We start from the raw sequence: 43,734 nt of genomic DNA on the forward strand, positions 1-43,734 counted from the left end.
GGGGCCCAGCGTCATGTCCCGGTCGGCCAGGACCAGGCGCAACCGGCCCGACAGGACGTACAGCCACTCGTACCCCTCGTGGACCTGGGGATCGGGCTCGCCCGTCTCCGGCTCGAGGATCATCTTGAACGCCTGCGGCGCGCCCGGCTGCCGGGTCAGCGGCAGCACCGTCATGGACGCGCCGTTGTGGCGCGGGATGCGGCGCGCGGTCAGCCGGACCCGGGGGTCACCGACCTCCGGCGCGCCCACCAGCTCGTCCAGCGGCACCTGGTGGGCCTGGGCGATCGGCAGCAGCAGCTCCAGGCTCGGCTTCCGCTGGCCGGACTCCAGCCGGGACAGCGTGCTCTTCGAGATGCCCGTCGCCGCCGACAGGTCGGCCAGCGTGACCCGCCGCTGGGTGCGGACCCGCTTGAGCCGGGGGCCGACCTCGGCCAGGGCCTGGGTGATCGCGTCCGTCATTCCTCCAGGAAACCCGCTTGTCCCGGAAACGGCAACATTAGTTGTCGGATTCGCCAAGCCCGGTTCATGGTGGCGGCATGACCGAAACCAACAGCTTCGACGTTCTGGTGGTGGGTGGCGGCGCCGCGGGACTCAGCGCCGCCCTGATGCTCGGCCGGGCGCGACGGCGCGTCGCGGTCGTCGACGCCCGTGCTCCGCGCAACGCACCGGCGTCGCACATGCACGGCTTCCTCTCCCGCGACGGGCTGCCGCCGGCCGAACTCCTGGAAATCGGGCGCGAAGAACTCCGCGGCTACGGCGTGGAACTCCTCGAAGACAGCGTGACCCGGCTCGACCCGGGCTTCACCGCCCGGCTGGCGGGCGGCCGGGAACTGACCGCCCGGCGCGTCCTGATCGCCACCGGCGTCCACGACGACCTGCCCGACCTGCCCGGCCTGCGGGAAAGCTGGGGCACCGACGCGGTGACCTGTCCCTACTGCCACGGCTACGAGGTGCGCGACCAGCCCCTCGGCGTCCTCGGCACCCATCCGGACAGCGTCGAGCACGCCTTGCTGGTCCGCCAGTGGTCGCCGGACGTCGCGTACTTCCCGCACACCGAACCGGTGTCCGAAGAGGACCGCGAACGGCTGGACGCCCGGGGAATCCGTGTGGTCGACGGCCTCGTCACCGCCGTGCGGCGCGAAGACGGCCACCTCACCGGCGTCGAGCTCGGCGCCCGGTTCGTGCCACGGACGGCGCTGTTCCTCCGCACCCGGACCGTCCCGCACGACGAACTGCTGCGCGGCCTCGGCTACCGGGAAGGCGACGTCGACCCGTCCGGGAAGACCGGCGTGCCGGGCGTGTGGGCCGCGGGGAACGTCGTCGACGCGCGGGCGACCGTGATCATCGCCGCCGCCCAGGGCGCAGCCGCCGCCGGGGCGCTGAACCACGACCTCGTCACCGAGGACGTCCGGCAGGCGGTCGAGGCGTTCGGCGGCTTCTCCCCCGTGGCGGAACGCGCGGCCGCCGGGGCCCGCTAGCTTCCGGCGCCCCCGCGTGCCACGCTCGGCGGATGCGTCCGACGTTGTACGAATTCGCCGGCGGCGACCCCGCGTTCCACGCGCTGGCGGCCGCCCACCACGAGCGCTGCCTGGCCGACCCGGAGCTGAACCACCCGTTCTCCCACCCCGGGCAGCACCCCCAGCACGTCGAGCGGCTCGGCTGGTACTGGGCCGAGGTCATGGGCGGCCCGCCGCGGTTCTCCCGCGAGTGCAGCGACCATTCGGCGATGCTCCGGATGCACGCCGGCAACGGCGACATCAGCGACCTCGGCCGCCGGTTCGTCGCCTGCTTCGTCCAGGCCGCCGACGACGCCGGCCTGCCTGCCGATCCGGAGTTCCGCGCCGCGCTGCGGTCCTACATGGAGTGGGCGGTGGCCGAAGTCCTCACCTACCCGGGTCCGCCCGGCGAAGTGCCCGCCGGGCTGGCGGTGCCGCACTGGTCCTGGAACGGGTTGCAGCCGGTGTAACGACCGGGGCGGTCCCCGCGTCTTGCAGGCGACGACCGGCTGTGGAGGTCCGTCGCCAGAGCCGGTCCGGCCGGGTTCCCCCCACCCGGCCGGACCGGCTCGTCGACGACGTCCGATATCCGCGAGCGCCGCCACGGCGAGCCGGGCCAGACTGGGCGCCATGCTCCTCGACCGCTTCCTCCTCGCCTCCCGGGGTTTCGAGCACCACCTCCGCGCGGTGGCGCCGGACGGCTGGGGCGCACCGACGCCGTGCACCGAATGGGACATCCGGGCGCTCGTCAACCACATGACCCGCGGCAACCTCAACTACGTCGGACTGCTCAGCGGGGCCACCCGGGAGCAATTCCTGGCCCAGCGGAACGCCGACGCGCTCGGCGACGACCCCGTCGCCGCGTTCACCGGCTCGGTCCGGGCCTGCGCGGACGCCTTCGCCGCGGCAGGCGCACTGGACCGCGTCGTCGACTACCCGCTCGGCAAACTCACCGGACGGCAGGCCCTGGCCGTGCGCACCGCGGACAGCACCGTGCACACCTGGGACCTCGCCCGCGCGCTCGGCGCCGACGAGACCCTCGACCCGGGCCTGGTCGCGTGGATCGACGAGGACTACGACACGATCTTCGCGGGACTGGCCCCGGGCACGAGCTTCTTCGCCGACGCGCCGGCCGACGCGCCCGGCGCGCCCCGCCAGGACCGGCTGCTCACGCGGTTCGGCCGCGCTCCGCACTGAGCCGGCCGGCCAGCTCGGTCAACGCGTGCCCCAGCGGCCGGTCGACCCGCACCGACGCGTAGCGGTCACCACGGGTCTCACCGCGGTTGACGATCACCACCGGCTTGCCCGCGGCCGCCGCGTGGCGGACGAACCGGAGCCCGGACATCACGGTCAGGGAGGAGCCGAGCACCAGCAGCGCCGCGGCGGCGTCGACCAGCCGGTAGCACTGCTCGACCCGCGGCCGCGGCACGTTCTCGCCGAAGAACACGACGTCCGGCTTGAGGATGCCGCCGCAGTCCTCGCACGGCACCGGCCGGAATCGGCGCACCACATCCTCGGGCAGTTCGACGTCGCCGTCCGGGTTGATCTTGGTGGCCGCCCCCGTGAAGCCGGGATTGGCCGCCCGCAGCCGCCGGTCGAGGTCCGCGCGCGGACTGGTGCGGCGGCAGCCGAGGCAGACCACGCGGTCCAGGCTGCCGTGCAGTTCGACGGCGTCCGCGATACCCGCCGCCTGGTGCAGGCCGTCGACGTTCTGCGTGATGACGCCCGAGACGTATCCGCCGTCGCGCAGGGCGGTCACGGCGCGGTGGCCGTCGTTGGGGTCGGCGCGGGCGATCGTGCGCCAGCCGAGGTGGCTGCGCGCCCAGTACCGCTGCCGCCCCGCGGCGCTGGTGACGAACTCGTCGTAGGTCATCGGCGTGTGCCGCCGCAGGCTGCCGCTCTCGCCCCGGTAGTCCGGGATCCCGGACTCGGTGGACAGCCCGGCCCCGCTGAGCACGGCAACGCGACCACGCGCGACGACGCCGGTCAGCTCGTCGAGGCTCGCCGTCCGCGGCAGCGGTGCTTCGGCCGAAGTCCAGGAGAGGGTGGGTCGGGTCCGCACCAGGCCAGGGTACGTGGACCGGAAAGGGCCAGCGGCGAGCGCGCCGACCCGCGCGTACGGGTGACGCTGAGCGTTGAGCGTGTCACATTCCGCTCACTACCCGGTCTTTTGCGGTACACCGGAGGGTGGACTGGTGGGCTGCGGGCTGGGGTACGGCGATGGTCGACGAACCGGAGCACGGCACGAGCTGGGTGACGAACGAGCTGTCCGGCACCGTGGCGGGTTCCGTGGTTCAGGCGGGGTCGATCCGGCAGCTGGTGCTTTCCCCGGCGGCGCCGCGGCAAGCGCTGCCGGTGCCCCGCCAGCTGCCTCCGGCGGTGCGTGACTTCGCCGGGAGGGACGATCAGCTCGCCCGGCTGGACGACCTCCTGCTGGCCCACGACGAGAACCGCCCGGGTGCCTTGGTGATCTCGGCGCTGGACGGCACCGCCGGGGTCGGGAAGACAGCACTGGCAGTGCAGTGGGCGCACCGGGTGGAACACCACTTCCCCGACGGCACGCTGTTCGCCAACCTGCGGGGCTACGGTCCGAGCGCGCCGGTGCACCCCAGTTCGGTGCTCACGTCGTTCCTGCACGTCCTGGGTATCGAAGAGGACCGGGTCCCCGGCGAGCCGGACGCCCAGGTGAGCCTGTACCGCTCGCTGCTCGCCGGCCGCCGGGTGCTCGTCCTGCTGGACAACGCCGGGACCGCCGACCAGGTTCGCCCGCTGCTGCCGGGCTCCCCCGGCTGCCTGGTGCTGGTGACCAGCCGGGTCACCCTGACCGGGCTGCTCGTCGCCGAGGCCGCCAGCCAGCTCACCCTCAACCTGTTCAGCCAGGAGGAAGCCCACGTCCTGCTCCGCAGGATCCTCGGGAGCGCGCGGGTCGCCGCCGAACCCGAAGCCGTGGCGAGTCTCGTCGAGGTGTGCGCCCGGCTGCCGCTGGCGTTGCGGATCGCCGCCACCCGGATCGCCACCCGGCGCCACACCAGCGTCGCCGAGATCGTCGCGGACATCGTGGCCGACCGCACCGGACTGGACGTGTTGAGCAGCAGCCAGGACGGAGGCAGCGCCGTGCGGACCGTGTTCGACTGGTCGTACACGGGGTTGGCCGGCGAGCACGCCCGCCTGTTCCGCCGGCTGGGCCTGCATCCCGGCGCCGAGTTCGGGGTACCCGCCGCCGCGGCGGTGGCCGGGGTCGACGTCGCCACCGCGTACCGGCAGCTCGAAGCCTTGGCCGAGGTGCACCTCGTCGAGCCCGTCGGCGGCCGGCGCTACCGGCTCCACGACCTGCTGCACGCCTACGCCGCCCACCGTGCCGAACTGGACGACGACCCGGCCCACCGCCACGAGGCCCGGGCCGGCCTGTTCTCGTGGTACGCCGGGACCGCCCGGGCCGCCGACCGCCTCGTCTTCCCCGGGCTGGAGGCTCCCGCCGTCGAGCTGCCACCGTCCGGCCCCGAGCTCCCGCTGACCGACCGTTCGGCGGCCCTCGCGTGGCTGACCACCGAGCAGGTGAACCTGACGGCGGTGCTGCGCGCGGCCACCGAGCACCGCGCCCACGAGGCCGCGCTGGTACTGGCCGGCGCCGCCCGGTTCTTCAGCCTCCGGGAGCGGGCTTCGTGGTCCGTTCGCTTCGAGGCCGAATCGCTGGGGCTCGCCGCCGCGAGAGCGGTCCGGAACCGGGCCGCCGAGGCGTTGTTGCTCGGGTTCCGGGGTGACACGCTCGCCGATCTGGGGCGCTGGGACGCGGCCGAGGCGGACTTCCGCCGGCAGCTGGAGCTGGCGGACGAGCTCGGCGACACGGTCCGGCAGCAAGTGGCGTTCTCCGGCCTGGGCCAGGTCCTCTTCCTGCAGCAGCGCTACGCCGAGGCGCGTGAGTTCTACCGCCGGGCGCTGCCGCCGGCGCGGCGGGCGGGCGGCGGACGTCCCGAAGCGGTCGTCGAATGCAATCTCAGCCGGATCAGCGTCCAGCTCGGAGAGTTCGAGCAAGCCCGTGAGCACGCCGAACGGGAACTCGTCCTGCGCCGTGAGGCCGCCGACCGCGTCGGCGAGGCGTATGCGTTGTGCGACGTCGCCGTGGCGCTGCAAGGGCTGCACGCCCACGACGCCGCGATCGAGTACGCCGGCCAGGCAGTGACCCTGTACCGGGCGCTCGCCGGCACCGAGGCTCTCCTCGCGCAGGCCCTCGAGACGGCGGCGACCTCCCTCGAGCACGCCGGGGACCTGACGCGCGCGGCGCGATCCCTGGCGGAGGCGGCCGCGCTCCTCGGGAACCTGGACGCCGCACGGGCCGAAACGCTGTACCGCCGGGCGCTCGAACTCGAGTCCGCCGCGGAACCCGGGTGAGGTCACCCGCAGGCCGGGCAGTCCCGCCGGGGTGATTCGGGACCGAGGGCGAAGCTGTCCTGCAACGTGACGAGGTTGAAGCCGAACTGGCAGTTGGTCCGCACAGCCGGCACCCCGGTGATCAGGCTGAGGGTCAGGTGCGCGGCCAGCTGCCCGGCGACGCCGGCCGAAACGGCGTTCGCGGCGTGCGGCGGATCGATCCGGGCGGCCGCCGCCGAAAGGGTCAGCGGAGGCAGCCCGGCACGCCGCTCGCGCTCGGCGACGCGGGCGCAGTCGTAACACGGACCGGTCCCCGGCCGGTACACCCCGCAGCTGACCTGTGGTCCGTGGTAGCCGCCGTGCACCCAGGCCGTCCCGGTCGCCAGGCACGCCTGGTTGGCCCAGGAACGGATCTCCGGGGGCTGGTCCGCGGCCAGCACCACCACGTCGAAGCCGGTCGCCAGCGTCCGCAGCACCGCGGGGCCGTCGACGACGAGCCGCTCGCCGGTCACCCGGACTCCGGAGTCGTACGCACTCAGCCGCTCGACCGCCGCATCGACCTTGGCCCGGCCGAGGTCGTGCTCGGTGAACAGGATCTGGCGGTTGAGGTTGGAGAGTTCGACGACGTCGGGCTCGACGCAGTGGACGTGCCCGACCCCGGACACCACCAGCGTCTGGGCCGCGGTGCAGCCGACCCCGCCGATCCCGATCACCACGACCCGCGCGCCACGCAGCAGCAGCTGCGTGTCCCAGCTCGTGCGGCGCGGTGTCCGGTCCATCCAGCGGAAGAGGGCACGGCTCCGCCGGTAACGCTCCCGTTGCGCGGCGGTGAGCCCGGCGACGGGCGGTTCCCCGGCGTCCTCGACGTAGCCGGCCCGGACGAGATCGCCGACGGCCGCCCTGACGTCGGCCTCGGAGCGCGCGGGGTGGAGGCGGACCAGGTCGGCGACGACCTGGTCCGTGGTCCTCGAACCGTCGAGGGCCGCCAGCAGCGCCCACACCCACCCGTCCGGGTCAGCGATGTCGGCGGCGATACCCCGCACGACGCCGCCGATCCGGACGCGATCGTCGCCGTGGCGGACGGGGAGGTGCTCGGGTTTGATCCTGGGACGCCGCATGGCTGTTCCTCCTGGGGTTCGCTAGCTCTGCTGCGTCGGGTGGCTGAAGGTCGTTTCCCGTTCCACTTCAATGAGCTCGATCATGGTTCGCACCCTCCTCGGCGGGATTTTCGATCGGACACCGGAAGCATGGAACCCCGCGTTGTCAACGACGTGTCGACGCCGGGTTCAAGCGCGCAACATGTGGCTGACAAACGTGACAAATCGAGGTCAGCACAGGTCAGAGCACTGCGCGGCACCGACGGGAAATGCCAGAATCGAAATGGGCGAGGAGGTGCTACAGCAATCCCAGGAGGGGGGAAAGCTGGCGGATGGAGATCGCGTTCGGAATTCTCGGGCAGACAACCATGCGCATGCACGGGCAGTTGACCACCCGATGGGGCTCACCCAAGCTGCAGAAAGTACTCGCGGCGTTGCTGACGCAACCCAGGGTGCGCATGCGGGTGACAACCCTGGTCGAATGGGTGTGGTCGGCCGACGAGCGAGAGCCCCACGATCCGGTGGCCACGTTCCGCACCTACACCGGGCGCATCGGCAAAGCCCTGCGCGAGGCCGGGGTTCCCGCGACCCTGCGCACCGTCGACGGCGCGCTGCTGCTCGACGTCGAACGGACCGCGATCGACTATTTCGCCGCCGCAGATTTGATCGAGACGGCTCGCCGGCGCAGCAAGGCACAGGACCACGAAGCGGCCTGCGACGCGGTCACCGCCGCACTCGTTCTGTGGCAAGGACAACCGCTCGCCGACCTGACCTCCCAGCCCGCCTGGGACTGGCGCTACGCGGCGGTGCACAACACCTGGCTGCCGGCGAACCAGCTGCTACTGGGCGAACTGATCGCTCTCGAACGCTTCGACGCCGCCCTGCGGAAGCTCGACGCACTCCAGCGCGAACACCGGACCGACATCGGGCTGGCCCGGCGCCGCCTGCAGGTGCTGCGCGAACTCGGCCGGACCGACGACATGGGCGCCTACCACCTCGCCGTCCGCCGGCTGCTCCAGGCCGAGGGCGACCAGGCCGCAGCCGACGATTTGCTCAAGTACTACAACGCCTTGACCGCATCACCCGAGCGGGGCAGGACCGACCCGGGGGCCCGCAGCGCGGCCGCGCGGCTGGCCGCCCTTCCGCGCCCGCGGCCACCGGCCGACCGGCCCGTCACCGACCGGCCGGGCAGCCTGCTTCCGGCTTTCCGGCCACGGGGACGGTCGCTGCTTCCCCCAGTACCCACCGATTTCGTCGGGCACCAGGATCTGCTGGCGAAACTCGACCGCTTGGCGCGCACCGCCGAGGGCCAGTTCCGTCCCGGCGTGGTCGTACTGGACGGCTTGGCGGGCATCGGAAAAACCGCGCTGGCGGTCCATTGGGCACACCGGCAGTACGGCAGCCTGGTCGATACGGCGTTGTACCTCGACCTGCACGGCTTCGACGGCAGCCGTCCCCTGGAAGCCGCCGACGTGGTCGACGCGCTCCTCGACTCCGTCGACGTGCCGATCGCTCGCCTGGCCACCCGGGCGCGTCGAGAAGCGAAGCTGCGCGAAATCCTTGCGGGCACGCGTACGTTGGTCGTGCTCGACAACGCCGCGAATTCGGCCCACGTGCTGCCGTTGCTGTTCACGCTGTCGCCGTGCCTGGTCCTCGTCACCAGCCGCCAAGGGCTGACCGCGCTGGCGAGCCGGCACGGAGCGCGGCACTGTTCGGTCACACCCCTCGACGAGGCGCACGCCGCTCAGCTGCTGGCCGGGCGCATCGGGCGGCGGGGCGGCGCCGAACAGGCGGCGCTCACGCGGATCACGGCCTTGTGCGGAGGCCTTCCCCTCGCCCTGCAACTGGTCGCGCACCACATCGAAAGCCGCCGCGGCGTGGCGCTGACCGAGTTCGCCGACGAACTGCAGGACGAGAGCCGGCTGCTCGACATCGGCGACGACGGCGACGACCCGCCCGCGAACATCCGGGCCGCCTTCTCGGTCACCTACCACGCCCTCCCGCCCGCAGCGCGGGAGTTGTTCCGGTTGATCGGCCTTTCCCCGGCACGGGAACTGACCGTGCACGCCGCCGCCGCGCTCGCCGGCTTGCCGATGAAGGAGGTCCAGCACATACTCGACGTGCTCGCCGGCACGCATTTCCTCACCCCAACGGAGATCCACGGCCGTTACCGCATCCACGACCTGCTCCGGGCTTTCGCCCGCGAACTCGCCGAGCAGGTCAGCGGACGGGACGAAGCCGAGCGCCGGTTGCTGAGTTTCTACCTGCACGCCGGCTACGGTGCCGATCGCCTGCTGTTCCCCTTCCGGCCGCCGGTCCCGATGCTTCCCGCGATGAGCGGCATCCCGTTGCCGGAGCACGCATCCGAGAATGCCGCCGCAAGTTTTCTCCTGAACGAGCGCACGAATTTTTCGCAACTCGTGCCCTGGGCGGCAGAACGGGGATATCACGAGTTCGCGTGGCGGATTCCCCACACCCTGTACGGCCTCTACCGCCGTTACGGTTTCTACAGCGACCTCCATGACACCTACCAAGTCGCCGTTTCTTCCGTTCAGGCGGTGCAGGATCTCGAATCCGAGGGCGCAACCCGGAGTGATCTCGGGAAAATAGCCTTCGCCTTGGGTGACCGTAGTTCGGCGTTGCAGCAATTCCATCTCGCGGCCGCTCTCGCGCAGCGCACGCAGAGCGCGATGGGAATCGCCATCTCATTGGCGAACCTGGGGAATTACGAAGCCGAGGTCGGCAATCTCGGTGCAGCCGACGAACTGTACCGTCGCGCACTGGACCAGCTCGCCGCCACGGACAACCCCGGTGCCGAGTCGGCGATCCTGCACCGGCTGGCGGAGACCCTCCGCACCCGCGGGTGCCACGACGAGGCCCTCGCTCTGTTCCACCAGGCGCTGAGCCTGCGGGAGAGCATCGGCAACGACCACGGCCAGGCCGAGACACTGGCCGAACTGGCGGCCACCCTGGGTGACCTGCACGACTACGCCGACGCGCAGCGTCACGGCCTGCGTTCTCTGGCCATCGTCGAGCGGATCCACGACCTCGAAACGGCCCCCCGGGCGTGCTGCGCCATGGCGGCCGTCCACTACCGGCAGGCCGAGCACGGCGCGGCGATCCGCTACGCGCGGCAAGCCGTGCGGCTGGCCAGGCTCAGCCACAACGCGAAAATCGAAGCCGACTCCCTTCACCTGCTCGGGCACGCATTGCACCAGACCGGCCGTTTCGCCGCCGCCGAAGAAGGCTGGCTCAGTGCAGTAACCATCTACGCGGACCTGGGCGATGAAGAACGCAGACGGCACATGGAAGCGGACCTCGCGGCCGTGAAGTAAGTGAGAGAGATACCGTCCGGTAAATCGTTCACTCGTGCTGGTTATGTGGAGACACCTTCGGTATGTGTGTAACCGCACGGACGGCTCGTCCTACCCGTTCGGGGATGTCCGAACGAGTAGTTCAGCGACGCTAGGTAACCCCGCCCGTCGCCTGTTCCCGTGGGGCATCTATCGTTTGCCGCGAGTCCTCACAGGACTCGAAGCGCCGACCGCACACCGAGCGGAAGACGCCCTCGAGGCCGAGAAGTCAAAAATTCAAGGTTAGGAAATTCGTTCTACCTATGAGCAAACTGTTCGCCGCCAGGCACGCGTTGGCGTTCTTCGCGATAGCCGCAGTACTCGCCACCGCCGGGTACTGGAATCCAGAAGCGATCGCCTTCCTGTCGGGAAGTGCACTCGCGTAGCCGATTGGGCTGCAGTCGTGGGGCAGGCGGCGGCTGCCTTCTGCCCCACACCCTAAGAATCCGTCGGCTCGTCCCAGACCGAGCCGGCGTCCACGAAGGACTCCAGCAGCCCGGTCAGCACCGGGTCACCGCGGCCGTTGAGCTCGTCGGAGGCGATGCGGCGGGCCACGCCCGCCAGGAAGTCGGCGATCTGGACCCGCGCGTCGGAGCGGGAGTCGACGAAGCGCACGCCCGCCAGGCGGGGGCCGAGGGTCGCCTTGAGCTGGAGCACGCGCTCGGCTGTGAGAGCCAGCTGCTCGTCGTGGACCAGGGCGACCGGGGTGCCGCCGGTGCTCCAGTGCCGGACCGTGTGGATCACCGCCGGCACCAGCGGATCGAGCACGGGCACCAGGCCCGGGTCGCTCGCCAGCCGGGCCCGGTAGGCCGCCACGCGCTCGGGGCCGCGGCGGAACCGGGCGACGATTTCGCCGGCTTCGCCCGGGACGCCGGCGAGCTCGTCGACCAGCGCGAAGAACTCCTCGGGTGACGTCGTCACGCCACGACGGGGCCGCAGCCGCAGCACGCTGGTGAACGCGGTCAGGAAGAACTCCCAGCGGGCGGCGCCGAACGCGGCCGGGCCCGTGCGGTGGAGGGTGCGGGCCATCGTCTCCGTCCCGTCCTCCGCCAGGAGCGTGACCGCGGCCCGCACGGCGAAGAACGTCTTGCCGGTCAGGTGCACGTGCCCGCGGCCGGCGAGCGGGCCGTCCGGGGCGAGCAGCCACTCGAGCACCGCGCGGTGCTTGGCGCGCAGCAGGTGGTTGGCCTTGTACTCCGTGGCGGGCGAGCCGATGCGGGCGCGGATCTCCCCCACGCACGCGGCCGCCGCGGGGCCGGACATCCGGACGCCGGCGTGGGCGAAGACGTCGGTCTCCCCGCCGAGCAGGTTCTCGCCCTCCGAGCCCGATTCGTCGCAGGCGATCTCGACCGGGCGCACCCATCCGATCGTGCCAGAAACGGCCGGGCGGCGGCGACCGGATTACCGGCCGCGGCGCAGCGGGCGCCCGTCCGCGGCGAACTGGCGCAGCGGGGAGAACGCCTGCGGGGACGGCCCGTGGTTCCGGAGGTACCGCAACCGCGCCAGGGCGGGTTCGACACCGGGGCGGTCGCCGTCCGGCACCCACCACAGGGCCGTCGACGGCTGCGGCGTCCGCGCGAACCACCGGCGGCGGCGCAGCAGGACCTGCCCGTGCGCGCCGCGGTAAACGAACTCGTGCAGGCTGCGGTAGTCGCGCCACACCGAGACGTTGACGACCACGCCGGCGCCGCGGTCCGCCGCGACGATCGCGTGGCCGGATCCGGCGCCCAGCCGCCAGACGAACCCGGGCGCGGCTTCGGCCAGCCGCGCGACGGCGTCGAAGGCGGTGGCGAACCCGGCCATGACCGGATCGTCCAGCGGCGCGCGCGGCACCGCGACGTTCACCTGTGCCAGTTCGGCCACCTCGTCACCGTAACCCGTGGTTGACTGGCCGCATGCTGCCCTGGGACGGCGAACTCGCCGGCCGGCTCGACCGGCACACCGTGCATTCCTCGCTGCTGCGGGACAATCCGCTGAACGACCCGCACGAGCGGCCGCTGTGGGTGTACGTCCCGCCGGGCTACGACGACGGCGACGAGCGGTACCCGGCGGTGTACGTCATCCAGGGCTACACCGGGCACCTGACGATGTGGGCCAACCGGACGCCGTTCCGGCAGCCGTTCGTGGAGACGGCCGACGCCGTCTTCGCCGGCGGCGCGCCGGGGTGCGTCGTGGTGTACGTCGACGCGTGGACCGCCTACGGGGGCTCGCAGTTCGTCGATTCGCCGGGCACCGGCCGCTACCACTCCTACCTGTGCGACGAGATCGTCCCGTGGGTCGACGAGCACTACCGGACCCTCCCGGCCCCCGCGTCCCGCGCGATCACGGGCAAGTCCTCGGGCGGGTTCGGGGCGATGATCACCCCGATGCTGCGGCCGGACCTGTTCGGCGCGCTGGCCACGCACGCGGGCGACTCGCTGTACGAGCTGAGCTACGTTCCCGACTTCGGCAAGGCGGTCCGCGCGCTGCGCGCCTACGACGCGGACATCTGGGCGTGGTGGGCGGACTTCCGGAGCCGCCCGGCGTTCACCAAGCCCGAAGACTCCACGCTGCTGATGATGCTCGGCGTTGCGGCGTGCTTCTCGGCGCGGGAGGACGGGACGCCGGAACTGCCGTTCGACCCGCGGAGCGGCGCGCTGCGGCCGGAGCAGTGGCAGCGCTGGCTGGACTGGGACCCGGTCCGGATGGTGGCGGGCCACGCGGAGGCGGTCCGCGAACTGCGCGCGGTGTGGATCGACGCGGGCACGAGCGACGAGTTCCTCCTCGACCTGGGTGCGGAGGCGTTCCGGGCGGAGGTGGCCCGGGCCGGCCTGCCGGACGACCGCGTCCACTTCGAACTCTTCGACGCCGGCCACGGCGCGATCGACTACCGGTACCCGCTTTCGCTGGCCTGGCTGGCCGAGCGGCTGGCCCGCTGAGCGGTGCCGCCGTGCTCCGCCGACGACCCGCGCCGGGGTTTCGCTAGGCTCGGCCGATGGTCACCGAGACCGATCTGGCCCTGCCCGGCGGACGCTCCTTGCACGTCCACGACACCGGCGGCCCCGCCCGGCTCACCGTCTTCTGGCACCACGGCACGCCGAACACCGGGGCGCCGCCCGGGCCGCTGCTGCCGCTCGCCCGGGAACTCGGGGTGCGGTTCGTGTCCTTCGACCGGCCGGGTTACCGCACCTCCACGCCGGTGCCGGGGCGGACGGTCGGGAACGCCGCCGGGTGTGTGGCCGCGGTGGCCGAGGCGCTCGGGATCGGCGAGTTCGCGCTGATGGGGCACTCCGGCGGCAGTTCCCACGCGCTGGCGTGTGCCGCACTGCTGCCGGAGCGGGTACTCGCCGTCGCGAGCCTGGCCGCGGTCGCGCCGTTCGACGCCGCCGGGCTCGACTGGTTCGGTGGCATGGCCGCCGCGAGCGCCGCCGCGCGGCGGGCCGCCACCGAAGGCCGGGCGGCCAAGGAGAAGCACGAGGCCGCCGCCGAGTTCGATCCGGACGTCTTCACCGCCGCCGACCGGGCCGCGCTCGCGGGGCCGTGGTCGTGGCTGGACGACGTCGTCCGCGCGGCGCTCGCGGACGGCCCCGGCGGGCTGATCGACGACGACCTCGCCTACGTCGCACCGTGGGGCGGCGACCCCGCGCGGATCACCGCACCCGTCCTGCTGGTGCACGGCGAGCAGGACCGGATGGTCCCCGCCACGCACAGCGCGTGGCTCGCCGCGCGGTGCCCGGACGCGGAGTACCGGCCCACGCCTGGCGACGGGCACCTGTCCGTGCTGCGCCACGCCGCCGACGCACTCACCTGGCTCGCCGATCAGGGCACCAGGGCCAGCGAAACGACCACCGGCGCCAGGTAGAGCAGCGGGAAGGCCAGGTGCGCGTACGACCGCGCCCGCGCCACGGTGACGACGGCGCCGGTGAAGTACACCACCAGGCCGATCGCCGCCGCGACTCCGATCGGCGGCCAGAAGAGCCCGGCGACCAGCCCCGCCGCGCCGGCCGCCTTGGCCGTGCCGAGCCACGGCCACCACGACCGGGGCACGCCGTATCCGGTGATCGGCTCGACGACCCACTTCGCGCGGGCGAGCATCGAGACGGCCGAGAAGCCGACCCAAGCCGCGGCGGCGATGGTGACGATCAGGTGAGCGGTGGACATCGGAGCTCCTCGCGGGACCCGCGGACACCGGGTTCGGGGTCCGTCACCCCGTCGACTCCGCGGTCCGGGCCGATGTGACAGCCCCGTGCGTGACGCCGGTCACCGATCCCCGAAGTGCGGCACGACCAGCTCGACCAGTGCGGTGACGTCGGCGTCGACCATCGGCTCGCCGGTCATGCCCATCCGGTGCAGCAGCGCGCCGACCACGACGTCGACGAAGAACAGCACCCGGTTCTCCGGTTCGCCCAGCGCGTCCTGGAGCGCGAGCCGGTACGGGTCCTGCAGCCGTGAGGACAGGATCACGCGCAGCGCCGGGTCGCTGACGGCGTCGCTGAACACGCCGGCGAACGCGTCGCCCACCCCGGGTTCGCCGATCTTCGCCGCCGCCCAGCGGATGGCCCCGGTCAGGATTTCCGCCCGGCTCCCCGCGACCAGCGGTGCCGGGCCGAACGCGTCGAGGAGGCAGTCCACGATCAGCTCGCCCTTGGACGGCCAGCGCCGGTAGATCGTCGTCTTGGCGACTCCGGCCGCCGCCGCGATGCGTTCGACCGTGGCGCGTGCGTAGCCGAGCTCGTGCACCGTGCTCAACGTCGCGGCGAACACCACGTCGTGGACACCGGCGCGGGGGCGTCCCGGCGGCCGGGCGGAGGGGGACGAAGCCATGGCGAAAGCCTATCGGTTTTCGCTACCGTAGGTTTCGATACCTCAGGTTTCGAAACCAAGGGAGCGATCGTGACCGCAGGAACGACCGGACAGCGTCCGCCGGAGCCGGACTGGCTCGCGATGACCACCGAGGACCTGATCGCCTACCGCGACGCGGAGAACCGCTTCCGGGCGTCCGCCGCCGCGCGGGCGGTGACCGGAGAACCGGACCCGGACGCCGTGCTCGAGTGGCGGGAACTGGCGCTGCCCGGCCGTGCACTGGCGGCCCGGGTGAGCCGGCCGGCCGGCCCGGACGGCGGCGCGCTGCCGCTCGTGCTCCACGTGCACGGCGGCGGGTTCGTGGGCACGGCGGTGCAGAGCGACTGGGTCACCAGCCACCTCGCCGCCCGGCTGCCCGCGGTCGTCGTCTCGGTCGAGCACCGGCTCGTCGCCCCGGACCACCCGCTCCCGGATGCGGTCGCCGACGGCTGGGACGCGCTCCGGCACCTGCTCGGGAACGCCGGGCAGTGGGGCATCGACCCGGCGCGGGTGGCCGTCTTCGGCGAGAGCTGCGGCGGGTTGATCAGCGCGCTGACGGCGATCCGGGCCCGGGAGGCCGGCTTGCCCCTTCGGGCACAGGTTCTGGTCAACCCGGCGGTCGACGTGACCGGCGCGATGTTCGACCACCCGTCGATCACCGAGTACGCCCACACGCCCACGCTCGGCCTTCCGGTGCTGCGCCTGTTCCGGCGGCTCGCCGTTCCGCCGGGCACCGACTCCCGCGCGCTTTCGCCGCTGCACGCCGGCGACCCGGGCGGCCTGGCCCCGGCACTCGTGGTCGTCCCGACCCACGACCCGGTGGCCGACCACGGCCGCCGTTACGCCGAGCGGCTCGACGCGGCGGGCACCCCGGTGCGGCTGGCCGAGTATCCCGGCGCGGGGCACGCCTTCCTCAGCACGCCGGGACTGGCGCCGCAGGCCGTGGCGGCCCGGGCGGAGATCCTCGGGTTCCTCCGGACCTCCTTCGCCGCATGAGCGCGGACGCGATCGACGGCGCGGCCCTGGACGGCGTCGCGGCCACCTGCCTGTGGACGCTGCGCAACCGCGCCGAGGAGTCGAGGCACCCCGGCTCGGCGTTCACCGACCCGCTGGCCGACGACCTCCACCGCCGGATCTCCTACGACTACGCGCGGTTCGGCAAGCCGGGCCAGATCCACCCGCTGCGCGCCCTCGCCCTGGACTCCGCCATCCGCGCCTACCTGGACCGGCATCCCGCCGCCACGGTGGTCGCCTTGGGCGAAGGCCTGCAGACCACCTACTGGCGGCTGGGGCGGCCCGCCGTCGACTGGCTGTCCGTGGACCTCCCGCCCGTGATCGACCTGCGCCGGCGGCTGCTCCCGCCGGAGCCGCGGATGACCGCGCTCCCCGCCTCGGCCCTGGACCGCACCTGGCTGGACGTCCCCGATCCGGCGCGGGGCGTGTTCATCTCGGCCGAAGGGCTGTTCATGTACCTCGGCCGCGAGGAAGTGCTCGGTCTCATCGCCGAGTGCGCCGCGCGGTTCCCCGGCGGGCAGCTGTTCTTCGACTCGATCCCGCCCTGGATCAGCAGGCGGACGATGAAGGGCCACCGCCTGTCGGACCGCTACACCGCACCGCCGATGCCGTTCGGCCTGACGGTCTCCGAGGCCGCCCGGCTGCCCGGGCGGTTCCCCGGCATCGCCGCCGTCGAAGACGTGCAGCCGCCGCCCGGCCGCAAGGCCTGGCGGCCGGGCACCCTGCGCAAGATCGCGGACCTGCCCGGTCTGCGCGAACTGCGGCCGTCGATCACGCTGGTGACCTTCGCCGAGGACCGGTGAGCACCGCGTGTCCACTGTGGAGGATCAGGCCGTCACCGGGCGGGCAGCAGCGGCAGGAGCTCCTGGTGGTGGCCGGCGCGGCGCAGCACGGGCGAGCCCGGCCCGTCCGGCTCCAGCGCACCGGCCCGCAGCGCGGCCAGGAAGCGCACGACCACGCGCGCCGGCGGCAGGATGTCCTCTCCGCCGAGGTAGGCCAGCACGATCATCTCCTCCCCGCACGCCGCCTCGACCGCGACCGCCCAGCCGTGCACCTCGTCCCAGAGCAGCGCCACGTCGCGATCCGGGAAGCGGCGCAGCCGCCAGTCCACCGCCACGTAGGCCGACACCGGGACGTCGACGTCCACGGTGCAGGACTCCAGGCCGAAGCCGAGTGCGCGCGCCACCTCGCCCAGATACGCGCGCAGCCCGCGCTGGAACCAGAATTCGAGATCGGCGTCGATCAGGCCGGACACCCGTTTCCTTTCGCCACGTTCGACAAGACCGGCAACCGCCGCCACGTCATTGTCTTTCGCCACCGCGACGACTGCCGCGCTTCGTGCGTAGACCGTACCGAGTTCGCCGACTTCGGCCCACCACCGGATTTTCCCCTCCGTGGTCCGTGCAGCCACACGGTCGTCTGCACGTGCAACGGTCCGTTGTGGACGATCGAATCCGCAGGTGACAACGGTTTCCCGCAATTCTCCGAAAACCTGCGGCGGCACTCGGCGGAATGGCGGTTCCCGAAGTTCAGCCGAACGCCGGAATCGGTACCCGGGTCCGTTCCAGATCGGCGAAAAGATCTCCGAGGTCTTCGACGCGCTCCAGGACCTCGCCGGCGGTGAACCTCAGGTGCGTGACGTGGCGGCAGGCGCGGACCTCGTCCCACGTGACCGGGGCCGACACGGTCGGCTCGTCGCGCCCGCGCAGCGAGTACGGCGCCACGGTGGTCTTGAACGGGTTGTTCTGGCTCCAGTCGATGAAGACCTTGCCCGGACGCAGGTTCTTGGTCATCCGCGCCACGACGAGGTCCGGCGTCTCCGCGGCGAGCTGCTCGGCCAGCCCTTTCGCGTACCGCGACGGCTCGCCGCCGTCCGAGGTCACGATCCCCGCGTACAGCTGCATGCCCTTCGAGCCGCTGGTCTTCGCGATCGGGGTGAGCCCGTCCGCGGCCAGGACGTCGTGGAGCCGTTCGGCGACCCGGCAGCAGTCGACCACCGTCGCGCCGGGGCCGGGGTCGAGGTCGAACACCAGCCGGTCCGGGGTGCCGCGCTCGCCGTCCGCACCGACGGTCCACTGGTGGACGTGCAGTTCGAGCGCCGCGAGGTTGGCCGCCCACACGAGCTCGGGCAGGTCGTTGATCAGCGGGTAGGAGATGATTTCGGCGTCCTTGCCGCGGCCGCCGACGGCCAGGCGCGCGGTGCGGACCCAGTCCGGGGCGTGGCGGGAAACGTCCTTCTCGAAGAACGAGCCACCGGCGACGCCGTCGGGGAACCGCACGAACGTCATCGCCCGGTCGCGGATGTGCGGCAGCAGCACCGGCGCGATCCGCGTGTAGTAGTCGAGCACCTCGCCCTTGGTGAAGCCGTGCCGCGGGTAGAGCACCTTCTCGAGGTTCGAGAGCGTCAGCTGCCGCTCGCCGACCCGCACCGTGATCCGGCTCCCCGCCACGGCCCCCACGTTACCGCGGCCGGGCGTGCCCGGAGACCACCCGCTCGACGAACCGCTCGGCGACCTCGCGCAGCTTGGTGTTCTCCCGCTGCGACTGCTCCACCAGGATGGCGAAGGCGTCGTCGGCGCCGACCTGGCGGATCGCCATCAGCATGCCCTTGGCCTGGTCGATGACCGCGCGCGACGTCAGCGCCGTCCGGAGCTGCTCGGCCGTCTCCCTGGCCCGCAGGTACCGGTGGTACACGCGGAGGATCGCCTCCACCGCGGCCGTGTAGAGCTCGAGCAGCTGCGCTTCGACCTCCTCGAAGCCGCCGTCCTGCCGTCCGTAGCAGTTGACCGCGCCGGAGAACTGCTCGTCGGCGGCCAGTGGCGCGGCGAGGAAGCTGCGGAAGCCCGCTTCCCGGGCGTCCTGGGCAAAGCCCGGCCAGCGCCCGAGCGCGTCGGACACGGTGGTGCGGACGATCTTGCCGCCGCGGATCGCCTCCAGGCAGGGGCCGTCGCCGATCCGGTACTGCTCGCCGTCGAGGTCGCCCACGACGGCGCTCGTCGCGGTCGCCGTGTGCGGCACCTTTCCGGTCACCAGCGTGACCGATGCCTCGTCGACGCCCGGGACGGCGTGCGGCACCTGCAGGCACACGTGCCGCAGCAACACCCGGAAGTCGTCCTCGTCCCGCAGGACCGCGTTGAGGGCTTCCAGCGCTCCGGTGACTTCGTCGAACAGGGGCGAAGCCGTCGCGGTGGGATCCGTCCGTTCCATTGGTCTGCTCCTCCGCTCGGGGCGCGGGAGTTTCCGGGTACCCGTTTTCCCGCCGGTCATGTCCGCCGGCGGTGACCGGTGCGGGAAGTTCGGAAAGTGGTCATCGGCCGGCGCGGCTGTGGCCGGGCCCTCGCCGGGCCGGGCTCACTCCGCTACGGGCACGCACTCGGCGAGCAGGCCGACGACGTCGCGCCAGGCTCGCTGCGCGTGCCGGGGGTGGTGGCCCACGCCGGGGAGGAGGATCTGGTCGCCTCCCACCGGCGGGTGGTGGAAGGCGTGCAGCGCACCGCCGTAGATCGTCAGGCGCCAGTCGACACCCGCGGCCTGCATCTCGGCGGCGAACGCGTCGCGTTGGGCCGGTGGCTGGATCGGGTCTTCCGAACCCACCCCCGCCCACACCGGGCAACGGATGCGCGCCGCCTCGCCCGGCCGGCCCGTCATCAACCCGTTGACCGTGCCGATCGCGCGCAGCTCGACCCCGGCGCGGCCGAGCTCCAGCACGATCGCTCCCCCGGTGCCGTAACCGATGCCCGCGATCCGGGCGGGGTCCGTCCGCGGCTCGGCGCGCAGCACGTCGAGCGCCGCGTGGCCGATCTCCCGCAGCCGATCGGGGTCGGCGAGCAGCGGGGTGCACCGCGCCAGCATCTCCTCGGGATCGGTGAACCAGCGCCCGCCGTGGATGTCGAAGGCCAGCGCCACGTACCCCAGCTCGGCCAGCGCATCGGCCCGGCCGCGCTGGAAGTCGTTCAGCCCCGGCCCCTCGGGACCGAGCAGGACCGCGGGCCGGCGGCCGGTACCGGCGGGCAGCGCGAGGTGCCCGGCCATCGTGAGGCCGTCGGCCGGGTACTCGACTGTGCGCGTCGTGATCGTTCCCATGAGAGCGAAGGTACTGATCCCCGAGCGCGCCCGGACCGCTGTTCACCGCGGGCGGAACAGCGCGGGCGCCGCCTCAGCCGTTGCGTGCCACGGCACCGGCGATGAACAGGCTCAAGCCGTTCTGCAGGGCCGGGGCCAGGTCCAGGTGGAGGACGGCCAGGGCCGGGTCCGCCTCGAAGGCGGCGCGCGCACTGGGTGAGGGACGGCAGTGCGTCCACAGCCCGCCGGTCAGGATCATGGCCAGCAGGCACACCGGCGCGGCTTCGTCGCCGACCTCCGGCACGCAGCTGCGGAGCAGCTCGGCCATGGCGTCCAGTCCCGTCAGCGCGGACCGCTTGAACCGCACGACGACGTCGGCGGACACGTTGTGTTCCAGCACCGCCGCCTGCGCGCCGAGCAGGTCGCACAGCACCGTGCGCCGGGCCAGTGAGTGCGCGACGACCGCCGCGAACCGCTCGCCCCGCTCCCGTGCGGGCCGGTCCGGGTCGGCACCCGCGGCCAGCTCGCCTGCCACCTCGGCCAGCCACTCCCGCAGCGCGCCGTCCAGCAGCTCGAGGAGCACCGCCTCGCGGGATTCGAAGTAGCGCAGCACGTTCGACTTGGCCAAGCCGACCCGCCGGCTGAGCTCGTTGAGGCTCATCTCGGCCACCGGCATCTCGTCGAGCATGGCGAGCGCCGTGTCGAGGATGGCGCGACGCCGCTCCTCCCGCTGCTCCGCGCTGCGCGCCCGCTGGAACGTCATGAGCCCAGCCTAACGCTCGGGACGAGAAGTTAAAGACCAGAGGTCTCTTGACATCAGACCGACGGTTCTTTAGCGTCGTCTCATAACAGACCACCGGTCCGCAAGGGCCGCCCCCGAAGGGACCTCCATGAGCAAGAGCTGGACCGACCGCGATGTCCCGAGCCAGCAGGGCCGGGTGGCCGTGATCACCGGAGCCAACACCGGCCTCGGGTTCGACACCGCCAAGGTGCTCGCCGAGCGCGGCGCGAAGGTGGTGCTGGCCGTCCGCGACGTCGAGAAGGGCAAGCAGGCGGCCGCACGGCTGGGCGCCAACGCCGACGTGACCGTGCAGGAGCTGGACCTCGCGTCCCTGGAGTCCGTCCGGGCCGCCTCGGCCGAACTGCACACCGCCCTGCCGAAGATCGACCTCCTGATCAACAACGCCGGCGTCATGTACCCGCCGCGGCAGACCACCCGTGACGGCTTCGAGCTGCAGTTCGGCACCAATCACCTGGGGCACTTCGCGTTCACCGGCCTGCTGCTGGACCTCCTGCTGCCGGTCGAGGGGTCCCGCGTGGTGACGGTCGCCAGCCTCGCCCACCGCATCCGCGCCGCGATCCACTTCGACGACCTGCAGTGGGAGAACTCCTACGATCGCGTCGCGGCCTACGGCCAGGCCAAGCTCGCCAACCTGATGTTCCACTACGAACTGCAACGCCGCCTGGCGCCGCGGGGCACCACCGTCGCCGTCGCCGCCCACCCCGGCGTGGCCCGCACGGAACTGATGCGCAACTCCCCCGCCGTCGCCCGGGTCCTCTTCCCGGCGGTCGCGCCGCTGATCAGCCAAACCTCGGAGAAGGGCGCGCTCCCGATCCTGCGCGCCGCCACCGACCCCGCCGCCCTCGGCGGCCAGTACTACGGCCCCGACGGCCCCGGCGGCTACCGCGGCCGCCCGCAGGTGGTCGCGTCCAGCCCCCAGTCCTACGACGTGGCGGTCCAGCAGCGCCTGTGGGCCGTCTCGGAGGAGCTCACCGCGGTGAAGTTCCACGTCGGCTGACGAACCCGGCAGCAGGGCGGCCACCGGCACCGTGGCCGCCCACAGTACGAATGAACAGCACCCGGCCACGGTTCTCCGACGATTTCCGGAATCTTCGAGAACCGCTCCCGCGATTCCCGTTACGGGCGCCCTTCCCTCGCGTTGTCAACGTTGACGGCCGATCTTGTCCGGACAATTCTTTGTCATAGCGAAGTATTGTGCGGCGCAGTAGCATCTGGCCCGGACACCGCAGGGAAGGTCTGGACCACCCGGCCTCGATCCCTCCGATTGCGGTGTGCCGCAAGGACGAATCCCCCAGTTCGTCACGGACACGAGCACGTCCGGAACACGAGGGAAAGGGACGGAATGCGTAAGACCATCAAGTCACTCGGCGTGCTGGCCGCCGCTGTCGCGCTTCCTCTGACGATGAGCGGTACGGCATGGGCCGACATTCCTTTCGACCAGCCGATCAATGGGCGCGCCACCTACTACAACGACGCAGGTTACGGCGCCTGCGGCACGCAGATCAACGCCGCCACGCAGCTGCTCGCCGCGGCCCCGGCCGCGTACTGGACCACGGCCAACCCGAACAACGACCCGCTGTGCCGGGGCGTGTCCGTCCGCGTGTCGTACAACGGCCGGACCATCACCGTGCCCGTGGTCGACAAGTGCCCGAGCTGCGACAGCGCGCACATCGACCTCAGCGCGCCGGCGTTCGCACAGCTGGCCGATCCCGGCCTGGGCAACATCCCGGTGACCTGGACGTTCGTGCACTCCTGAGACCGGGCCGGTCTCCGGCGCCACTGCCGGAGGCCGGCCTGCACGCATCGTCCACCTCGGCGAGCACCGGAGTAAGTGGTATGAACCAATTCAGGAAGATCGTCGTCCTCGTGGCCGTCGCCCTCGCCGCTGTCGGCGGCCTGGCCGCCCCCGCGACCGCGGCCGGCACCAAGAAAGGGGTCAGTGCGGCCGCCTTTTCCGGCGTGACCACCGCGCTCGGCGACGTCGGCGCCCGGTGGTTCTACACCTGGGCGGCGGACCCCCGGGGCATCACCGCCCCGGCCGGAACGGAGTTCGTCCCGATGATCTGGGGCGCCGGCTCCGTGACCGCGGCGCAGTTGCAGCAGGCGAAAGCGGCCGGCCGCACCCTGCTCGCGTTCAACGAACCGGACCTGGCCGGCCAGGCGAACATGTCCGTCGAGACCGCCCTGAACCTGTGGCCGCAGCTGCAGGCGACGGGCCTGCGCCTCGGCGCGCCGGCGGTGGCGTACGGCGCGGACACCGCCGGCGGCTGGCTCGACCGGTTCCTGAGCGGCGCGGCGGCCCGCGGCTACCGCGTCGACTTCATCCCGCTGCACTGGTACGGCGGCGACTTCTCGACCGCCGCGACCGGGCAGCTGCAGTCCTACCTCCAGGCCGTGTACAACCGTTACCACCTGCCGATCTGGGTCACCGAATACGCGTTGACCGACTTCTCCGGACCCACCCCGCGGTACCCGTCCGCGGCCCAGCAGGCCGACTTCGTCAGCCGGTCCACGGCAATGCTCGACGGATTGCCATTCGTCGAGCGCTACGCCTGGTTCTCGCTGTCGACGTCGACCACCCCGACCGGCCTGTACACGGGAACCACCCCGAACGCCAGTGGCGCCGCCTACCGGGCCGCCGGCTGATCCCTCCCCAGCACGCAACGATCGGAGGTCGAACCCCATGTTTTCCAGGATGTCCAAGCGGCTCTTCGCCGTTGCCGCGGCGATCGTGGCGGCGTTGGCCGTGAGTTCGCCGGCGACGCCCGCCGCGGCGGGGGGCAACCACACCGTCACGTTCGTGAACCGCTCCGGCCAGACCCTCTGGCTGGGCAGCACCGTGAACGCCGACGGGTCGGTCAACTTCGCGAACCTGCCGACGCTGGCGAACGGGCAGTCGGCGACCGTGACGATCCCGGAGACGGCGGCCCCCGGCCACTGGCGCGGGAAGTTCTTCGCGCGCCAAGGGTGCACGGGCACGTCCGGCCGGGACTTCCACTGCCTGGTCGCCGACTGCGGCAGCTACGCCGACCACTGCACCACCGGGGAACAGCCGGCCAGCCTGGCCGAGTTCAACTTCGACACCGCCGACGGCCTCGCGCCGTGGTACGACGTCAGCTACGTCAACGCGTTCTCGCTGCCGATCACGATCGAGCCCGTCAACGCCTCTGTGCCACCGGGTTCGGCTTCGTGCGGCACGGCCGGGTGCCCGGAGAACCTGCTGTCCTACTGCCCGGGCGAAGACCGCCGGTACTCCCCGGCCGGCACGCTGATCAACTGCGTCAACCCCAACCGCGACGCGCCCACGAGCTACAGCGATGCGATCAAGTCGCACTGCCCGAAGGCGTACGCGTGGTCCAAACAGGACATCGAGCCAGGCAACCGGACGATGTACCAGTGCGCTTCCTGCACCGGCTTCACGATCACCTTCCACGGCGCGTGACGGCGACTTCGGGACCCGGAAGCTGTACTGACTTCCGTGGGGGTGAGTGACCCCGGCCACCATCGTCAACATCGTCCGGGCGGACCTCGAGCGCCGGTGAGCAGCCGGTCCCGGACGGTGAAGCTCCGCCGGACGCCGCCGCCGATCAGGTAGAGTTCGTCGTCGGCGGCGGGGGCCGCGGCCGGCGTGTGCCGGGGGGTGAGGCGGCGATGTTCGTGCGGGGAAGTACTTCCACGATGCTGGGCCGGGCGGTGCCGTGATCCGGATCCTGCTCGCCGAGGACGTGCACCTGCTGCGCAAGGCACTGGTCGAACTGCTGTCGCTGGAAGCCGATCTCGAGGTGGTGGCGGAGGTGGTTTCCGGTGCCGGGATCGTCCCGGCCGTGCTGCAAGTCCGTCCGGACGTCGCGGTGCTCGACATCGACCTGCCGGAGCGGGACGGGCTGGACGCGGCGGCGGAACTGCAGACGGTCGCGCCGGACTGCCGGGTCCTGATCCTGACCGGGCTGAACAAACCGGGCCAGCTGCGCACGGCGTTGCGGGCGCGGGTGGCCGGGTTCCTCCCCAAGGACGTCGGCCCCGCGGAGCTGGCGCACGCGATCCGGACGGTGGCGGCCGGCGGCCGGGTGCTCGATCCGGCGCTGACGGCGGCCGCGCTGGAAGCGGCGCCGAGCCCGCTGTCCCAGCGGGAGACCCAGGTGCTGCGCATGTCCGCGACGGGCGCGGATCCGCTGGAGATCGCCGGGCGGTTGTTCCTGACGCAGGGCACGGTCCGCAACTACCTCACCTCGGCGCAGGTCAAGCTAGGCGGCCGGAACCGGGTCGACGCCATCCGCATCGCGACGGAGTCGGGCTGGCTCTGACCCGAACTCGGCGACCAGCTCGAACCGGTCGCCGGGCAGGTGCCGCGCGGTGATCCGGCCCCGGCTGCGTTCGGCCAGGCCCGCGAGCCCGGAACCGCCGGTCCCGCGGCCGGTGGAGGCGCCGTCGTTGAGCACGCGCAGCCGGACCGCCCCGCCCGCCGAGGTGATCTCGATGAGGCACGTCCGTGCGGTGCTGTGCCGCAGGACGTTCGTGATCGACTCCCGCAGCGCGGCGGCCAGTTCGGTGTCCAGGTCCGCTCCCCGCGGACCGGTGTCGATCCGGGTCGTCGCCTCGATGCCGGCGGCTGCCAGCACGTCACGGGCGGCGGCGAGTTCCTCCGTCAGCAGCAACCCGATCCGGTCGTTGACGACCGAGCCGAGTTCCGTGACCGCCCGCCGGGCCAGTACCGGCAGCGTGGCGAACTCGGTCCGGGCGCGGACCGGGTCGGTGTCCAGCAGCCGCAGGCACAACTCGCCGTTGAGGGCGAGCGCCGACAAGCTGAACCCCAGGACGTCGTGCAGATCCCGGGCGATCCGGGCGCGTTCCCCCGCGACCGCGGCCTCGGTGAGTTCCCGGCCGGCCTCCTCGAGCAGGACCACCAGATCGGCGAGCCGGGCCAGGCTGTAGGTCAGCCAGGCCAGCACCATCAGCGAGGCGACGTCCCCGCTGGCCTGCACGACGCTTTCGCCCGGCGGCGGCCAGAAGTCCAGCGGGACGCTCGCGGCCAGGACGAGCACTGTGATCACCCATGAGCGCGGCGGGCGGTACCGGAGCAGCGTCACCCCGATGAAGAAGCCCCAGAAGTTGCTGACCGCGGCGAGCCCGAACGTGAAGAAGGCACCGGGCACGACCGGCAGGCTGAGCAGCAGGCACAGCAGCACGTAGGAGGTCCGGCTCGGCGGTCTCAGCACGATGACCGCCGCGGCGAAAAGGACCGGCAAAGCCACGACCAGTGCGGCGGGATCGTCGAAACCCCAGATGATGATCTGGGTCTGCATGGCCAGTTCCGCCAGGAGGACGCCGAGCAGGATTCCGCGGGCGAGCCTCGGCGACTCGATCAGGGGACACGGGGACGGCGTCTCGGTGACGCGGTACGCGCCGGCCGTCGCCCTGATCTCGGCCAAGGTCCGTCGTGCGCTGTCGATGGCGTCCCGCAGACCGGCCCGGATGTCTTCGGGCGTCGCGCACTCCAGCTTTTCCGCGATGGCCAGCAGGCTGTCGCCCACGACGGTCCGCAGTTCGCCGTCCACCCGCAGGCGCTCCCGGATCGTTGCCAGCCGGGCGAGTTCGCTGCGCACGGCCTGCAGTCTGACCACCATGCCGACGAGCGAGGACAGGCCGAAGAAGATCAGCCCGTCGATCGTGGTCGCCAGGCCGCGGTGGATCGCGGTGTTGGCGATGTCGCCGTCCAGGAACCCCGCCGCCACCGTTGCCGCCACGACGAGGCCGAACAACGGCCAGGCCACCCGGCCCGGGAGTACACAGAGGACCGCCACGGCCACCGGCCACGGCAGCCAGGCCCAGTGCATTCCCACGATCGCGAACGGCACCGCGTACAGGATCGTGACCAGGGCCAGCAGCAGGACCCGGCGCCGGGGCCACCCGCTCAGGATCGCGATCAGCGCCGGGTACGGCGCCATGGCGAGGAGCAGGCTCGGCCAGGGCAGGTGAGAGCTCACCCCGTTCTCCAGCCGGATGCAGCAGACGAGGCCGAACGCGACCCACAGCATCCGGCGGGCGAGCCGGACCTGCAGCCGGTCGGCGTCGCCTCGCACCAAGCGAAGGCCACCGCCGAGACGCCGGACCCGTTGCGCGGTCATGAACATTTCACATCTCCCTCGATGATCCACGCACTATCCGGCCGGTGGTCCCGCCTGTGAACCTGCTGCTCACACAACGGGCATCGCGCCGGGAAAGGGGGTTCGGGTGAACAGGCTGGTCGTGGGGATCACCGGCGCCACCGGCATCGCCTACGGGTGCCGGGTGCTGGAACTGGCCCGCAAGGCCGGCGTCGAAACGCACCTGGTGGTCACGGCCGCGGGACAGCAAACCCGCGCGTACGAAACCGATCTGGCCGCGCAGGACCTGGCCGCGCTGGCCGACGTGTCCTACCGGCCCGCCGACATCGGGGCCGCGATCGCGTCGGGCTCGTTCCGCACGGCGGGGATGATCATCGCACCGTGTTCGGTCGGCACGCTGTCCGCCGTCGCCTACAGCACCAGCGACAACCTGCTCACCCGCGCCGCCGACGTGACGCTGAAAGAACGGCGGCGGCTGGTCCTGCTGGTCCGCGAGACACCGCTCACCCTCGGGCACCTGCGCGCGATGACCGCCGTCACCGAGTCCGGCGGGATCGTCATGCCGCCGGTGCCCGCGTTCTACCTGCGCCCCCGGAGCGTCGACGACATCGTCGAGCACACCGCCGGGCGGGCCTTGGACCTCTTGGGCATCGACGTGCCGGATCTGGCGCGCTGGGGCGAATAGAGCCTGATCGTCCAGAAAGGACGCTTTGTGAAACATCTGCGCAGCCTCCGCGAATTCATCGATGCCCTGGACGGCATCGGTGATCTGCAACGGATCGACCAGGAGGTCGACTGGAACCTGGAAGTCGGCGCGATCATCCGCCGGAGCTACGACCTGCGGGCACCCGCACCGCTGTTCACCAACCTCACCGGGTACCAGGACACCGGGTTCGGCCTGCTGGGCGCGCCCGGCGCGCTGTCGGCGTCCGGCCACCCGCTCGCCCGGATCGCGCTCGCGCTTGGCCTGCCCGCCGAAGCCTCCGGGCAGCAGATCATCGAAGTGCTGGTCGCCTCGCGCGATGCCGCGGGGATCCCGCCGGTCGTCGTCGCGCGTGCGGACGCGCCCTGCAAGCAGAACGTCGTCACCGGCGACGACATCGACCTGCTGGCCTTCCCGACCCCGCTGATCCACGGCAACGACGGCGGCCGCTACATCCAGACCTACGGCTTGAACATCGCCAAGACGCCCGACGGCACGTGGACCAACTGGTCGGTCAACCGGATGATGATCGCCGGCAAGGACACCCTCGCCTGCCTGATCCCGCCGCCCCAGCACCTGGGCATCATCCGTGCCCAGTGGACGGAGCGCGGGGAGCACATGCCGATCGCGCTCGCCATCGGCGTCGAGCCCGGCCTGCCGTTCGTCGGCGGCATGCCCATTCCCGAGGGAGCGGACGAAAGCCACTACCTCGGTGCGCTGTTCGGCGAGGGCATCGAGGTCGTCCCCGCCGAAACGGTGGACCTGCTGGTCCCGGCCACCGCCGAAATGGTGATCGAGGGCCACATCCACCTCGACGAGACCGTGCTGGAAGGGCCGATGAACGAGTTCCCGGGCTACAACGCCACGGAGTCCTCGCCCAAGGCGCTCTTCCAGGTCAGTGCGATCACCTACCGGGACAACGCCCTCCAAGCCGTCGTCGCGGCCGGCCCGCCCGTCGAGGAGGACCACACCATCATCGGCACGACCAGTGCCGCCGAGATCCTTTACCAGCTGCGCAAGGCCGGCCTGCCCGCCGCCTCGGCCTGGTACCCCTACGAAGCCGCGGTGCACTGGCTGGTCGTGTCCCTCCGGCAGGACTGGCACCGCACGCTCGGCATTTCCTCCGCCGAGCTGATCGGCAAGATCGCCGACGTCGTCTTCTCCGGCAAGCCCGGGGTCAACGCCCCGAAGATCCTCGTGGTCGAGGACGACATCGACATCACCGATCTCGACGAGGTCGTCTGGGCCTTCGCCACCCGCTCGCACCCGGAACGCGGGGAGTTCCACTTCCCGCACAAGCTCAGCGACCAGCTCGCCGTCTACCTCAGTCCCGAAGAGTCGCACACCTTCATGGCGGGCAAGGTGGTCTACAACTGCCTGCTCGCCGACCTCTACCCGGAAGGCAGCCGGCCCATCAAGGGCAGCTTCGAAAACGGCTGGCCCTCCGAAATCCGGCAGCGCGTCCTCGACAGCTGGCCGGCGTACGGCTACGACGCGTGAAAGCCCGCCCCCACCCGGCCATCGACCAGGAGTGACCATGACCCGCACCACCGCGACCGGCACCATCGAAGTGCACACCTATGAACCCACTCCCTACCTGAAGGGCGCCGACGGCGGACCCGACCTGGTGAAGATCGAGGTCACCGAACAGTTCCGCGGGGACATCGAAGGCGAAGGCGTCGTCCGCTTCCTCCAGACGTCGTTCCCGGACGGGGCCGCGAGCTTCGTGGGGGTCGAGCAGGTGACCGGCTCGATCGGCGGCCGGCACGGCACGTTCGTCCTCCAGGACGCCGGTACCCTGCGGGACTCCGTCGTGAGCGGAACCTGGTTCGTGGTACCGGGTTCCGGTACCGGCGACCTGACCGGCCTGCGGGGCGAGGGCGGGTTCACCGCCAGCCTCGGCCAGAACGCCGAAATCACCTTGGACTACTGGTTCGAATAGCCGGCCGCGGCCCGGCCGGTTCGACGGCCGGGCCGCACCGGGCTCCCCGGAATCAGGGCGGTTCGGCGAGCGAGCGCAGCATCGCCAGCACGGCGGCGGGATCCCCGGCGGGCGCGAAGAACTTTCCGTTGACCCGCTGCACTTCGGCGATCGCCTGCTGGGCGAGCGCGGCACCCCGGGGCGTCACCTGCAGCCGCCGCGCCCGGGTGTCGTCCGGGTCCACCTCCCGGACGATCAGACCCTTCGCCTCCAGTTTGCGCAGGACCTGGGAGGTCATCTTGACGTCGGTACCGGCGTACCGCGCCAGGGCGAGCTGGTTGGGGTCCTCGTCGTCGTGGGTGTTGTGCCACCAGAGATTGGCCAGCAGCACGAACTGCACGTGGGTGAGGTCCAACGGCGCCAGCGCGGCGACGACCACCCGCTGCCAGCGCAGCGTGACGTGCCACAGCAGGAACCCGGCGTTCTCCTGAGGACCGGTCGACACGGCTCAGCCCTGGGCGACCCGGACCAGCGCGGCGAGCACGTCGGGGAAGTCGGCGGTGATCTGCGGGCCGAGTTCCGGCCCGATCCGGTCGGCCGCCGGGCCGACGAACTCCGTGCGGTAGACGATCCGCGTGCCGCCACCGGGCAACGGTTCCAAGCGGTGCACGGTGCGCACGACGAACTCGCCGGCGTCCATCTCGTCGACGAACGACACCCCCGGCTCCACTTCGGCGATCCGCATCGCGATGGGTTCCTCGCCGGGCGGCGTCATCCGGAAGGTGGTCCCGGGTTCGAGCGGACCGTCGACTTCGATCTTCTCGATGCCCTCGTTCCACGCCGGCCACCCCGCGATGTCCGACCAGTAGCGCCACAGCACCGGGGGCGCTACCCCGGTCTCGACCGCGTGCTCGTATTCCCACATGGGTGCGGAGATTATCTCCGCGGAGACCATCGGATCAACACCCCGGCGTCACGAGGTCGTGAACTTCCTGCGGGCGCTCGTCCGGACGGCCGAGCGAGGTGGCGTGATCAGCGCAGCGCGGCCGCCTTGCGCAGCAGCACCGAGCGTTCGCGCAGGTTGGCGCACAGCCGGGCCGCCAGCTCCAGTTCGGCGCGCGCCTCCGCTCGCCGGCCGAGGCGGGCCAGCAGCTCCCCGCGCACCGCCGGGGCCAGGTGCGAACCCGGGAGCCGGTTCGCGGCGACCAGTTCGTCCACAATGGCCAGTGCCGGCTCCGGCCCCGAGGCCATGGCCACGGCGACCGCCCGGTTGAGCTCGACCACCGGTGACGGCGCGACCCGGCCCAGCGCCTCGTAGAGCACCACGATCCGGTCCCAGTCGGTCGCCTCGACCGAGGACGCCGACGCGTGGGCGGCGGCGATCGCGGCCTGCAGGCCATACGGGCCGAGGCCGCGCACCGAGGCCGTGGCCAGCGCGGCCAGGCCCCGGCGGATCGCCGAGAAGTCCCACCGGCGCCGGTCCTGGTCCTCGAGCAGGACCGGCGCACCGTCCGGGCCGGTCCGGGCCGGGAAGCGCGCGGCCGTCAGCTCGCACAACGCGAGCAGGCCGTGCACCTCCGGCTCGTCCGGCAGCAGCGCGGCCAGGGTGCGGGCCAGCCGGATCGCCTCGTACGCCACGTCGGGGCGCAGCAGCCGGTCACCCGACGTCGCCGTCGACCCCTCGGTGAAGATCACGTAGAGGACGCTGAGCACGCCGCCCAGCCGCTCCCGTCGCTCCCCCGCCGCCGGCAGCTCGAACGGCACCCCGGCCGCCGCGATCGTCTTCTTGCCCCGGGTGATGCGGGCCTGCACGGTCGGCACGGGGACGAGGAAAGCGCGGGCGATCTCCTCGCTGGACAGGCCGGCGACCACGCGCAGGGTCAACGCCACCCTGGCCTCGGGCGAGAGCACCGGGTGGCAGCTGACGAACATCAGCGCCAGGACGTCGTCGTCGATCCGGTCGGGGTCGATTTCCCCGGGATCGAGTTCGCCGGGGCCGGTTTCCCCGTCGGCCGCCAGCAGGGCGTAGCGGTCCTGGAGGGCGGCCCGGCGGCGGATCGCGTCGATGGCCCGCCGCCGGGCCGTGGCCTTCAGCCAGCCGACCGGGTTGGCCGGCGGCGAGAGCGGCCACGACACAAGTGCCTCCGCCACCGCCTCCTGGGCCGCGTCCTCGGCCAGCCCGAAATCGCCGGTGAACCGGGTCAGCGCGGCGACGATCCGCGCCGACTCGATCCGCCAGACAGCCTCCACGTCGGCGGCGTCCATCAGCTTCGACCGCCGCTCGCGGATCCGGCTCGTTCTCCGGCGATCACGCGCCGGCCTGCGGGGCCTCGTCGCTGCCCGGCACCCGCCGGACCTCGACCTTGGCCCCGGGAGCCGCCGGGACGCGCTTGGCCCACTCGATCGCCTCCTGCTTCGAGGCGACGTCGACGAGGAAGAACCCCCCGAACAGTTCCTTGGTCTCCCCGTACGGCCCGTCCGTGACCACCGGGGTCTCGCCGCTGAAGTCGACCACGACGCCCTGGCCCGGATCGTCCAGCCCCTCGGCCGCGACGTAGACGCCGGCCTTGAACAGGTCCTCGATGAACTGGCGGCTCGTGGCCATCATCTCGTCGATGTTCGCCATCATGGCCGCGTTCGACTCGTCCGTGCCCCGCATGATCAGCATGTACTTCGACATCGCGTTCTCCTCATCCCGCGGGGCCGCCTCTCGGCCTCGCACCCCCTTGTCGAACGAGCGGCCCGCGGATCAACACGAACCCGGAAGAATTTTGCCGGGACGCAAAGTACCGCGCCCGCCGCGCTCGGCCGCCCAGCCCGTCCCGCACCGCCACCGCCCTCGCCGGCTGAACGCGTGCCCGCGCCGATCCGGCGCCGGACCGTGTCACGGTCGTGATCACCGCACTGCAGGCTGGACCAGGTGCGAACTGGGGGCTTCCTGCGCTGGCTGGCGCATCCGCTGACGGTCGGTGCCACGGCGGTCTTGCTGCTCAACGATCACGTGCTCAAACAGGCGTGGCCGGGACTCGTCACCGGCAAGCTCAGCGACGTCGCCGGGCTGGTGGCGGCACCGCCGGTGCTCGGGCTGCTGCTCGGCCTGGTACTGGCCGACCGGGTCGGTGCCGCGGTGGCGGTGCTGTCCACCGGGGCAGGGTTCGTGGTGGTCAAGCTGACCGCGGTGGGCGCCGAGGTGGCCTCGGCGGCTTGGTCGGCGGTCAACGGGCCGTCGGTCGTCCTGGCCGATCCGAGCGACCTGGTCGCCCTGCCCGCGCTGGGTCTTTCCTGGTGGATCTGGCGCCGGGTGGCGGCGGCGCCACCGCTGCCGGACGGCCAGGCCTTGCGGCTGCGCGTGATCGTCGCGGCGCCGTTCGCGGTGCTGGCGATCACCGCGACGTCGGCGCCCTCCGAAACACTCCCGTCGGTCGACTCCGTGCGAAGCGAAGGCTCGCAGGTGGTGATCGAGGCGAACGGGCTGATCTACGGCTCCGCCTCGGGCGTCGGCGACTGGACGCTCCTGGCCAAGGCGCCGGTGCCCGAGCCGCCGACGTACGAGCAGCCACCGAAGCGCACGCCGCAGGTCGAAGCCTGCGTGCCCCAGGCTGTCGCGCACTGCTACCGGGTGCACGGTGGCGGTGAACTCGACTATGCGGACCCGGTGCCGCGCGGTGGTCGCCTGCTCGGCGTCGACGAGACGATCGACGCCGGCCTGACCTGGCACACCGCCTGGGAGGTGCCCGCCGCCCGGTGGCCGTTCGTCCTGCGCCAGCACCCGTTTCCCGGTGCGGTGACTCGAGTGTCCCAGGTGGCCAGTGTGGAAGTCCTGGTCCGCACCGTCCCGGGTGGACACGAGGTGACCGTGGCCAACGGGGTGGAAGGGCTCGCCGTCCGCAGCGTCGACGGTGTCTGGCGGCGGGTCCCGGTCGTGATCGCCGAAACCGGGCTGGACATCCGGCCGGTGCCGCTCACCGGGTTCGGCCGGGCGATCGGGAACGAAGTCGACACCGCCGGTCTGCTCACCCTGCTCGCGTTGCTGATCGGGACGTCGGTGGCGGCCGCCCGGGTTCGTGCCCGGCTCGGACGCGGGCTCGCCGCCGTGGCCCCGTTCGGCGTGCTCCTCTTCCTGGCCCTTCCGATCTCGGGCGCGGTGGGGTTGTTCGTGTGGGACGGCGGGATATCGACCGGCCCCCGGTTGGTGATCACCTTGTGCCTGATCGGCATCGGGACCGGTCTCCTGCTGGCGCAACGGGTGCTGGGCCCCGCGCGCCTGGTGGTCGCGGCCGCCGCCGTCCTGACCGGGCTGGCGTACGTCGGACCCATGCTGGGCTGGACCGTGGGCTACCCCCAGGAGCGTGGGCCGGCCGTCGGCCTCGGGCTGATCCTCGCCGCGGTGTGCCTGCCGGTGGTCGTCGCGGCCGGTTGGTGGGCCGGTGGGCGTGGCCCTGCGGATCGGGGGGATACGATCCTGCCGATGCCCTGGCCGTAGCGCGAAGGCAGGCGCCACCGGCTGCGGATCCGGCCGGGACCGCAGGAGGGGGACCGCGTGATCACCGAAGCCGAAATCGCCGCGTTCCACGAAACTGTCGCGCGGCTGCGGGAACTGCCGGTGGACGACCCGGTGCGGTCGAAGGCCGAGCGGGTGGCGGAGTCGTTCGCCCGCGAGGGCCGGCAGCGACGCAAGAAGGCGCGGGCGACCGAAGGCGCCGAGGCGGACGCGGCGGTCGACGCGGCGACGGCGACGGGGGCCCTGGACCGGCGCGAAGACGCGCCGCTGCGCCCGGCCGCGGAAGCGGTGCCCCGTCCGTTGGCCCGGACCAGGCGCTGCTACGTCTGCAAGGAGCCTTACCAGCTCGCGGACGCGTTCTACCACCGGCTCTGCCCCTCCTGCGCACGGGAGAACGCCGAACGCCGAAGCGCGAGCACGGATCTGACGGGACGCCGTGCGCTGCTCACCGGGGGGCGGGTGAAGATCGGTTTCCAGCTGGCGCTGATGCTGCTCCGGGACGGAGCCGAACTGCTGGTCACGACCCGCTTTCCGCGCGACGCCCAGCGGCGCTTCGCGGCGGTGCCGGGCAGTGCGCGGTGGCTGGACCGGCTGACGGTGGTGGGCATCGACCTGCGTGATCCCCGTCAGGTACTCGGCTTCGCCGAGTCGCTGCGCGCGGACGGCAGGCCGCTCGACATCCTGATCAACAACGCGGCCCAGACCGTGCGACGGCCACCCGAGTCCTACGCGGCGCTGATCGGCGGCGAGACCGGCGCGCTGCCGTCGAACGCCGTGCTGGCGCCCGGATTCAGTCCCGTGCCGGCCTTGGGGCAGAGCCGCGGCGCACTGGCCCTCGCCGAGATCGACGAGGCGGGGCTGCTGCCGGACACCGCCCCGGTCAACTCGTGGTCGGTCCGCGTGGGTGAACTCGACGCGGCCGAGGCGCTGGAGACGCAGCTGATCAACGCGCTGGCGCCGACCCTGCTCTGCGACCGGCTGCTGCCGCTGTTGCTGGCCTCACCGCACCCACGCCGCTACGTCGTCAACGTGACCGCCGTCGAGGGCCGGTTCGCCGTGCGGAACAAGACTCCCGGCCATCCGCACACGAACATGGCCAAGGCGGCACTCAACATGCTGACCCGCACCAGCGGGCCCGAACTCGCGGAACGCGGTGTCCACATGTGCTCGGTCGACACCGGGTGGATCACCGACGAGAACCCGATGCCGAAGAAGGCCAGGATCGCCGGGCGCGGCTTCCGCACGCCACTGGACATCGTGGACGGTGCGGCGAGGGTGTACGACCCGATCGTGCGGGGCGAGCGGGGAGCGCCGAGCGCGGGCGTGTTCCTCAAGGACTACCGCGAGGCGGCGTGGTGAGCCGGCTCGAACCCCGCTGGTGATCGAGCATCCCCGCTGGGTACCATCCGTGCCGACGGGTCGTAGCGCAGAGGCAGTCGCGCTTCCTCCTCAAGGGAGACCACGCTGGTTCGAATCCAGCCGCCCGTCACCTCACCTGCCCCGCGCGATGGCGCCGCAGGTGGCGAGCAGCTCGGGCACCGTTCCGGCGAAGGTCGGCAACCGCTCCTCGAACACCGTCCACGCGTCCGAATTCGCCCCCAGCTCGGCGTCCACCAGCGGCTTCAGCAGCGCGGCGGCCTCGCTCACGCGGTGCGGGAACAACTGGGTGCCGAGGTGCAGCACGGCCAGCACGTTCACGGGCGGGCGGCCGGACTCGACGTAGTCCCGGAATTCGAAGATACCCGCCTTGTGGAGCCGTTTCGTGAACCTCGGGTACGAGCCGAACTGCGTGCGCAGCTCCGGCGGGCAGTCGATCCGCTCGGCCAACGCCCAGCGCGCGTAGCCGGGCAACGGCTCCGCCCGATCCGCCTCGGCGACCGCGGCCCAGTCGGGCCTGCTGACGGCCCGCGCCGCCCGCCGGGCCGGCCGCATCGTCCGTGCCTCGCGCAGCGCGCCGATCAGTCCGAGCGGGCTGACCCGGATCTCCGGTTCCGCGTGCGAGCAGTTCCACCGCTCGCAGTCCAGTTCCACCTGCACCGGCAGCGGTCCGGTGGCGGCGCCGAACGGCAGGCCGCGCAAGATGTCGCGCAGGAGCGGAGGGTCCGCGCGGTTGAGGTGGAACGCCAGGCGATTCGTGGCGGGATCGTCTCGCTCGAGCATCCACAGCAGCACCGACTTGGGCGCGCCGAAAGAACTGAGCTCCCACGCGGCGCGCTCGTCGGTGAGCAGCTTCGGCCGGACCATCCGGAGCCGTCGCTGCACCCGGGCCGCATCCCACCGCCCGATCAGCGAAAGCAGGAAATGCGTCCCCGGTGCGGTGTCCCCACTGATCACGGCAGCGAGTATCGCAGAACGCCCGGCGGGACGACGTCAGTTCCCATCGATGTCCGCGTAGAAGGACCGGAGCGCGGCCGCGAGCCGGTCGGGGGCTTCCATGGCGACGTAGTGGCCGATCCCGTCGATCCGTACCGCGGTCACGTTCGTGGCGACCTGCCGCAACGTCGTGGAGGTGCGGTCCGAGAAACCCGCCACCGCGAGCACGGGCATGTCGAGCTTCCGGGTCGCGAGCGTGCGGAGTTCTTCCCCCTCCGAGAGAAAGGACCGGTACAGCCCGGCGGCCCCCGCGAACGCCCCGGGTCGCGCGTAGGAACGGACGAGCTCGTCGATGTCGGCGTCGGTGAACGCGTCCGGGCGCGCGGCGAGTGACGGGATCGCGTAGTCGGCGAGGAACTCGCGCTCGCGTCCGGCGAGCAGCATCTCCGGGATGCCGGGAGCGGCGAGAACGCCGATGTGCCAAGCGCCACCGCTGGCAACGTCGGCGAGCAGCTCGGCGCCGAATCCCGGGAGAGCGGTCTCGATCCCGGTGTAACTGCGGACGAGTTCGGGGCGGGTGGCGGCGAGCCGGAACGTCGTGGGGCCACTGATGTCCTGGCCGGTGAGGTGGACGGGGCCGACGTCCAGGCGGGCGATCAGGTCGCCGAGGTCTCCCGCCGCGGTCGCGCTGTCGTGCTCGCGAGTGGCGATGGCGGAGTCGCCGAATCCGCGCAGGTCCACGGCGAACACCCGGTGGTGCTCGCTGAGCAGGGGGATCAGCTTGTGGAAGACCCACCACGTCTCCGGGAAGCCGTGCACGAGCAGGACGGGAGACCCGGTGGTGCCGGCGGCCACGTAGTGCAGCTCTGTCCCGTTGAGACGGACCCGGCGGTGGTCGGCACCGGGGATGGTGGCGGCGAGGCGGTTCATGAGGCTCCTTCCAGCAGATGGACAAGTAACTTGTCGAAGCCTAGAGGATAGACAAGTGCCTTGTCCACTTTGGGGGGCCTCGTATGATCGTCCCCATGGCGCAGTCCAGCGGTGCCGAGCTCGCGCTTCTGCTGCTCGGCGGGTTCCACTCCATGGTCGACGAGGTCAACGTGGAGCTCGCGAAGCGCGGCCACGAAGGGGTCCGCCCGGTGCACGAGTTCGCCCTGCGCGCCGTGGACGCGGGTGCGGACACCGCCTCCGAGCTCGGTCGCCGGCTGTCGGTCACCAAGCAGGCGGCCGCGCAGACCATCGCCGTCCTGGAGGGGTTCGGCTACGTCGACCGCGAGCCCGACCCGGGCGACGCGCGCCGCAAGCGGGTGCGGGTCACGCCGCGAGGCCACGAGCTGATGACCGTCGGCGGTGCGCTGTTCGACGACGTGCGCAGCCGCTGGGCCGCCCGGATCGGCCCCGAGCAGCTCGAAACCCTGGAAGCCCACCTGGCCCGGCTCACCGAGCGCCGCTCATTCACCGCCGAAGACCTGCAGGACTGATCCGGCTGCCGCGGTCACCGGCCGCACGCCACCTGAGCCGGGTACAGCCGGCACGCCCGCAGGGGGTCGGCCGACGACACCGCGGGCAGCGCGTCGCCGTCGAAGTCGAACTGCGTCAGGTTGTCGTTCGGGGTGCCCTCCCCCGGGGTCCAGCCGACCCCGGGGATCCATTCGGGCTGCCAGTAGAACAACCCGAGCCCCCGCCCGCCCGGCACCGCGGCGAGGATGGACGTCAGGTCGGAGACGAACGCGAGCTGCCCGCCGGGAGTGGCCGGGTAGCCGGGCAGCAGCTGGGATTCCTGCCACATGAAGTTGCCCGTCGAGTCCCCGTCGGCCAGCGTCCACGCGTACTGCGTTTCGGCCAGCGCCACCTGCTTGCCGTAGCGGGTGGCGAGATCGTCGAGATTCGCGCGCAGCTGGGAAACGGTTCCGTGCCAGAACGGGTAATAGGACAATCCGATGACGTCGAAGGGCACGCGCTGGGCCACTACGTTGTCGAAGAACCTGCGGCTGGATTCGTTGTCGCCGCCCTGGTCGAAGTGGAGCTGGATCAGCGGCGTCGGCCCGGCCGCGTCGGCGGCCCCCGCCGCACCCGCGCGCAGAAGCGTGCCGAGCGCGTCCCAGCCCGCACCGGTGGACCAATCCACCTTGCCGGCAGGCCACAACATCCCGTTGCGGATCTCGTTGCCGATCGCCACCATGCTCGCCGGGGTGTGCTGCGCCGCCAGCGCGTTCAGCGTGTCCCGCGTGAAGTTCCGGACCGTCGTGGCGAGAGCCGGCAGGTCCTGCCCCTGCCAGGCGCGGGGTGTCGCTTGACCTTGCGGGTCGGCCCAGAAGTCCGAGTAGTGGAAGTCGAGCAGGATCCGCATGCCCGCCGTCTTGGCCCGTTTCGCCATCGCGAGCACCGAAGGCAGATCGCTGTAGCCGCCGGGCGGGTCGTTCCACAACCGCAGCCGGACATAGTTGGCGCCGTGCGCGGCGAGGATCTCCTCCGGCAGCCGCGCCACGCCCCGGTCGCGGAAGACGTTGTGCACCGCCGATTCCTGGACGGCGAACGACAGGTCGTCGCCGAGCACCATCCCGCGGGCCGACCGAGCCAGCACCCGTACGGCCGACAGACAGGGACTTCCCGGCGCCGAGCCGGTCACGGTCGCGCGAACGTAGCGCACCGGCGTGGGGAGGCGGGCACTCAGCCAGGTCGGTACGCCGGCCGCGACGTTCGACGCCGTCGCTGCCGGACGGAGGTTCCCCGGCTTGGGCCCCGTCTCCAGGCGGACGTCGCCGGGACCGGCTCCCAGCAGGGTGAGCCCGAACCCTTCGATCGCTTGCGGCCGACCGAGATCGATCGTGATCGCACCGCCCGGCCCGGTGGGGCACCAGGTCGTGGCACCGTCCCCGTCCACGGCCAGTGCGGCCCGGTGGCCGGGTTGCTCCGTGTCGGCGGTGGCGGTGGCGGTCACCGCGACGTCGACCAGCGGAGCGGCCGCCGGTCCCCACGACGCCGCGGCGGCGCCGCCCGGAAGCAGGCAGCCGGCGACGGCGAGGATCGCCGACCCCAGTACCCCGGCCGACCGCAGGTGGCGCGCGTTCGGCGAGCGGGGTGCGGCGTACCCGGGCATGGGCGCTCCTCGGGTCGTGGCGCCCTCCGGCGCCGGAGCACAAGGAGTGGATGGTGGCAGTCGCGGGCTTTTGGTGTCAATGAAAGTTCATTCCCGGTCGGCGTTCGGGCACCAGCGGAAGGCCGCACCGGTTATTCGACGGTTTCGACCCCGAGGAGGGGAAACGTGTTCAATTCTGACCGTTCTTGACCGTTTCGCTTCGCCGTTCTGGTTTGCCGCAGCCGCATCTGTTACGAGTATCCCGGAGACGCATCCGCCGATGCGCGCGACGGCTGGAAAGGGGCGAGACGATGAGGTCACGAAACCACACCGCGAGCCGTGGAGTGCTTTACGCAGTGTTCAAGGTGTTGTCGGTGTTCGTGCTCGCCGCAACGATGCTGACCGTCGGCCCGAACCAGGCCGGGGCGTCCACCGCCGGGTTCAAGGGCGTCAACTGGGCCGACACCAGGGACAACTTCGTCAACGGCGTGCTGTACGTGTCCGGGCTCGGCGCGTCGGACACGTACTCCACGGCCGCCGCCTCGGCGAACCAGGTCGTCGGCCAGCTCTACTCGATCACCGGCGCCGACACGGTCCGGATGCCGATCAACGAGCCGACGGTTTCCGGCTACTGGGGCACCTACACCGGGGCGATCGACACGGCGCTGAGCAAGGGCAAGGTGATCCTGGCTTACTGGGCGTACAGCGGCGGAAAGCCGTCGAGCACGACGGGGTTCCAGCAGATGTGGGACAAGGTGGTCGCGAAGTACGGCAGCAACCCGAACGCCTACTTCGAAGTCATCAACGAGCCGTACTCCTACAGCACCGCCGACCTGCGCACCTTCTACAACGACTGGCTGAACCGGTACCCCGGCGTGCCGCGCGGCCGGGTGATCCTCGACGGCACCGGCTACGCGCAGAACGTCTCCGCGGTCGGCGGCGACAGCCGTCTCGACGGCACGCTCCTGGCCGTGCACGACTACTCGTTCTTCGCCGGCTACGAGAGCGAAACCGAGTGGGCCAACCACATCGGCGGCTACATCGGCGGGTACGCCGACCGCACCATCGCCACCGAGTGGGGCGGCCCGATGTCGGCGGGCAGCAAGAACGGCGTCCAGTACGGCCCCATCGATTACAGCGTCCCGAGCGGCTCGTTCTTCGCCGACTACATCCGGGGAGTCAGCAGCAAGCTCCGCAGCCTCGGCATGGGCAGCGTGTACTGGCCGGGTCTGCGCGACGGCGACTGGTACAGCCTGACCACCAAGACCGGCACCGGCTCGGGCATCAAGCTGACGCTGTCCAACGCCAGCGGGCTGACCCGGCTGCAGTACGCGTGGGGAATCGGCAGCGGGGGCGGTGCCTACGCCCGGATCGTCAACGCCGCGACCGGTCTGTACGTCGACGGGCTGGGCCGGACCACCGCCGGTTCCAGTGCCGGCCAGGCCGGCGCCGACGGCAGCGCCGACCAGCAGTGGAGTGTCGAGAACTCCGGGAACTACGTGCGCATCAAGAACCGCGCCACCGGCCTCTACCTCGACGGCGCGGGCCGCACCACGAACGGGGCCGCGGTGGGCCAGTACGCCGGCAGCAGCAGCACCAGCCAGCAGTGGTCCGTGCTGACCGACGCGAACAACGTGCGGATCAAGAACCGCGCGACCGGTGAGTACCTCGACAGCCTGGGCCGCACCAGCAACGGCGCCGACGTCGGCCAGTACGCCGACAGCAGCAGCACCAACCAGCGGTGGCGCATCGTCGCCGCCGGCTGACGACCGTCCCCGGGCCCCGGATCGGAGCGATACCACGCCGTCGGCATCGCTCCGGTCCGGCGGCCGGGCCGGAGCCGAGACGGCGCTCACGGCGGATTTTCGGCCGGATCCGGAAGCCCTGGTGCGGCACGCAGGGCCTGCGGTGACCGCACACCAGCCACCAGCGCGTACATCCGGTGGTCCATCGCCCGGGCCGCGGCGTGCAGGTCCAGGCGCCGCTCCCGTCCCTCCGTGGACAACGCCGACACGGCGTAGACGTCCGCGCCCCGCTCGGCCGCGTCACGGGCGTGCGCGGGAACCGCGGCGTCGTAACAGACCGCCGGCGCGATCGGCCAGCCGTCGATGACCAGCGGTCGCGCGGAGACGCCCGGCTGGAACAGGTCCCGCCCGTGCAGGTAGCGCTTGCCTGCCACCTCGAGCGTGCCGTCCGGTGCCGGCGCGACCGACGGCGGCAGCCGATCACCGCCGGGCCCCCGCCACGCCGCACCGACGACGGTCGTCACCCCGTGGGCGCGGCTCGCCTCGCGGACGACGTCCAGCCGTGAGTCCTCGGCGGTCACCCAGCACGCCGGATCGCCGAGACCGTCCAAGTCGTACCCGGTCGACGACAGTTCGGGAACAGCGGCAGCCTCGCACCCGAGCCGGCCGCGGCGGCAACGGTCATGGCCGCACGACGCGCGTTCTCCGCGACGTCGCCGGGTACGGGCGCGTGCTGCGCGATGGCGACTGTCAGCGTGTCGGAGTCCACGGCAAGGCCTTGGCCAAACCGCGGCTGATCATGTAGCCGATGGCCAGGAAAGTGATGTAGCGCAGTGCTTGTTCGGCGTTGAACGGGTCACCGCCGGTGGTGGCGTCGCCGTCGACCGTCACCGCCGTGATCACGATGGCGACTACACCGGCCAGGAAAACGAAGAACTCGGTGGTTTGAATGCGGGTTTCGTCTCCGGCCCGGTGGTGTGCTCCGAAGCCGCCACCCCGAGGTCTCCCGTCTGCCGGCCTGCCGGGGCGGCCACGTTCGGGGGAACGGGCTGTCCGGGAACGGGGTCCGGCCGGGCGTGCTGCGGTGGTCATGGTGCTCCCTTCGGCCGGATGCCGATCACCCCGCTCGTCTTCGCCGGCAGACACCCGGGATGCCCACCGGCAAACGCGGGGCCGAATGGAGCAGCCGGGCGCGGTCAGTCCGGCGGCTCCGACGCGGCGGTGCCCGGCAGCGACGACGGCGGATCGTCTCGCGTGAACCGCGCCACGTCGACGTCCAGATCCGGCACGGGCGCCGTGCCGGGCGAGACCGGCGGGTCGGGGTTGACCTCTTTGATGTCCTTGTCAGCCATGGTGGGTCTGTACCCGGGCCGGCGGCGTCCATGCCACGCTCCATGGGGTGCAGACCGTTTGTGGGCCACACAGCCGGTTACGTGCGAGGGATCCGGCGTGAGGAGGCACGCGTGGACGAGCCCGAGGCGCCCCCGCAGGTCCCGCGGTGGTCCGCGGAGGTGGTGCGGACGGACCGGTGGGCGGTCGGCGTCGTGACCGGCGACCTGGACACGAGCGGCTGTCCGGGGTTCGCCGATCGGCTGCTGCGGCTGACCGGCGGCCTCCGGATCCGGTGGTCGACCTCAGTCAGGGTCCGGTTGCTCGCCGGATCCGGGGTCCGCGAGCTGCAGGCACTGGCCTACACCATCGCCGGTACCGGCAAGCGCCGGCACGTCAGCCCAGCCCGGCGGCACCTCGGTCACCGGCTTTCGAGCATGATGGTCGGGGAGGACACCGGCGCCGAAGACTGCCGTCCGAAGCCGCGGTGACCATGAGCTGACGTGGAGGTGGCGGTCATGAGCACTTCATCCGGACCGGGGCGTCTCGGGCTCGTGCGCACGCGCGGCGAATCCGGTGTAGTGGTCCTCGTCCTGTCCGGCGAGCTGGACGCGGGCACGGCGTCGAAGCTGGTGCACGCCGTCGCGCAAATCCTCGCCACCGAGCCCGAGGCGCTGGTTCTCGACCTGTCCGAACTGGCTTTCCTGTCCGTCGCCGGGATCAGGGCGATCCACGCCGCGCACGATGCCGCCGGCGCCGCGCGGCTGCGCGTGGTGACCGGCGAGCGTCCCCTCGTCCGTGAGTTCCTGCGCGCCACCCGCTTCGACGCGGTGCTCGACTGCTACCGCACCCGGCGCGGGGCAGAAGCCACCGACAGCCGTGCCCAGTTCGTCAGCCACGCCCGCGCCTCCTGGGAGACGAGCTGAGGGCGGAACGGGGACGTCGGCTGCAGGCAGCAGCGGCACGATCCTGGCCAAGGCCTTGTCTGTCAGTTCACCACGTCCGACCACGTCACATCATCTGCAC

The 43,734-nt window shown here is 71.9% G+C and carries 46 protein-coding genes, 1 tRNA gene and 1 pseudogene (1 of these 48 only partly in view); 25 read left to right on the forward strand and 23 right to left on the reverse strand.

Annotated features, from left to right (window positions below; translation table 11 throughout):
• Positions 1-459, reverse strand: the 5' portion of a protein-coding gene (locus tag AB0F15_RS24080) for an XRE family transcriptional regulator (RefSeq protein ID WP_360274234.1). It extends 129 nt beyond the left edge of the window; only the first 459 of its 588 coding nucleotides appear in the window; its start codon is at positions 457-459; the stop codon falls past the left edge of the window.
• A 77-nt stretch (positions 460-536) separates the two neighbouring features.
• Here AB0F15_RS24080 and AB0F15_RS24085 point away from each other — a divergent pair, with 77 nt between their 5' ends.
• The 3 genes from AB0F15_RS24085 (at position 537) to AB0F15_RS24095 (ending at position 2,693) form a co-directional block, all read left to right on the forward strand.
• Positions 537-1,478: an NAD(P)/FAD-dependent oxidoreductase gene (locus tag AB0F15_RS24085; RefSeq protein WP_360274237.1), complete on the forward strand. Its 942-nt coding sequence runs from the start codon at positions 537-539 to the stop codon at positions 1,476-1,478.
• Positions 1,479-1,510: 32 nt separating this feature from the next.
• Complete coding sequence (locus AB0F15_RS24090; protein WP_360274240.1) at positions 1,511-1,966, forward strand: group II truncated hemoglobin; 456 nt, start codon at positions 1,511-1,513, stop codon at positions 1,964-1,966.
• Positions 1,967-2,126: 160 nt separating this feature from the next.
• A complete protein-coding gene (locus tag AB0F15_RS24095) occupies positions 2,127-2,693 on the forward strand; it encodes a TIGR03086 family metal-binding protein (RefSeq protein WP_360274242.1) in 567 nt (188 codons plus the stop codon).
• On the opposite strand, the gene AB0F15_RS24100 is transcribed toward AB0F15_RS24095, so the two are convergent.
• Complete coding sequence (locus AB0F15_RS24100; protein ID WP_360274244.1) at positions 2,665-3,558, reverse strand: NAD-dependent protein deacetylase; 894 nt, start codon at positions 3,556-3,558, stop codon at positions 2,665-2,667. The two genes, AB0F15_RS24095 and AB0F15_RS24100, sit on opposite strands and share 29 nt — an antisense overlap.
• Before the next feature lie 158 nt (positions 3,559-3,716).
• Between AB0F15_RS24100 and AB0F15_RS24105 the strand changes: the two genes are divergently transcribed.
• Complete coding sequence (locus tag AB0F15_RS24105) at positions 3,717-5,885, forward strand: tetratricopeptide repeat protein (RefSeq protein WP_360274246.1); 2,169 nt, start codon at positions 3,717-3,719, stop codon at positions 5,883-5,885.
• Between the two features lie 2 nt (positions 5,886-5,887).
• Here the strand turns inward: AB0F15_RS24105 and AB0F15_RS24110 are convergent, their stop codons facing one another.
• Positions 5,888-6,982 (reverse strand): ThiF family adenylyltransferase, encoded by a 1,095-nt coding sequence (locus tag AB0F15_RS24110; protein ID WP_360274248.1) that lies wholly within the window; start codon positions 6,980-6,982, stop codon positions 5,888-5,890.
• 311 nt (positions 6,983-7,293) lie between these two features.
• Between AB0F15_RS24110 and AB0F15_RS24115 the strand changes: the two genes are divergently transcribed.
• The gene (locus tag AB0F15_RS24115; protein ID WP_360274251.1) at positions 7,294-10,296 is read left to right on the forward strand and encodes a tetratricopeptide repeat protein; all 3,003 of its coding nucleotides are present in this window, start codon (positions 7,294-7,296) and stop codon (positions 10,294-10,296) included.
• Between the two features lie 281 nt (positions 10,297-10,577).
• The gene (locus tag AB0F15_RS24120; protein WP_360274254.1) at positions 10,578-10,700 is read left to right on the forward strand and encodes a hypothetical protein; all 123 of its coding nucleotides are present in this window, start codon (positions 10,578-10,580) and stop codon (positions 10,698-10,700) included.
• A 52-nt stretch (positions 10,701-10,752) separates the two neighbouring features.
• Here the strand turns inward: AB0F15_RS24120 and AB0F15_RS24125 are convergent, their stop codons facing one another.
• Both AB0F15_RS24125 and AB0F15_RS24130 read right to left on the reverse strand, forming a co-directional pair.
• The gene (locus AB0F15_RS24125; protein ID WP_360274256.1) at positions 10,753-11,673 is read right to left on the reverse strand and encodes a DUF3800 domain-containing protein; all 921 of its coding nucleotides are present in this window, start codon (positions 11,671-11,673) and stop codon (positions 10,753-10,755) included.
• A 42-nt stretch (positions 11,674-11,715) separates the two neighbouring features.
• Entirely contained in the window at positions 11,716-12,177 is a 462-nt protein-coding gene (locus AB0F15_RS24130) for a DUF3291 domain-containing protein (protein WP_360274259.1), read from the reverse strand.
• 32 nt (positions 12,178-12,209) lie between these two features.
• On the opposite strand from AB0F15_RS24130, the gene AB0F15_RS24135 reads away from it, so the two are divergent.
• Positions 12,210-13,232: an alpha/beta hydrolase-fold protein gene (locus AB0F15_RS24135; RefSeq protein WP_360274262.1), complete on the forward strand. Its 1,023-nt coding sequence runs from the start codon at positions 12,210-12,212 to the stop codon at positions 13,230-13,232.
• Between the two features lie 56 nt (positions 13,233-13,288).
• The gene (locus tag AB0F15_RS24140) at positions 13,289-14,155 is read left to right on the forward strand and encodes an alpha/beta hydrolase (RefSeq protein WP_360274265.1); all 867 of its coding nucleotides are present in this window, start codon (positions 13,289-13,291) and stop codon (positions 14,153-14,155) included.
• Here AB0F15_RS24140 and AB0F15_RS24145 read toward each other — a convergent pair.
• Together AB0F15_RS24145 and AB0F15_RS24150 are read right to left on the reverse strand one after the other, a co-directional pair.
• The gene (locus tag AB0F15_RS24145; protein WP_360274268.1) at positions 14,113-14,454 is read right to left on the reverse strand and encodes a DoxX family protein; all 342 of its coding nucleotides are present in this window, start codon (positions 14,452-14,454) and stop codon (positions 14,113-14,115) included. The genes AB0F15_RS24140 and AB0F15_RS24145 overlap by 43 nt on opposite strands.
• 99 nt (positions 14,455-14,553) lie before the next feature.
• Positions 14,554-15,117, reverse strand: coding sequence for a TetR/AcrR family transcriptional regulator (locus AB0F15_RS24150; RefSeq protein ID WP_360274270.1), 564 nt, complete (start codon positions 15,115-15,117; stop codon positions 14,554-14,556).
• A 69-nt stretch (positions 15,118-15,186) separates the two neighbouring features.
• Here AB0F15_RS24150 and AB0F15_RS24155 point away from each other — a divergent pair, with 69 nt between their 5' ends.
• Both AB0F15_RS24155 and AB0F15_RS24160 read left to right on the forward strand, forming a co-directional pair.
• Positions 15,187-16,131 carry an alpha/beta hydrolase gene (locus AB0F15_RS24155; protein WP_360274273.1) on the forward strand — a complete coding sequence of 315 codons (945 nt, stop codon included), beginning with the start codon at positions 15,187-15,189 and terminating at the stop codon, positions 16,129-16,131.
• The gene (locus AB0F15_RS24160) at positions 16,128-16,952 is read left to right on the forward strand and encodes a class I SAM-dependent methyltransferase (protein WP_360274276.1); all 825 of its coding nucleotides are present in this window, start codon (positions 16,128-16,130) and stop codon (positions 16,950-16,952) included. Before AB0F15_RS24155 ends, AB0F15_RS24160 begins: the two co-directional genes overlap by 4 nt.
• 32 nt (positions 16,953-16,984) lie before the next feature.
• Here the strand turns inward: AB0F15_RS24160 and AB0F15_RS24165 are convergent, their stop codons facing one another.
• The 5 genes from AB0F15_RS24165 to AB0F15_RS24185 all read right to left on the reverse strand — a co-directional run bounded on the left by AB0F15_RS24165 (position 16,985) and on the right by AB0F15_RS24185 (position 20,974).
• Entirely contained in the window at positions 16,985-17,404 is a 420-nt protein-coding gene (locus tag AB0F15_RS24165) for a DUF6292 family protein (protein WP_360274279.1), read from the reverse strand.
• A gap of 274 nt (positions 17,405-17,678) precedes the next feature.
• Positions 17,679-18,599: a non-homologous end-joining DNA ligase gene (gene ligD, locus AB0F15_RS24170; protein ID WP_360274282.1), complete on the reverse strand. Its 921-nt coding sequence runs from the start codon at positions 18,597-18,599 to the stop codon at positions 17,679-17,681.
• A 10-nt stretch (positions 18,600-18,609) separates the two neighbouring features.
• Positions 18,610-19,356 (reverse strand): GAF and ANTAR domain-containing protein, encoded by a 747-nt coding sequence (locus AB0F15_RS24175; protein WP_360274285.1) that lies wholly within the window; start codon positions 19,354-19,356, stop codon positions 18,610-18,612.
• Between the two features lie 144 nt (positions 19,357-19,500).
• Complete coding sequence (locus AB0F15_RS24180) at positions 19,501-20,232, reverse strand: dienelactone hydrolase family protein (RefSeq protein WP_360274288.1); 732 nt, start codon at positions 20,230-20,232, stop codon at positions 19,501-19,503.
• A gap of 73 nt (positions 20,233-20,305) precedes the next feature.
• A complete protein-coding gene (locus AB0F15_RS24185) occupies positions 20,306-20,974 on the reverse strand; it encodes a TetR family transcriptional regulator (protein ID WP_360274291.1) in 669 nt (222 codons plus the stop codon).
• Positions 20,975-21,101: 127 nt separating this feature from the next.
• Here AB0F15_RS24185 and AB0F15_RS24190 point away from each other — a divergent pair, with 127 nt between their 5' ends.
• The 5 genes from AB0F15_RS24190 to AB0F15_RS24210 all read left to right on the forward strand — a co-directional run bounded on the left by AB0F15_RS24190 (position 21,102) and on the right by AB0F15_RS24210 (position 25,317).
• A complete protein-coding gene (locus AB0F15_RS24190; protein WP_360274294.1) occupies positions 21,102-22,010 on the forward strand; it encodes an SDR family NAD(P)-dependent oxidoreductase in 909 nt (302 codons plus the stop codon).
• Positions 22,011-22,355: 345 nt separating this feature from the next.
• A complete protein-coding gene (locus AB0F15_RS24195; protein WP_360274297.1) occupies positions 22,356-22,769 on the forward strand; it encodes a cysteine/serine endopeptidase inhibitor in 414 nt (137 codons plus the stop codon).
• An 80-nt stretch (positions 22,770-22,849) separates the two neighbouring features.
• Positions 22,850-23,659: a glycoside hydrolase family protein gene (locus AB0F15_RS24200; RefSeq protein WP_360274300.1), complete on the forward strand. Its 810-nt coding sequence runs from the start codon at positions 22,850-22,852 to the stop codon at positions 23,657-23,659.
• A gap of 49 nt (positions 23,660-23,708) precedes the next feature.
• Positions 23,709-24,455: a thaumatin family protein gene (locus AB0F15_RS24205; protein ID WP_360274303.1), complete on the forward strand. Its 747-nt coding sequence runs from the start codon at positions 23,709-23,711 to the stop codon at positions 24,453-24,455.
• Positions 24,456-24,711: 256 nt separating this feature from the next.
• Positions 24,712-25,317 (forward strand): response regulator transcription factor, encoded by a 606-nt coding sequence (locus AB0F15_RS24210; protein WP_360274306.1) that lies wholly within the window; start codon positions 24,712-24,714, stop codon positions 25,315-25,317.
• Here the strand turns inward: AB0F15_RS24210 and AB0F15_RS24215 are convergent.
• On the reverse strand, positions 25,258-27,138 hold the full coding sequence (locus AB0F15_RS24215) for a histidine kinase (protein ID WP_360274309.1): 1,881 nt from the start codon (positions 27,136-27,138) through the stop codon (positions 25,258-25,260). The genes AB0F15_RS24210 and AB0F15_RS24215 overlap by 60 nt on opposite strands.
• Positions 27,139-27,244: 106 nt before the next feature.
• Between AB0F15_RS24215 and AB0F15_RS24220 the strand changes: the two genes are divergently transcribed.
• Genes AB0F15_RS24220 through AB0F15_RS24230 form a run of 3 tightly spaced genes read left to right on the forward strand, consistent with a single transcriptional unit; the run spans position 27,245 to position 29,762 of the window.
• Positions 27,245-27,802: a UbiX family flavin prenyltransferase gene (locus AB0F15_RS24220; RefSeq protein WP_360274312.1), complete on the forward strand. Its 558-nt coding sequence runs from the start codon at positions 27,245-27,247 to the stop codon at positions 27,800-27,802.
• 27 nt (positions 27,803-27,829) lie between these two features.
• Positions 27,830-29,320: a UbiD family decarboxylase gene (locus AB0F15_RS24225; protein WP_360274315.1), complete on the forward strand. Its 1,491-nt coding sequence runs from the start codon at positions 27,830-27,832 to the stop codon at positions 29,318-29,320.
• Positions 29,321-29,357: 37 nt separating this feature from the next.
• Complete coding sequence (locus tag AB0F15_RS24230; RefSeq protein WP_360274318.1) at positions 29,358-29,762, forward strand: DUF3224 domain-containing protein; 405 nt, start codon at positions 29,358-29,360, stop codon at positions 29,760-29,762.
• Positions 29,763-29,814: 52 nt separating this feature from the next.
• On the opposite strand, the gene AB0F15_RS24235 is transcribed toward AB0F15_RS24230, so the two are convergent.
• From AB0F15_RS24235 to AB0F15_RS24250, 4 genes are all read right to left on the reverse strand, one after another.
• Positions 29,815-30,246, reverse strand: a complete 432-nt coding sequence (locus tag AB0F15_RS24235) for a MarR family transcriptional regulator (protein WP_360274320.1) — start codon at positions 30,244-30,246, stop codon at positions 29,815-29,817.
• Positions 30,247-30,249: 3 nt separating this feature from the next.
• Positions 30,250-30,666 carry an SRPBCC family protein gene (locus AB0F15_RS24240; protein ID WP_360274323.1) on the reverse strand — a complete coding sequence of 139 codons (417 nt, stop codon included), beginning with the start codon at positions 30,664-30,666 and terminating at the stop codon, positions 30,250-30,252.
• Positions 30,667-30,773: 107 nt separating this feature from the next.
• Complete coding sequence (locus AB0F15_RS24245; RefSeq protein ID WP_360274326.1) at positions 30,774-32,006, reverse strand: DUF6596 domain-containing protein; 1,233 nt, start codon at positions 32,004-32,006, stop codon at positions 30,774-30,776.
• A 43-nt stretch (positions 32,007-32,049) separates the two neighbouring features.
• The gene (locus AB0F15_RS24250) at positions 32,050-32,421 is read right to left on the reverse strand and encodes a YciI family protein (RefSeq protein ID WP_360274329.1); all 372 of its coding nucleotides are present in this window, start codon (positions 32,419-32,421) and stop codon (positions 32,050-32,052) included.
• A 240-nt stretch (positions 32,422-32,661) separates the two neighbouring features.
• On the opposite strand from AB0F15_RS24250, the gene AB0F15_RS24255 reads away from it, so the two are divergent.
• The 3 genes from AB0F15_RS24255 to AB0F15_RS24265 all read left to right on the forward strand — a co-directional run bounded on the left by AB0F15_RS24255 (position 32,662) and on the right by AB0F15_RS24265 (position 35,731).
• On the forward strand, positions 32,662-34,224 hold the full coding sequence (locus AB0F15_RS24255) for a hypothetical protein (protein ID WP_360274332.1): 1,563 nt from the start codon (positions 32,662-32,664) through the stop codon (positions 34,222-34,224).
• A 57-nt stretch (positions 34,225-34,281) separates the two neighbouring features.
• Positions 34,282-35,601 (forward strand): SDR family NAD(P)-dependent oxidoreductase, encoded by a 1,320-nt coding sequence (locus AB0F15_RS24260; RefSeq protein ID WP_360274335.1) that lies wholly within the window; start codon positions 34,282-34,284, stop codon positions 35,599-35,601.
• Between the two features lie 54 nt (positions 35,602-35,655).
• Positions 35,656-35,731 (forward strand) — tRNA-Glu (locus tag AB0F15_RS24265).
• Between the two features lie 2 nt (positions 35,732-35,733).
• Here AB0F15_RS24265 and AB0F15_RS24270 read toward each other — a convergent pair.
• On the reverse strand, positions 35,734-36,576 hold the full coding sequence (locus AB0F15_RS24270; RefSeq protein WP_360274338.1) for a hypothetical protein: 843 nt from the start codon (positions 36,574-36,576) through the stop codon (positions 35,734-35,736).
• A 36-nt stretch (positions 36,577-36,612) separates the two neighbouring features.
• Positions 36,613-37,485 carry an alpha/beta hydrolase gene (locus AB0F15_RS24275; RefSeq protein ID WP_360274341.1) on the reverse strand — a complete coding sequence of 291 codons (873 nt, stop codon included), beginning with the start codon at positions 37,483-37,485 and terminating at the stop codon, positions 36,613-36,615.
• Between the two features lie 95 nt (positions 37,486-37,580).
• Here AB0F15_RS24275 and AB0F15_RS24280 point away from each other — a divergent pair, with 95 nt between their 5' ends.
• Complete coding sequence (locus AB0F15_RS24280) at positions 37,581-38,036, forward strand: MarR family transcriptional regulator (protein WP_360274344.1); 456 nt, start codon at positions 37,581-37,583, stop codon at positions 38,034-38,036.
• 14 nt (positions 38,037-38,050) lie between these two features.
• Here the strand turns inward: AB0F15_RS24280 and AB0F15_RS24285 are convergent, their stop codons facing one another.
• Positions 38,051-39,655 carry a glycosyl hydrolase 53 family protein gene (locus tag AB0F15_RS24285; protein ID WP_360274347.1) on the reverse strand — a complete coding sequence of 535 codons (1,605 nt, stop codon included), beginning with the start codon at positions 39,653-39,655 and terminating at the stop codon, positions 38,051-38,053.
• Positions 39,656-39,990: 335 nt separating this feature from the next.
• On the opposite strand from AB0F15_RS24285, the gene AB0F15_RS24290 reads away from it, so the two are divergent.
• Positions 39,991-41,400: an RICIN domain-containing protein gene (locus AB0F15_RS24290; protein WP_360274350.1), complete on the forward strand. Its 1,410-nt coding sequence runs from the start codon at positions 39,991-39,993 to the stop codon at positions 41,398-41,400.
• A gap of 86 nt (positions 41,401-41,486) precedes the next feature.
• On the opposite strand, the pseudogene AB0F15_RS24295 reads toward AB0F15_RS24290, so the two are convergent.
• The 3 genes and pseudogenes from AB0F15_RS24295 to AB0F15_RS24305 form a co-directional block, all read right to left on the reverse strand.
• A pseudogene (locus AB0F15_RS24295) lies at positions 41,487-42,029 on the reverse strand (carbon-nitrogen hydrolase family protein); the annotation flags it as partial.
• A 100-nt stretch (positions 42,030-42,129) separates the two neighbouring features.
• On the reverse strand, positions 42,130-42,282 hold the full coding sequence (locus AB0F15_RS24300) for a hypothetical protein (protein WP_360274353.1): 153 nt from the start codon (positions 42,280-42,282) through the stop codon (positions 42,130-42,132).
• Between the two features lie 293 nt (positions 42,283-42,575).
• Positions 42,576-42,731: a hypothetical protein gene (locus AB0F15_RS24305; protein ID WP_360274356.1), complete on the reverse strand. Its 156-nt coding sequence runs from the start codon at positions 42,729-42,731 to the stop codon at positions 42,576-42,578.
• A 111-nt stretch (positions 42,732-42,842) separates the two neighbouring features.
• On the opposite strand from AB0F15_RS24305, the gene AB0F15_RS24310 reads away from it, so the two are divergent.
• Complete coding sequence (locus AB0F15_RS24310) at positions 42,843-43,199, forward strand: hypothetical protein (RefSeq protein WP_360274359.1); 357 nt, start codon at positions 42,843-42,845, stop codon at positions 43,197-43,199.
• A gap of 27 nt (positions 43,200-43,226) precedes the next feature.
• A complete protein-coding gene (locus AB0F15_RS24315) occupies positions 43,227-43,634 on the forward strand; it encodes an STAS domain-containing protein (protein ID WP_360274362.1) in 408 nt (135 codons plus the stop codon).
• Positions 43,635-43,734 lie beyond the last annotated feature (100 nt).

Source organism: Amycolatopsis sp. NPDC026612, assembly GCF_040638285.1.
GTDB lineage: Bacteria > Actinomycetota > Actinomycetes > Mycobacteriales > Pseudonocardiaceae > Amycolatopsis.

Excerpts from the sequence above, each read along its gene's own strand:
- AB0F15_RS24085 (WP_360274237.1), top strand. The coding sequence starts at position 537 with ATGACCGAAACCAACAGCTTCGACGTTCTGGTGGTGGGTGGCGGCGCC.
- AB0F15_RS24090 (WP_360274240.1), top strand. The coding sequence starts at position 1,511 with ATGCGTCCGACGTTGTACGAATTCGCCGGCGGCGACCCCGCGTTCCAC.
- AB0F15_RS24095 (WP_360274242.1), top strand. The coding sequence starts at position 2,127 with ATGCTCCTCGACCGCTTCCTCCTCGCCTCCCGGGGTTTCGAGCACCAC.
- AB0F15_RS24105 (WP_360274246.1), top strand. The coding sequence starts at position 3,717 with ATGGTCGACGAACCGGAGCACGGCACGAGCTGGGTGACGAACGAGCTG.
- AB0F15_RS24110 (WP_360274248.1), bottom strand. The coding sequence starts at position 6,982 with ATGCGGCGTCCCAGGATCAAACCCGAGCACCTCCCCGTCCGCCACGGC.
- AB0F15_RS24115 (WP_360274251.1), top strand. The coding sequence starts at position 7,294 with ATGGAGATCGCGTTCGGAATTCTCGGGCAGACAACCATGCGCATGCAC.
- AB0F15_RS24120 (WP_360274254.1), top strand. The coding sequence starts at position 10,578 with ATGAGCAAACTGTTCGCCGCCAGGCACGCGTTGGCGTTCTTCGCGATA.
- AB0F15_RS24135 (WP_360274262.1), top strand. The coding sequence starts at position 12,210 with ATGCTGCCCTGGGACGGCGAACTCGCCGGCCGGCTCGACCGGCACACC.
- AB0F15_RS24140 (WP_360274265.1), top strand. The coding sequence starts at position 13,289 with ATGGTCACCGAGACCGATCTGGCCCTGCCCGGCGGACGCTCCTTGCAC.
- AB0F15_RS24145 (WP_360274268.1), bottom strand. The coding sequence starts at position 14,454 with ATGTCCACCGCTCACCTGATCGTCACCATCGCCGCCGCGGCTTGGGTC.
- AB0F15_RS24150 (WP_360274270.1), bottom strand. The coding sequence starts at position 15,117 with ATGGCTTCGTCCCCCTCCGCCCGGCCGCCGGGACGCCCCCGCGCCGGT.
- AB0F15_RS24160 (WP_360274276.1), top strand. The coding sequence starts at position 16,128 with ATGAGCGCGGACGCGATCGACGGCGCGGCCCTGGACGGCGTCGCGGCC.
- AB0F15_RS24175 (WP_360274285.1), bottom strand. The coding sequence starts at position 19,356 with ATGGAACGGACGGATCCCACCGCGACGGCTTCGCCCCTGTTCGACGAA.
- AB0F15_RS24180 (WP_360274288.1), bottom strand. The coding sequence starts at position 20,232 with ATGGGAACGATCACGACGCGCACAGTCGAGTACCCGGCCGACGGCCTC.
- AB0F15_RS24185 (WP_360274291.1), bottom strand. The coding sequence starts at position 20,974 with ATGACGTTCCAGCGGGCGCGCAGCGCGGAGCAGCGGGAGGAGCGGCGT.
- AB0F15_RS24190 (WP_360274294.1), top strand. The coding sequence starts at position 21,102 with ATGAGCAAGAGCTGGACCGACCGCGATGTCCCGAGCCAGCAGGGCCGG.
- AB0F15_RS24195 (WP_360274297.1), top strand. The coding sequence starts at position 22,356 with ATGCGTAAGACCATCAAGTCACTCGGCGTGCTGGCCGCCGCTGTCGCG.
- AB0F15_RS24200 (WP_360274300.1), top strand. The coding sequence starts at position 22,850 with ATGAACCAATTCAGGAAGATCGTCGTCCTCGTGGCCGTCGCCCTCGCC.
- AB0F15_RS24205 (WP_360274303.1), top strand. The coding sequence starts at position 23,709 with ATGTCCAAGCGGCTCTTCGCCGTTGCCGCGGCGATCGTGGCGGCGTTG.
- AB0F15_RS24215 (WP_360274309.1), bottom strand. The coding sequence starts at position 27,138 with ATGACCGCGCAACGGGTCCGGCGTCTCGGCGGTGGCCTTCGCTTGGTG.
- AB0F15_RS24230 (WP_360274318.1), top strand. The coding sequence starts at position 29,358 with ATGACCCGCACCACCGCGACCGGCACCATCGAAGTGCACACCTATGAA.
- AB0F15_RS24240 (WP_360274323.1), bottom strand. The coding sequence starts at position 30,666 with ATGTGGGAATACGAGCACGCGGTCGAGACCGGGGTAGCGCCCCCGGTG.
- AB0F15_RS24245 (WP_360274326.1), bottom strand. The coding sequence starts at position 32,006 with ATGGACGCCGCCGACGTGGAGGCTGTCTGGCGGATCGAGTCGGCGCGG.
- AB0F15_RS24250 (WP_360274329.1), bottom strand. The coding sequence starts at position 32,421 with ATGTCGAAGTACATGCTGATCATGCGGGGCACGGACGAGTCGAACGCG.
- AB0F15_RS24275 (WP_360274341.1), bottom strand. The coding sequence starts at position 37,485 with ATGAACCGCCTCGCCGCCACCATCCCCGGTGCCGACCACCGCCGGGTC.
- AB0F15_RS24280 (WP_360274344.1), top strand. The coding sequence starts at position 37,581 with ATGGCGCAGTCCAGCGGTGCCGAGCTCGCGCTTCTGCTGCTCGGCGGG.
- AB0F15_RS24285 (WP_360274347.1), bottom strand. The coding sequence starts at position 39,655 with ATGCCCGGGTACGCCGCACCCCGCTCGCCGAACGCGCGCCACCTGCGG.
- AB0F15_RS24305 (WP_360274356.1), bottom strand. The coding sequence starts at position 42,731 with ATGGCTGACAAGGACATCAAAGAGGTCAACCCCGACCCGCCGGTCTCG.
- AB0F15_RS24315 (WP_360274362.1), top strand. The coding sequence starts at position 43,227 with ATGAGCACTTCATCCGGACCGGGGCGTCTCGGGCTCGTGCGCACGCGC.